The 56,240-nt window shown below is 58.9% G+C and carries 60 protein-coding genes and 1 pseudogene (1 of these 61 running past the window's edge); 36 read left to right on the top strand and 25 right to left on the bottom strand.

All coding sequences use genetic code 11. The features are described from left to right. The 15 genes and pseudogenes from AB4M76_RS19260 to AB4M76_RS19190 all read left to right on the top strand — a co-directional run. Positions 1-1,411, top strand: partial view of a multicopper oxidase domain-containing protein gene (locus tag AB4M76_RS19260; RefSeq protein WP_009827245.1) — the 3' portion only. Its footprint begins 575 nt before the window's first position; only the last 1,411 of its 1,986 coding nucleotides appear in the window; its start codon lies beyond the left edge, outside the window; the stop codon is at positions 1,409-1,411. Positions 1,412-1,437: 26 nt separating this feature from the next. Further along, on the top strand, positions 1,438-2,157 hold the full coding sequence (locus tag AB4M76_RS19255) for a copper resistance protein B (protein WP_009827246.1): 720 nt from the start codon (positions 1,438-1,440) through the stop codon (positions 2,155-2,157). An 84-nt stretch (positions 2,158-2,241) separates the two neighbouring features. Beyond that, complete coding sequence (locus AB4M76_RS19250; RefSeq protein WP_009827247.1) at positions 2,242-2,739, top strand: plastocyanin/azurin family copper-binding protein; 498 nt, start codon at positions 2,242-2,244, stop codon at positions 2,737-2,739. 227 nt (positions 2,740-2,966) lie between these two features. Further along, positions 2,967-3,500 (top strand): copper oxidase, encoded by a 534-nt coding sequence (locus AB4M76_RS19245; protein WP_009827248.1) that lies wholly within the window; start codon positions 2,967-2,969, stop codon positions 3,498-3,500. Positions 3,501-3,510: 10 nt separating this feature from the next. After that, on the top strand, positions 3,511-4,776 hold the full coding sequence (locus AB4M76_RS19240; protein WP_009827249.1) for an ABC transporter transmembrane domain-containing protein: 1,266 nt from the start codon (positions 3,511-3,513) through the stop codon (positions 4,774-4,776). 105 nt (positions 4,777-4,881) lie between these two features. Further along, complete coding sequence (locus AB4M76_RS19235) at positions 4,882-5,601, top strand: response regulator (protein ID WP_067264430.1); 720 nt, start codon at positions 4,882-4,884, stop codon at positions 5,599-5,601. Next, positions 5,598-5,957 (top strand): annotated as a pseudogene (locus AB4M76_RS19230) (two-component sensor histidine kinase); the annotation flags it as partial. The gene AB4M76_RS19235 and the pseudogene AB4M76_RS19230, both read left to right, overlap by 4 nt. Positions 5,958-6,104: 147 nt before the next feature. Beyond that, the gene (locus AB4M76_RS19225) at positions 6,105-7,739 is read left to right on the top strand and encodes a Mu transposase C-terminal domain-containing protein (RefSeq protein WP_136720530.1); all 1,635 of its coding nucleotides are present in this window, start codon (positions 6,105-6,107) and stop codon (positions 7,737-7,739) included. Position 7,740: 1 nt separating this feature from the next. Next, complete coding sequence (locus AB4M76_RS19220) at positions 7,741-8,622, top strand: TniB family NTP-binding protein (protein ID WP_038147410.1); 882 nt, start codon at positions 7,741-7,743, stop codon at positions 8,620-8,622. Further along, positions 8,619-9,410, top strand: a complete 792-nt coding sequence (locus tag AB4M76_RS19215) for a TniQ family protein (protein ID WP_038147409.1) — start codon at positions 8,619-8,621, stop codon at positions 9,408-9,410. Before AB4M76_RS19220 ends, AB4M76_RS19215 begins: the two co-directional genes overlap by 4 nt. A gap of 87 nt (positions 9,411-9,497) precedes the next feature. After that, positions 9,498-9,974 carry a cytochrome-c oxidase gene (locus tag AB4M76_RS19210; protein WP_231886348.1) on the top strand — a complete coding sequence of 159 codons (477 nt, stop codon included), beginning with the start codon at positions 9,498-9,500 and terminating at the stop codon, positions 9,972-9,974. Between the two features lie 20 nt (positions 9,975-9,994). Continuing rightward, positions 9,995-10,495 carry a hypothetical protein gene (locus tag AB4M76_RS19205; protein WP_067264422.1) on the top strand — a complete coding sequence of 167 codons (501 nt, stop codon included), beginning with the start codon at positions 9,995-9,997 and terminating at the stop codon, positions 10,493-10,495. Further along, entirely contained in the window at positions 10,489-11,223 is a 735-nt protein-coding gene (locus AB4M76_RS19200) for a cytochrome c biogenesis CcdA family protein (RefSeq protein ID WP_009824512.1), read from the top strand. Before AB4M76_RS19205 ends, AB4M76_RS19200 begins: the two co-directional genes overlap by 7 nt. A gap of 54 nt (positions 11,224-11,277) precedes the next feature. Continuing rightward, complete coding sequence (locus AB4M76_RS19195) at positions 11,278-11,844, top strand: class I SAM-dependent methyltransferase (RefSeq protein WP_067264420.1); 567 nt, start codon at positions 11,278-11,280, stop codon at positions 11,842-11,844. Positions 11,845-11,951: 107 nt separating this feature from the next. Beyond that, positions 11,952-12,611 carry a cation diffusion facilitator family transporter gene (locus tag AB4M76_RS19190; RefSeq protein ID WP_198039720.1) on the top strand — a complete coding sequence of 220 codons (660 nt, stop codon included), beginning with the start codon at positions 11,952-11,954 and terminating at the stop codon, positions 12,609-12,611. Here the strand turns inward: AB4M76_RS19190 and AB4M76_RS19185 are convergent. From AB4M76_RS19185 to AB4M76_RS19175, 3 genes are read right to left on the bottom strand one after another with little or no spacing between them, the layout of a single operon-like run. Beyond that, positions 12,595-13,842, bottom strand: coding sequence for a cytochrome P450 (locus tag AB4M76_RS19185; protein WP_368443828.1), 1,248 nt, complete (start codon positions 13,840-13,842; stop codon positions 12,595-12,597). The genes AB4M76_RS19190 and AB4M76_RS19185 overlap by 17 nt on opposite strands. A gap of 3 nt (positions 13,843-13,845) precedes the next feature. Next, entirely contained in the window at positions 13,846-14,346 is a 501-nt protein-coding gene (gene lspA / locus AB4M76_RS19180; protein WP_035714444.1) for a signal peptidase II, read from the bottom strand. Beyond that, the gene (locus AB4M76_RS19175; protein WP_368443827.1) at positions 14,343-15,191 is read right to left on the bottom strand and encodes a cation transporter; all 849 of its coding nucleotides are present in this window, start codon (positions 15,189-15,191) and stop codon (positions 14,343-14,345) included. The genes lspA (AB4M76_RS19180) and AB4M76_RS19175 overlap by 4 nt, the downstream gene beginning before the upstream one ends. A 72-nt stretch (positions 15,192-15,263) precedes the next feature. Here AB4M76_RS19175 and AB4M76_RS19170 point away from each other — a divergent pair, with 72 nt between their 5' ends. The 4 genes from AB4M76_RS19170 to AB4M76_RS19155 all read left to right on the top strand — a co-directional run bounded on the left by AB4M76_RS19170 (position 15,264) and on the right by AB4M76_RS19155 (position 20,143). Further along, positions 15,264-15,593: a helix-turn-helix transcriptional regulator gene (locus AB4M76_RS19170; protein WP_231886347.1), complete on the top strand. Its 330-nt coding sequence runs from the start codon at positions 15,264-15,266 to the stop codon at positions 15,591-15,593. Positions 15,594-15,998: 405 nt separating this feature from the next. Next, the gene (locus AB4M76_RS19165) at positions 15,999-16,664 is read left to right on the top strand and encodes a L,D-transpeptidase (protein WP_067264455.1); all 666 of its coding nucleotides are present in this window, start codon (positions 15,999-16,001) and stop codon (positions 16,662-16,664) included. 716 nt (positions 16,665-17,380) lie between these two features. Further along, positions 17,381-19,567: a cation-translocating P-type ATPase gene (locus tag AB4M76_RS19160; RefSeq protein WP_067264400.1), complete on the top strand. Its 2,187-nt coding sequence runs from the start codon at positions 17,381-17,383 to the stop codon at positions 19,565-19,567. Positions 19,568-19,633: 66 nt separating this feature from the next. Beyond that, positions 19,634-20,143: a murein L,D-transpeptidase family protein gene (locus AB4M76_RS19155; protein WP_067264398.1), complete on the top strand. Its 510-nt coding sequence runs from the start codon at positions 19,634-19,636 to the stop codon at positions 20,141-20,143. A gap of 3 nt (positions 20,144-20,146) precedes the next feature. Here the strand turns inward: AB4M76_RS19155 and phnE are convergent, their stop codons facing one another. Genes phnE through AB4M76_RS19135 form a run of 4 tightly spaced genes read right to left on the bottom strand, consistent with a single transcriptional unit; the run spans position 20,147 to position 22,987 of the window. Further along, complete coding sequence (phnE, locus tag AB4M76_RS19150) at positions 20,147-20,908, bottom strand: phosphonate ABC transporter, permease protein PhnE (RefSeq protein ID WP_244153745.1); 762 nt, start codon at positions 20,906-20,908, stop codon at positions 20,147-20,149. After that, a complete protein-coding gene (locus AB4M76_RS19145; RefSeq protein WP_067264396.1) occupies positions 20,905-21,687 on the bottom strand; it encodes a phosphonate ABC transporter ATP-binding protein in 783 nt (260 codons plus the stop codon). The genes phnE and AB4M76_RS19145 overlap by 4 nt, the downstream gene beginning before the upstream one ends. Next, a complete protein-coding gene (locus tag AB4M76_RS19140) occupies positions 21,684-22,559 on the bottom strand; it encodes a phosphate/phosphite/phosphonate ABC transporter substrate-binding protein (protein WP_067264393.1) in 876 nt (291 codons plus the stop codon). The genes AB4M76_RS19145 and AB4M76_RS19140 overlap by 4 nt, the downstream gene beginning before the upstream one ends. Beyond that, on the bottom strand, positions 22,559-22,987 hold the full coding sequence (locus AB4M76_RS19135) for a hypothetical protein (protein WP_368443826.1): 429 nt from the start codon (positions 22,985-22,987) through the stop codon (positions 22,559-22,561). Before AB4M76_RS19135 ends, AB4M76_RS19140 begins: the two co-directional genes overlap by 1 nt. 54 nt (positions 22,988-23,041) lie before the next feature. Here AB4M76_RS19135 and istA (AB4M76_RS19130) point away from each other — a divergent pair, with 54 nt between their 5' ends. Both istA (AB4M76_RS19130) and istB (AB4M76_RS19125) read left to right on the top strand, forming a co-directional pair. Next, positions 23,042-24,541, top strand: a complete 1,500-nt coding sequence (gene istA, locus AB4M76_RS19130; RefSeq protein WP_368440061.1) for an IS21 family transposase — start codon at positions 23,042-23,044, stop codon at positions 24,539-24,541. Further along, positions 24,538-25,269, top strand: a complete 732-nt coding sequence (gene istB / locus AB4M76_RS19125) for an IS21-like element helper ATPase IstB (RefSeq protein WP_108485421.1) — start codon at positions 24,538-24,540, stop codon at positions 25,267-25,269. Before istA (AB4M76_RS19130) ends, istB (AB4M76_RS19125) begins: the two co-directional genes overlap by 4 nt. A gap of 252 nt (positions 25,270-25,521) precedes the next feature. On the opposite strand, the gene AB4M76_RS19120 is transcribed toward istB (AB4M76_RS19125), so the two are convergent. The 13 genes from AB4M76_RS19120 to AB4M76_RS19060 form a co-directional block, all read right to left on the bottom strand. Beyond that, positions 25,522-26,514, bottom strand: coding sequence for a cytochrome c oxidase assembly protein (locus AB4M76_RS19120; RefSeq protein WP_067264385.1), 993 nt, complete (start codon positions 26,512-26,514; stop codon positions 25,522-25,524). Next, positions 26,511-28,430 carry a penicillin acylase family protein gene (locus AB4M76_RS19115; RefSeq protein ID WP_093744242.1) on the bottom strand — a complete coding sequence of 640 codons (1,920 nt, stop codon included), beginning with the start codon at positions 28,428-28,430 and terminating at the stop codon, positions 26,511-26,513. Before AB4M76_RS19115 ends, AB4M76_RS19120 begins: the two co-directional genes overlap by 4 nt. Before the next feature lie 24 nt (positions 28,431-28,454). After that, positions 28,455-28,622: a hypothetical protein gene (locus AB4M76_RS19110; RefSeq protein ID WP_093744243.1), complete on the bottom strand. Its 168-nt coding sequence runs from the start codon at positions 28,620-28,622 to the stop codon at positions 28,455-28,457. After that, positions 28,622-30,193, bottom strand: coding sequence for an apolipoprotein N-acyltransferase (gene lnt / locus AB4M76_RS19105; protein WP_067264379.1), 1,572 nt, complete (start codon positions 30,191-30,193; stop codon positions 28,622-28,624). The genes AB4M76_RS19110 and lnt overlap by 1 nt, the downstream gene beginning before the upstream one ends. Continuing rightward, on the bottom strand, positions 30,190-30,663 hold the full coding sequence (lspA, locus tag AB4M76_RS19100; RefSeq protein WP_067264375.1) for a signal peptidase II: 474 nt from the start codon (positions 30,661-30,663) through the stop codon (positions 30,190-30,192). Before lspA (AB4M76_RS19100) ends, lnt begins: the two co-directional genes overlap by 4 nt. 4 nt (positions 30,664-30,667) lie before the next feature. After that, entirely contained in the window at positions 30,668-31,450 is a 783-nt protein-coding gene (locus AB4M76_RS19095) for a ZIP family metal transporter (RefSeq protein WP_067264372.1), read from the bottom strand. 22 nt (positions 31,451-31,472) lie between these two features. Then, positions 31,473-31,931 (bottom strand): DUF411 domain-containing protein, encoded by a 459-nt coding sequence (locus tag AB4M76_RS19090; RefSeq protein ID WP_067264369.1) that lies wholly within the window; start codon positions 31,929-31,931, stop codon positions 31,473-31,475. A gap of 3 nt (positions 31,932-31,934) precedes the next feature. After that, a complete protein-coding gene (locus tag AB4M76_RS19085; protein WP_136720529.1) occupies positions 31,935-33,302 on the bottom strand; it encodes a M23 family metallopeptidase in 1,368 nt (455 codons plus the stop codon). Beyond that, positions 33,299-33,916 (bottom strand): SCO family protein, encoded by a 618-nt coding sequence (locus AB4M76_RS19080; protein WP_368443825.1) that lies wholly within the window; start codon positions 33,914-33,916, stop codon positions 33,299-33,301. The genes AB4M76_RS19085 and AB4M76_RS19080 overlap by 4 nt, the downstream gene beginning before the upstream one ends. Further along, complete coding sequence (locus AB4M76_RS19075) at positions 33,916-34,329, bottom strand: copper chaperone PCu(A)C (RefSeq protein WP_136720528.1); 414 nt, start codon at positions 34,327-34,329, stop codon at positions 33,916-33,918. Before AB4M76_RS19075 ends, AB4M76_RS19080 begins: the two co-directional genes overlap by 1 nt. A gap of 82 nt (positions 34,330-34,411) precedes the next feature. Next, on the bottom strand, positions 34,412-35,071 hold the full coding sequence (locus AB4M76_RS19070) for a thioredoxin domain-containing protein (protein ID WP_067263745.1): 660 nt from the start codon (positions 35,069-35,071) through the stop codon (positions 34,412-34,414). Continuing rightward, positions 35,068-35,490, bottom strand: coding sequence for a disulfide bond formation protein B (locus AB4M76_RS19065; RefSeq protein WP_067263748.1), 423 nt, complete (start codon positions 35,488-35,490; stop codon positions 35,068-35,070). Before AB4M76_RS19065 ends, AB4M76_RS19070 begins: the two co-directional genes overlap by 4 nt. Before the next feature lie 5 nt (positions 35,491-35,495). Further along, positions 35,496-36,062, bottom strand: coding sequence for an SCO family protein (locus AB4M76_RS19060; protein WP_067263755.1), 567 nt, complete (start codon positions 36,060-36,062; stop codon positions 35,496-35,498). A 214-nt stretch (positions 36,063-36,276) separates the two neighbouring features. Here AB4M76_RS19060 and AB4M76_RS19055 point away from each other — a divergent pair, with 214 nt between their 5' ends. The 15 genes from AB4M76_RS19055 to AB4M76_RS18985 all read left to right on the top strand — a co-directional run bounded on the left by AB4M76_RS19055 (position 36,277) and on the right by AB4M76_RS18985 (position 51,377). Further along, the gene (locus AB4M76_RS19055; RefSeq protein ID WP_067263750.1) at positions 36,277-36,705 is read left to right on the top strand and encodes a helix-turn-helix domain-containing protein; all 429 of its coding nucleotides are present in this window, start codon (positions 36,277-36,279) and stop codon (positions 36,703-36,705) included. Between the two features lie 774 nt (positions 36,706-37,479). After that, positions 37,480-38,475 carry a cytochrome c oxidase assembly protein gene (locus AB4M76_RS19050; RefSeq protein ID WP_067263753.1) on the top strand — a complete coding sequence of 332 codons (996 nt, stop codon included), beginning with the start codon at positions 37,480-37,482 and terminating at the stop codon, positions 38,473-38,475. A gap of 397 nt (positions 38,476-38,872) precedes the next feature. Then, positions 38,873-39,469, top strand: coding sequence for a c-type cytochrome (locus AB4M76_RS19045; RefSeq protein WP_248646527.1), 597 nt, complete (start codon positions 38,873-38,875; stop codon positions 39,467-39,469). Continuing rightward, positions 39,466-42,012, top strand: coding sequence for a cytochrome c oxidase subunit I (gene ctaD, locus AB4M76_RS19040; RefSeq protein WP_093743702.1), 2,547 nt, complete (start codon positions 39,466-39,468; stop codon positions 42,010-42,012). The genes AB4M76_RS19045 and ctaD overlap by 4 nt, the downstream gene beginning before the upstream one ends. A gap of 8 nt (positions 42,013-42,020) precedes the next feature. Next, positions 42,021-42,398, top strand: a complete 378-nt coding sequence (locus AB4M76_RS19035; RefSeq protein ID WP_136720527.1) for a hypothetical protein — start codon at positions 42,021-42,023, stop codon at positions 42,396-42,398. Between the two features lie 46 nt (positions 42,399-42,444). Then, positions 42,445-43,797, top strand: coding sequence for a c-type cytochrome (locus AB4M76_RS19030; protein ID WP_093743704.1), 1,353 nt, complete (start codon positions 42,445-42,447; stop codon positions 43,795-43,797). A gap of 240 nt (positions 43,798-44,037) precedes the next feature. Further along, positions 44,038-44,658: a cation transporter gene (locus tag AB4M76_RS19025; RefSeq protein ID WP_093743705.1), complete on the top strand. Its 621-nt coding sequence runs from the start codon at positions 44,038-44,040 to the stop codon at positions 44,656-44,658. A gap of 204 nt (positions 44,659-44,862) precedes the next feature. Then, on the top strand, positions 44,863-45,297 hold the full coding sequence (locus AB4M76_RS19020) for a CBS domain-containing protein (RefSeq protein ID WP_067631023.1): 435 nt from the start codon (positions 44,863-44,865) through the stop codon (positions 45,295-45,297). A gap of 133 nt (positions 45,298-45,430) precedes the next feature. After that, a complete protein-coding gene (locus AB4M76_RS19015; RefSeq protein WP_093743706.1) occupies positions 45,431-46,384 on the top strand; it encodes a cation diffusion facilitator family transporter in 954 nt (317 codons plus the stop codon). 302 nt (positions 46,385-46,686) lie between these two features. After that, on the top strand, positions 46,687-47,085 hold the full coding sequence (locus AB4M76_RS19010; RefSeq protein WP_169306094.1) for a hypothetical protein: 399 nt from the start codon (positions 46,687-46,689) through the stop codon (positions 47,083-47,085). Between the two features lie 111 nt (positions 47,086-47,196). Then, the gene (locus AB4M76_RS19005) at positions 47,197-47,841 is read left to right on the top strand and encodes a hypothetical protein (protein WP_231886324.1); all 645 of its coding nucleotides are present in this window, start codon (positions 47,197-47,199) and stop codon (positions 47,839-47,841) included. 21 nt (positions 47,842-47,862) lie between these two features. Further along, on the top strand, positions 47,863-48,618 hold the full coding sequence (locus tag AB4M76_RS19000) for a hypothetical protein (RefSeq protein WP_093743708.1): 756 nt from the start codon (positions 47,863-47,865) through the stop codon (positions 48,616-48,618). A 126-nt stretch (positions 48,619-48,744) separates the two neighbouring features. Beyond that, positions 48,745-50,244 (top strand): IS21 family transposase, encoded by a 1,500-nt coding sequence (gene istA / locus AB4M76_RS18995; protein WP_368440290.1) that lies wholly within the window; start codon positions 48,745-48,747, stop codon positions 50,242-50,244. Beyond that, positions 50,241-50,972, top strand: a complete 732-nt coding sequence (istB, locus tag AB4M76_RS18990; protein WP_108485421.1) for an IS21-like element helper ATPase IstB — start codon at positions 50,241-50,243, stop codon at positions 50,970-50,972. Before istA (AB4M76_RS18995) ends, istB (AB4M76_RS18990) begins: the two co-directional genes overlap by 4 nt. Positions 50,973-51,191: 219 nt before the next feature. Further along, positions 51,192-51,377, top strand: coding sequence for a hypothetical protein (locus tag AB4M76_RS18985; RefSeq protein ID WP_368443823.1), 186 nt, complete (start codon positions 51,192-51,194; stop codon positions 51,375-51,377). A gap of 167 nt (positions 51,378-51,544) precedes the next feature. Here the strand turns inward: AB4M76_RS18985 and AB4M76_RS18980 are convergent, their stop codons facing one another. From AB4M76_RS18980 to AB4M76_RS18960, 5 genes are all read right to left on the bottom strand, one after another. Next, entirely contained in the window at positions 51,545-52,273 is a 729-nt protein-coding gene (locus AB4M76_RS18980) for a DUF736 family protein (RefSeq protein ID WP_093743729.1), read from the bottom strand. A gap of 125 nt (positions 52,274-52,398) precedes the next feature. Next, complete coding sequence (locus tag AB4M76_RS18975; RefSeq protein ID WP_093743730.1) at positions 52,399-52,701, bottom strand: hypothetical protein; 303 nt, start codon at positions 52,699-52,701, stop codon at positions 52,399-52,401. Positions 52,702-52,801: 100 nt separating this feature from the next. Continuing rightward, positions 52,802-53,263, bottom strand: coding sequence for a hypothetical protein (locus AB4M76_RS18970; RefSeq protein WP_093743731.1), 462 nt, complete (start codon positions 53,261-53,263; stop codon positions 52,802-52,804). A gap of 1 nt (position 53,264) precedes the next feature. Further along, positions 53,265-53,651, bottom strand: coding sequence for a DUF6878 family protein (locus tag AB4M76_RS18965; protein ID WP_093743732.1), 387 nt, complete (start codon positions 53,649-53,651; stop codon positions 53,265-53,267). Positions 53,652-53,772: 121 nt separating this feature from the next. Then, positions 53,773-56,240: strawberry notch C-terminal domain-containing protein (locus AB4M76_RS18960; RefSeq protein ID WP_368443821.1), on the bottom strand; the 2,468-nt coding region annotated here is incomplete at its 5' end.

Raw genomic sequence — 56,240 nt, 5'->3', positions numbered from 1 at the left:
ACATCCCCATCCGGGCAACCGCATCTTGCGGAACCTCAAGATGCAGTCCGACTACTACAACCGTTCGCAGCGCACTTTTCAGGACCTGATCCGGGACGCCCGCATGGACGGTCTCAAGGCGACGCTGAAAGAGCGCCGCATGTGGGGGCGCATGCGCATGCTGCCGAGCGACGTCGAAGACGTGCAGGGATTTACCTCGCTGATCAACGGTCGCAGCACGTCGCAAAACTGGACCGGTTTGTTCCGGCCCGGTGAGAAGGTCCGCCTTCGGATCATCAACTCCTCCGCGATGACCTACTTCGACATGCGGATACCGGGACTGAAAATGGTCGTCGTGCAGGCTGACGGCAACGATGTGGAGCCTGTCGCCGTGGATGAACTGCGGGTCGCGGTTGCCGAGACCTATGATGTCATCGTCCAGCCTACGCAGAACAAGGTCTATAGCATTATTGCGGAATCCATGGGCCGCAACGGGCTTGTTCGGGGCACCCTGTCACCCAGAGAGGGCTATGCCGGTGCCGTGCCCCGTCTCAGACCCAAGCCCTTGCTCACCATGGCCGACATGAGCGGCATGATGGGCGGTATGGGTATGGATATGGGCATGGGTATGGGCGACCACGTCATGCAGAACATGACCGGAATGAACCACACCGACATGACAGGCATGGACCATTCAAACATGCAATCCAGCCAGCAGCCCCCGATGCCTGCGATGACCCCGTCAGAGGAAAAGCCGAAGAAAAAGACTTCGATGGCTGGGATGGACCATACGCAGATGCAAAAGCCTGCGATGGACGGCATGGACCACACGCAGATGCAGCAGAAGAAAAAGGCACCGATGTCAGGCATGAACCATGCCCAGATGCAGAAGCCCGCAATGGACGGTATGAGCGGCATGGACAGTATGAGCGGAATGGCAATGTCTGATGGCGGCGATCCGTTCTATGTCCCGGGCAGCGGACTGACGCCTGTCGCGTACAACGGCGGCAAGTTCCTGTCCTACGCAGACCTGCGCGCCGCCAGCCCTCGTTACCGTCACCGCGCACCCTCACGCACCATCGTGTTGCGGCTGACCGGTAACATGGAGCGCTACATCTGGTCGATCAACGACGTGAAATACGACGATGCCGCCCCGATCACGCTCCGATACGGCGAGCGGGTGCGCATGCGGTTCATCAACGAAACGATGATGTCGCATCCGATGCACCTGCACGGGATGTGGTCGATCATCGATGCCGGTCACGGTCCGCGCAATCCCATCAAGCACACCGTGAACATCAATCCCGCCGCCACGACGGACATCGAAGTCGAGGCCGACGCCCCCGGTCAATGGGCGTTCCACTGTCACCTCAGCTACCACGCGCGGGCGGGAATGTTCCGCAAGGTCGTGGTCAAGGGACGCGCGGCTTGAGCCGGGAAATACAAAGGACGAACGTAATGAAATACAGTCAACTCGCCGGACTGGCCGGCCTCATCCTTCCTTGGGCCTCGCTCGTGCAGGCTCAGCCCGTCAAACAGACCGAACAGCTGATCTGGGGCGTGCAGGCGGAACAGTTGGAAATTCGCGCACTGGATGACGAAGAGGTCCTTGTCTGGGATTTCGACGCCCTCATCGGCACGGATGAGCTCAAGCTGGTGTGGCGCAGCGAAGCTGAATACGGTCTTTCGTCCGATGAGTTCGAAAGCCTCGAAAACCAGCTACGTCTCCGGTTTCCAATCTCGACCTTCTTTAGCGGCGTGGTCGGAGCCTATGCCAGCACACCCGAGGGCGTTCCGGAACGCTACGCGGCTGTCGTGGGGGTAAAAGGGCTCGCGCCGCAGTGGTTCGAGATCGACGCCGATCTCTACCTCTCCGACTATTCGTTCTTCAGTTTCGAGGCGGAATACGAACTGCTCCTTACCAACCGTCTGATCCTGACCCCGAACATCGAGATCGATATGCCGCTGAAGGATGACATCGCCCGGGGGCGGGGTGCGGGTGGCGCAGTCATGGAGATCGGTGCGCGGCTGAGTTACGACCTCATCGACCGTGCGGTCTCACCCTATATCGGCGTCAACTACGAGACCTCGTTCGGCGACACGCGGGACATCACCCGCGCGGCCGGTGGGGATACAGATGAGTTCTCGGTCGTGATGGGTACACGCCTTCAATTCTGAGATTTGTTCCTGCGGGAGCAATCCGGAGGGCTGATGAGTCCTCCGGCCAATACCTGAACCCAAAAGCAACCAAGGACTAAACAGATGAAACATCTACTGCTGACAATCGCACTGGCTTCCTCCTTTGCGGCACCGGGGTTTGCCGGCGAAGCGGCTCACGGAAACAAGTCCGGCGACACCCATGGAGAAATGAAGATCGGCATGCCCGGCGATGCCGCTGCGGTGGACCGCACGGTCGAGATCGACATGGTCGAAACAGACGACGGCGAAATGCTGTTCAAGGGCGGCGATCTGGATTTCAAAGAAGGCGAGACCGTCCGTTTCGTCGTCCGCAACGAGGGCGAGTTGGACCATGAGTTCATTCTCGACTCGCAAAAGAAGAACGCCGCGCACAAGAACGAAATGGCGGATATGAGCGGTATGAATATGGGTCATAATGAGCCCAACCGCATCCGGCTCGCGCCCGGCGAAGATGCCGAAATCATCTGGACATTTGCAAATAACGGCACGTTCGAAGCTGCTTGCCTGATCCCCGGTCATTACGAATCCGGCATGTTCCGCGAAGTCTCCGTTACTCACTAAACGGTCAGTGCGGATCGCGAGCACCGCCTTGCGATAACGTTAATACCAGAACGGGCGTACACCGCGCCCGTTCTTTCCCCCGTTGGGCGCCCGTCTGCGACGATGGTGTACCGCGCCAGCGGCGGTAGTACCCAGATCCGACGTTTGCTGAACCCTTGGGCTCACGGCTTCAATCGATCGAATAAACCCGGTTCTAGAATTTCCCCTACTGCGGAGGCGTTGAGCACATGAAGACATCGTTCAAAACTTGCACCCTCGCGGCAGCGCTCATCTTGTCCGCCCTCTCCGCGCATGCGTCCGATGGCAAAAGCCAGCAACCCCATCTGAGGGCCTACGACCTTCCGGACCATGACCCGATCGGAGAACCCCCCGGCGATGCCACGCCCGACAGGACGGTCGACATCACGGTCAGGGAGACCGGAAGCGGTTACATGCTCTTTGATCCGGATGCGCTTCACATCGAGAACGGAGCGGTTGTCCGCTTTCGGGTCACGAACTCCGGCAAACTCGATCACACTTTCTTTCTCGGCTCCTTCGATGAAGTCACCGAAAACCGGCAATGGATGCAGGAGCATCCGGACATGACCCATGACGCCGCCAACTTCATATCGATACCCAGCGGTGAAACCGGGGAACTGATCTGGAAGTTTTCAGACGTGACCAATCTGGAATTTGCCTGTCTGGTCCCCGGCCACAGAGATGCCGGGATGTGGGGGGTCATCATCGTGCATGATCACCTCGCCTCACCCGCCGGATATTGAGCGCGCTCCAATGTCGCTGATGGACAGGTATCACGTCCTCGTACATGACGTCTCCGCCCTCTTCGGATACGATTACAATGATACGACGCCGGACTGGGTTCATCCGTTCATTCACCTCATTCTGGTCCTGGCGCCGGGATTGCTGATCGGCGTCGCCCTCTATCTCGTCCTGCGCGGTATCCTGCGGCTCTGGAGCCGCCCGGCAAAACCGGTCGCGCGCATGAACCACGTGAGGGGGCTTGATGCCGGGTTGTTCAGCTCGGTCCTGCGCTACACCAGACGGCAGCAGGCGCAGATGATCATGCTGAGCCTTCTCGCGCTTCCGATCCTGTATCTGACCTTGGAACTGCCCAAGCAGATCGTGAACAATGCGCTGGAATCCGCGACTTTCCCGGTCGAGGTTCTGGGCCAGAGTTTGGATCAGGTCATATTCCTGCTGCTGCTTTGCGGGCTGTATTTGCTGTCGATCAGCCTGAACGGACTCATCAAATACACGCTCAACGTCTTCAAGGGCTATACGGCGGAGCGGTTTCTCCGACGCTTCAGGCTGCTGATCTATCGGCGGTGGCGCTCGGATGCGGAGGCGTCCGAGCAAAGCGAGATCGTCCCAATACTCGCACAGGAAGTGGAACCCATCGGCGGCTTCGCGGCCGAAGTCCTGACCCTGCCGGTTTTGCAGGGTGGCACGCTTTTCACCATTCTGCTGTTCATGTTCATTCAGGACCCGATCCTGGGTGCCGCCGCGCTGACCGTGTTGCCCATTCAGCTTATTCTGCTCCCGAAGCTGCAGCGCCGGGTGAACACCCTGTCGCGTATCCGGATCAAAGAGGTCCGCGATCTTGGCAGGCAACTGAGCGAGCAGTTGCGCGAACGACAGGGCGCCTCGTCCGGCCTGTCGGCGGCGGGCGCTAGTTTCAAGGCGCTGGAGCAGGTACGCAGAAGGATCTTTCGTCTCAAGTTCTTCATCAAGGCGCTCAACAACTTTCTGACGGCGCTGACACCGTTTCTGTTCTACTCACTTGGCGGATATTTCGTCATCGAAGGCCGGATCACGCTTGGGGCACTGGTCGCGGTCCTCGCCGCGCACAAAGACTTTTCGGCCCCACTGAAGGAGCTTTTCCGATACTATCAGGCGCTTGAGGATACGCGGATCAGGTATCAGGAAATCACGACCTTCTTCGCCGGGACGCCGCCCCGCATGGAAGAACAGCAATCCGCCGGGGTGCACCGGCTGGCGATCCGCAGACCGCCGGAACATGCGCTGTCGCAGACTTGAGGGCTCCTATTGTCCCCCCTGCTCCCGCGACGCGTCAAACTGCCGTTACATTTGGCTACAAAGAGGGGGCGGACATTTACACCGGCGGTTTGATATACACCGGGTATGAGCGAACCTGCCCACATTCTGGTCGTCGACGACCATGACGAGATCCGCAATTCCGTTTCAAGCTATCTCGAACGGAACGGCATGCGAACCTCGGTCGCCGAAAGTGCCGCAGAGATGGACGCTCAGCGCGCAAGACATTCTTTCGATCTGATCGTGCTCGATGTGATGATGCCCGGCGAAGACGGGCTGACTGCGTGCAAAAGATTGCGTCAGGAGTGCGGCACACCGGTCCTGATGCTGACCGCCCTCGGAGAGGACGACGACCGCATCGAGGGTCTGGAAGGCGGCGCGGATGATTATCTCTCCAAACCCTTCAATCCGCGCGAGTTGTTGGCCCGGATCAGGGCCATCATGCGACGCAGCGAGAAGAGCCCTCCGCAGGACCCATTCGCGGGCAAGCGCATCCGGTTCGCCCATCTCGAACTGGACTATGACGGACGGACCCTGACCGCCCCGGACGGCACCCGCAATCAGGTAACCTCCAGTGAGCTGAAACTCCTGTCCATCCTGCTCGAACGCCCGCGTATCGTCATGAGCCGCGATGAGCTGCTGGAAATGACAGCGGGGCGCGTGGCCGGACCGCTTGACCGGACGATCGACAATCAGATCAGCCGCCTGCGCCGCAAGATCGAACCGGACGTATTGCGCCCCCGTGTCATCTCCACCGTGCGCAACGGCGGTTACAGCCTGACCTGCGATGTCGAGGTCAGTTCGTGAAAACGCGCCCGTGGAGACTGCGCACGCAGATCTCACTCTTGGTGCTGGGTGTTATCGTCGTGGCGCAGGCGGTGAGCCTCTGGTTCTTCGTTGACGAAAGAACACTCGCCGTGCAGGCGGCGATCGGCGCGGAAGCCGCCGGACGGGCCGCCAATGTAGCACAACTGATCGAAGGCGCGCCTCCGGAGCTGCACCCCCAGATCATTCGCGCCGCGACCTCTCCATTGATCCGTTTCAACCTGACCGAAGAGCCGGAGGTTGTGCATACGGATCATGACGCAGGCGGCGCGGTCGAGGCGCGGGTGAGGGCTCTTCTGGGCGATGACTACAGCCGCGACATCCGCATCGAAATCCATGTGTCGCGTAGCCCTTAATTGTGAGATGGGAAATCCAACGAAATCAACGGCTGAGCTTTGCCCTTAAATATGAGATTTTGCCTTTAATTCTGATATTTTTGCCCTTAAACCTGAGACAGGGTTCACAGACATTTGCGGCAAATATCGATGAATGATGATGGCGAAGACTGCGTTGCTGTTGGTGCTGAAGAGGCGCGCAGGGCCGCGGTGCTGCGCCCTCTTGTTCAGGCATATCTCAATGGGACTGGCAGCCTGGAACGTGGCATCAATGACGCCGTTTGGGAGCTTGGTGTCAGCAGGGCGACGGTCTGGCGTTGGATAAAACGGTTGGCGGAAGAGGGTGGGCGCACCAGCGCTCTGGCTCCGCGGAAACGGGGCCGCCCGACCGGGACGATGTTAATATCCAGCAAAGTCGAAGCGGTAATCGAGGAGCACCTTCGCCGCTATTTCTTGCGCCGGGAGCGTTCGAGCTTGTCGCGCGTCGTGACAGAAATCCGCAGCGCTTGCTGGCAGGAGGGCTTGCAACCGCCGACACGGCGAACGGTTCAGCGTCGTCTGGATGCGATGGATGCCCGCGAAGTTGCGAAGGCACGAGAGGGCGCAAAGGCGGCCCGCCAGAAATTTGCGCCGGTCACAGGTGAGAACAAGGCCAGTATGCCACTGGAGATCGTCCAAATTGATCATACACCGGCGGACATCATTCTTGTCGACGGCTTTGAACGCAAACCAATTGGGCGGCCTTGGGTCACGCTGGCGATCGACGTCGCAACGCGGATGGTGACCGGATATTACACCTCTCTCGAGGCACCTTCGCGTCTGTCAGTGGCGCTTTGCCTGACACAGGCGGTGGCCCTCAAGGAGGAACTTCTTGCGGAATTGGCGTGCGATGTTCCTTGGCCAGCACAGGGCAAACCGCACAGCATCCACGTCGATAACGGTCGCGATTTCCGGTCGCGCGCCTTTCGGTCGGCCTGTGCGGATTGGGGGATCGATCTGGTCTATCGACCGCCAGCAAGTCCTCACTTCGGTGGTCACATCGAACGGTTGATCGGCACCATGATGGGGGCCGTTCACCTGTTGCCGGAAACAACGCAATCCTCGATCGCGGCAAAGGGCGACTATGACGCCGAAAGCAAGGCCACGATGACGTTGAGCGAATTCGATCGCTGGTTTGCTCTGGAAATCTGCCGTTACAACAACAGCATTCATTCAAGTCTTGGCTGCACGCCCGTTGCCAAATGGGAGGCGCTCTCAGAGCAAATGACAGGCGACATCCCCTTCGAGATGGAAGCCTTTCAGGTGAGCTTCCTGCCGAGTGAACTGCGCAAGATCAGGCGTGACGGCATCCATCTGTTCCAGATAAGGTACTGGTCCGATGCCCTTGCAGGCCACATTGGGCGCGGGGATGGAAAGGTGGTCGTTCGCTACGATCCTCGCGATATCTCAATGATCTGGGTCGAACTGGACGATGGCCGGTATGTTGAGGCGCGGTACAGAAACCTGGAAATTCCGCCCGTCTCGCTCTGGGAATATCGCGAAGCGATGAGGAAGGCCCGTGCCCTTGGCAAGTCCGGGTCTAATGAGCTGGTGCTGGCTGAGCTGATCCGACAGCAACGCCAGATCGAAGCTGAAAGCCGGGGCCTGACGAAGGCCGAACGCAGAACCCGTGAAAGAAAAGGGACATTGAAGGGCACGAACTCGGCCGTCTCGACAACCGAAGGGCTGCGCCCGATCGATACGGGTGATACATCGCGCCCATTGTTCAAGGTGGAGAGATGGTGAATTGAGGGCAGGGACAACTGAAGAAGACGGCCGGATCGCCCTCATTCAATCGGATATCTGGATCGGCTTTCCTCGGGCGGAACAGGTGTTGGACCGCTTGCAGGGCATGATCGAAGCGCCACGACAAACCCGTATGCCTGGGCTTCTTGTGCATGGCGCCTCCGGGATCGGAAAGACGATGATTGCCCGAAACCTGTCGCGCAAGTACGCACCAGAATACGATCCGGCGTCGGGCATCACCCGCACACCGCTTCTGCTGTTGCAAGCGCCGCCCGCACCTGATGAACGGCGGTTTTACCTGCACATCCTGGCCGCCGTCGGCGCCCCGGCGACGGCTCTTAGCGCCCGCGCTCAAAATGTGGCTTCCCTCGAAGTCCGTGTCATCGCGCTCTTACGCGACCTTGGCCTGCGGATGATCATGATCGACGAGGTCCACAATCTCTTGGCCGGGACCCACCGCGAACAGCGCCGATTTCTCAATGTCCTGCGGTATCTCAGCAATGAACTCGAGGTGTCACTGGTCTGCCTTGGGGTCAGCGAGGCCGTCGATGCTATTCGCGGTGATATCCAGCTTGCCCGACGGCTGGACGAACATCATCTGCCAAACTGGCGCGACGATGCCGAGTTCTCGGACATGATCCAGACCCTTATTGCTGCCATGCCACTGGAAAAGAAGTCCAACCTGAAGGTCAAATCTCTCAAGCAGGTCTTGGCACTGACCGGTGGGGTGACCTCGCGCATCTTCGCTCTGGTCAAGGATCTTTCCATCGACGCCATTATCACAGGCGAGGAATGCATCACCGATGACGCAATCGCAAAATGGACGCCGGTTTGGTCGCGCCATGCGAACCCCCATCGGCGGCTCCAGAAGTCCCGGGTGTGAAGCCGCACCCGCTGCCCAAGACTGTCGCGCCGCTGCCAGACGAGTTGTTGTCAGGTTGGTTGTCTCGGCTGGCGGCGGCCAACTACTGTGATGATGCGGAACTACTGGCTCATCTCAGAATCGATACCGCGCATGGCACCGCCTTGGACTTCAACGTCGACGCGGCTGCGGCGGCGAAGATTGCCAACGCCGCACGGGTTAACCCAGATGTTGTTCGATCTTTGACCTTTCCGGCAATGACGCCACGAGAAGCCTCGCTGACGGCTCAGATGCCATTCCAGCATTGCATGCAATGCGCCAGAGAGGGTCTTTCGCTCAGGCATTGGAGGCGGGCCTGGGCATTTGACTGCCAAGTTTGCGGGACGAGACTTGTGCAGACCCTTGGCAAACTCCGTGAGGAACAAATATCTGGAAAACTGATATACCGAGCGCGCCGCGGGGCAGAGATGCTTGAGTGCGCCGCGCGCTCGCGCGGCCCCAAGCAACTTCGGCGCGCAATGCGCGCGGTCACCTTTGCCATGTCACTCAAAACCTTCCGCGGGGATCCGTCGTTCGCTGTCCAGAACCCCAGATCGGAAGTTAGGCTGTTCTGCCTCGCCGCAATCGCCGCCGCTCGATCTCATCCCTTGGCTAAGGCAGCCATCGTCAGCAAAAGCATCGACGACTATGCAAGGGTTGCTCTCTTGCGCGCCTTCGAGAAGGAGCCTCGATTGCTTGCCGCGGTTGATCACATCGCGCAAAGGTGCGCGAGAAACAGGGGCCCCATGACAGCCGTATCTCACAATTAAGGGCAAAAATTGTCGCCAAACGCGTCGCGTCTCAGATTAAAGGGCAACGCGACAGCAGATCATCCTGGCGACCGTCTTGACGAGGTGATGGCACAAAAAGAACCTGCTTTCACTGCCGTTGACATCAACGAACTTCCTGCGTTGGATCTGCTCGGCCCTGACCGAGAACCGTTGGACTTGGAAAGCCTCTCCGATCAGGTCGTCGTTCTTAGTTCCGTCCCGTCCAACTGCGGGTCGCCCTGTGCTGACCAGCAGGCACTTCTTGAAAAGGTGAGGGGCGGAGTGAATGCATCTCCCATGCTGGACATGGTGACCTTCCTTGTGGTGACCGACGCCAGTGATCCGGTTCCCGGACCGATTGCCGAGAACGTGGTCATTGCTCGCGCACAAGTGCCAATAGAGAATCTGATCGATCAGTATCGCGCGATTGCGCCAGACCGTCCCGAAGCTCCGCTTGTGCATGTTATCGCGCGCGGCAACCGCCATTCCGGGGTCTTTGCGGGTTCCGCTTTCCGGCACATCAACATGATCCTGTACGTCAACGGCCTGACCAACGCGCATTGATCGAAGAACGGACCCCCAGCATGACAGCAAACACAGAAACCATTGAGACAAGCGATACCGGATGGCTGTCCGTCATCCGCCGATACATCGTCTATACCGCCGTCGGACACCTGATCTGGGAAATGGCACATATCCCGCTCTACACGATCTGGGTCGAAGGCACCTGGGGAGAGATTGTGTTCGCGGTCGTGCACTGCACCGGCGGAGACCTGTTGATCGCCATGAGCACGCTCTTGCTTGCCTTGTTTCTTGTTGGAGGGCACGCATGGCCGTCGGAACGCGCAGGGCGTGTCCTGCTTTTGGCCGTGGCCATGGGCGTCTCTTACACGATCTTCAGCGAGTGGCTGAACATCGTAATCCGTGCGGCCTGGGCCTATCGCGACATCATGCCGGTGGTCCCCGTCATCGACGCCGGTCTCACGCCCCTGCTGCAATGGATCATCGTCCCGACCCTGGCATATTGGGCTGCCACAAGAGTGCCCTTGCGCAAGCTATTCAGGGGTGAACGTGGTTCATGGTAGATATCTCGCTTCTGGGGCTCACCGCCGCGCTCTTGGCCGGTACGATATCGTTTCTGTCTCCCTGCGTGCTGCCTCTTGTGCCAGGATATGTCTCTTACGTGGCCGGGCGCACAGCCGCTGAAGGCGGGGCGGCTGCGGCCTCGCCGTCGCGCGCGGTCTGGCTGAGCCTGTGTTTTGTCCTCGGCTTCTCCACCATTTTCATGGGGCTTGGCGCATCCGCGACAGCATTGGGTCAGGCCCTTCTTCGGTGGCGGTATGAACTCAACCTCGTTGGGGGCGGCATCATCATTGTCTTCGGGCTTTTCATGATCGGGGCCGCGCGTGTTTCAGTGATGGAACGCGATTTCCGGTTCAATCTCAACATCCCCGGGGGCCAACCCGCTGCGTCCTATGTCCTCGGTCTTGCTTTCGGTTTCGGTTGGACGCCGTGTATCGGCCCGATCCTCGGCGCAATCCTGACAGCCAGTGCGGCGAGCGCCACGATGGGCGAAGGCGTCATGCTGCTTGCCGTCTATTCCGCAGGCCTCGGGATACCGTTTCTGATCGTGGCCGGATTCACCGATCAGATTGCGGGACGGTTGCGGGCCATCGGCCGGGTTGGCCGCCGCCTCCACCAGATTGCAGGCGTCGTGATGATCCTTATGGGACTGGCGATGATGACTGGACAGTTGAGCGCGCTGTCATACTGGATGCTCGATGCATTTCCGGTTCTTGGACGAATAGGGTAACAGCTCGTGCGGTTCTACGAAAAACATATACTTCCTGGCCTCACGCATCTCACCATGGGTCAGGAACAGCTTCTTCCCTACCGAAGGCGCGCGGTCTCAGGTGCGAAGGGCCGCGTGCTGGAGATCGGGATCGGCTCGGGCCTGAACCTCGCGCTCTACCCCGACGCCGTGGATCAGATCGTCGGTGTGGACCCGTCGCCGGAACTCCTTCATCGGGCCGCGCAGGCTTCTCAGGGCTTGACGCCGACAACGGAGATGATCGAGGGCGTGGCCGAAGCATTGCCGCTGGAAAATCGCAGCGTTGACTGCGTGGTTGCCACCTGGACGCTCTGCAGCGTGTCGGAACCGGAGAAGGTGCTGGCCGAGATCCGGCGCGTTCTCAAGCCGGATGGCGCCTTCCGCTTCGTCGAGCATGGAACAGCGCCCGAACCCGGTGTCCAGCGTTGGCAGCGCTGGCTCACGCCTGCCTGGAAGCATTGTGCCGGAAACTGTCACCTTGACCGCCAGACAGACACTCTGGTCGAGCAGAACGGCTTCCGCATGGAGCGGCTCGACACCGGCTACGCGAAAGGTCCGAAACCCTTTGTTTTCATGTATGAGGGGCAAGCTCGCCTTTATTGAGGCAGCTTAGAAGGAGAACAATGTCGGCTTCCAAATGGCGAGATACTGATGACAAGGTAACCAACTCTCGGCGGGAACTTATAGAATATATCAGGGGTTACCGCATCATGAGCAAGCAGAAAAATGATAGACAAACCAATCTGACACGCGGCATCCGCGTCGAGATCGCCAGCCTTGTCTACAACCTCATCGAGGTCGTCGTATCCGTCACCGTTGGACTTCTGACCGGCAGCGCCGCACTAGTGAGTTGGGGCCTCGACAGCACGGTCGAAGCCACCTCAGCCGGGACGCTGATCTGGCGCTTGAAGGCCGAGAAGGACGGTGGCGACAAGCGCACGGTCCTGCATCGCAAGAAGGTCGCGCTCTATGTGGTCGCCTGTGCTTTCTGGATCGTCGTCGCCGCGATCCTCTACGAGGCGGTGTCCGCCTTCATCTCGCAGGAGGCACCGGGCTTCAATTGGTGGGGGATCGCGATCCTGTTTGTCTCTTTAGTGGTCAATCCGCTATTGGCCTGGGGCAAGTATCGCTACGGCAAGCGGCTCGATTCACCCGCCCTGAAATACGATGCCAAGGATACCATGATCTGCGAATACCAGACCATTGTGGTGTTGGCCGGAATCGGTCTGACGCAATGGATGGGCTGGTGGTGGGCCGATCCGGTCGCGGCGCTTCTGATCGTGCCCTACGTTGCGTGGGAGGCGTTCGAGGCCACGAAGGATGCGCGGTCGGTCGGGCCGGGTGAGGCCGAAGCTACTGCCGACGCCTGACGTTGCGCATGATGAACCGGTTCTGGGGCAGTGATGGCAGCTCTCCTGGGTCAAGCTCCAAATCCTGATCCGGCACATCGTAGTCGATGTCGTTCACAAGATACCTGCAAAACGCCTTCATCTGACTGATCGCGATCCATTCACCCGGGCAGCGGTGGTTCGTGTAGTGGTTGCCGCCGCCCTGTGGAATGAAGTCGTAGGGGTTTTCGGCACGGCCCCGAAACCGTTCGGGCCGAAACTCAAGTGGCGCATCCCATGAACGCCGATCGGTGTTCGTACCATAGAGGTCCAGCAGAACCCGGTGTCCTTTGGGAAAGCGATACCCTTGCCACTCGAAAGTACTTTTGACTCGTGCCGCGACCGCAGGAAAGAATGGATAGAGGCGGCGGACCTCCTGAACGAAGGGTTCGAGCAGTCCTTCGTCGTTCCGCAGTTTCTCCTGCCATTCTGGGTACCTGTACAGGGCGTGCGCCGTCTGCACGATGAATACAGACACCGCCACGGTCGGACGCAAGACGTTCAGCAACTCTACGGCGGCCATCCTGGGGTTCAACAACTCCCCGTCGAGATCGCGCCATGTCGCGATGAAATGAAGGGCGCTTTCCTGCGTCGGCTGAAGCTCGCCATCGCGGACCTGTTGGATCATCCGTGCTGCCCATTTTTCCAGGCGGTGGCGCGCCAGTCGCGCGGCCCAATGTTTCGGGCCAATGGCACCGGCGTCCTGAAAAAGCGCTGTAAGCTGCGCCGTTCGGGTCGCCACCTCAGCTTCATCAAGCGGCACCCTGGCCCAGGCGCAAACAGCTCTTGTGAGCATTTCGCGCACTTCGTCATAGAGGACGACCTCGTTCCTCGCCTCCCAGTCCGGCGCATATTTGTCCAACATGTGAAGCGACGTGCCCTGAAGCGCGGCGATCCGCTCGGTCCCCATGAGTGACATGAACATCTTCTTGCGGTGCTGGTGGGCAGCGCCGTCCAATCCCTGAACGCCGCCTTCGCCCAGCAGGGTCTTCTGTATGCGGCCCGGCATCGAGCCCGCGCGGATCAGTTTATCCTCGGAATAGAAAACTTTCGCTGCCGCCGCGCCGGTCATGCAGATCGTCTCTTGAAGGAGGATGCGGGTTTCGAACAGGTCTGTGTCGAGTGCGCGGCAGGTCTCCGAGATGAACCCATATGGGTTGCGCAGCAGGGCCAGTGTGCTGTCAAAGCCTTTCGCAGATGGTATGCCGAACATGGGTTACACCCCCGTTGTGTTTTCCTTGCGTTCACTCTGACCAGGCTTGTCCTTCGCAGAGCGGAAGCTGTCCCAGAACAGCAGGGCCGCACCGCAGAAAATCGTTACGTCCGCGAGATTGAAGGACGGCCAGTGGTATGATCCGTAATGGAAGTCGAGAAAGTCAGGAACGGCCTGATAGCGTACGCGGTCAAGAATATTGCCGAGTGCGCCGCCGATGATCAGACCGAGAGCGGCAGCTGTCAGCCTGTCCGGCGCGCGCCATAACCAGATCAATAGCCATGCCACGATCACGCCAGCAAGCGCGATGAGACCCCACCACGGTACGAACCCGCCGAGCATACCGAAGCTGACCCCATCGTTCAGAACCCGCACGAGGTTAAGAAAGGGTAAAACCTCGACCCCGCTCTCGAGCGCCGGTGTGGTCAGGGCGAGCGCCTTGGTGCCCTGATCGAGACCGAGCGCTGCGATTGCGCAGAGCCCACCGAGAACGCGACCGTTCATGCCGTCGCCTTCAGATCGCCCCGCGCGTCGCGGATGATGGCCCAAGCGGAGTGCAGGAACAGTCCGGCGATACCGAAGGCGACGATAAGGTCGGGCCACGCGCTGCCCAGCCACGCCACGAGACCGGCGGCAACGACGACCGCCGCATTACCGATGGCGTCGTTGCGCGAGAAGAGCCAGACGGCCCGCATGTTCGCGTCGCCCTTGCGGAACCGCAGCAGCGGCAGAACGGAGATGACGTTGACGACAAGGGCGATCATGCCGAGCAGGCCCATGAGAGCCGCATCCGGCGTCGTTTGTTCGAAGACCCGGACGATGGTCGTGCCGAGAACGCCAAGGCCGAGGAGCCCGAGGAAAACGCCTTGGATCAGGGCCGACCGCGCCCGCCAGGCGAGGCTCCAGCCGATGGCCAGCAGACCGAGGAAGGTGATCGCGCCATCGCCGATGAAATCGAGCGCATCGGCCTTTACGGCCTGCGATCCGGAAATGAAACCGCCGATCATTTCGAGGACCCCGTATCCCACGTTCAGGATCACGACGATCCAGAGGGCACGGCGGTAGGCCGGGTCCTGATGGGCCGGATTTGGCGGAATGTCTGCATTGTCCTCGATCCGGTCGAAGCTGTAACCAGTCACCGCAACGGCCTTTTCGATGTCCGGCAGGCGCCCTTCGGGTGCAGCCAGTGTCATGATGTGGGTTGCGGCCGACACTTTCACATCGCCGGGCGCTACCCCGGCCGACTGTGCCGCCCGCTCGATCTGTGCAGCATCCTTCGCGCAATCCATGCCGGAAACCCGGTATCGAAACAATGGCGCATCTGCTATCTCGTTGTCTGTGTTGGCCATGATCGCGGCTTTCCTGCTAAAGTGGATAGAAGATTCTATATATCAGCGAGAAATGATATGGCGCAAATCGTTATGGACAACAAGACCACCACTATTGAACAGCGCGCGAAATTGCTTCGCGGCTTCGCAGATACCAGTCGTTTGACGATTTTGGACGCCTTGGCAAAAAGTCCGTTCGTCGTTCAGGAGCTCGTCGCGCACACGGGACTAACTCAGCCCAATATCTCCAATCATTTGCGATGCCTGCTGGAGTGCGGGCTTGTCGCCAGCGATCGAGATGGACGGTTTGTTCGCTACCGTATCAGCAATTCACGTATCATAACGCTATTGAGCGATGTAGATGCTCTTCTTGATGTCGTCGCAGAAGGGGTTGAGGCTTGTGACAACTATCGCGAGACGTGATTCAAGATGTCGCGGCCTTCGGCCAGGTCGTTACATCGCTCCGGTTTGGTCGTTCTTTAGATGTAGTTCTTTCGACGTGAGACACAGTCGAGATGTTACCGCGAAGGTTTTTTCAACCAATGGCGAACATCGGCCCCGCACCCAGAATATCGGATAGTCCTGCGGTGACGGGCCACGACCGAATTGCTGGCGGACTGGTCTGTTCTTGTCTAAGTAAGAACACGAAAGCCCCGGTTCGACCTCAATATTTTTCTTGAACCTATAGTAGCTTTAGGAGTTAGGACCGCAGGCGAAGAACGGCATTCGATTCAAACAGGCCATACTGCTTCAGGCTTTCCTTAATGAACGGCAGAGCGGTTTTGTTTGAGCTTAGTTTGCCTACCTAACGTTGAAGGAATAAGAATGATGCTGACAAGACGACATTTTCTCCAAACCAGCGGTGCGCTGTTTTCTACTCCAATCGCTGGCCCGCTACTGGCAGCCACCCGGCCCACCAAGGAGGAGAAGGCCGCCTGGGACGCGCAGGTCACACCTCCCGCTTTTGATCCAACTACGTCAAACCCGTGGGGCCTGCACCCGCGCTTTTTGCCCCAGCGGGTGGACGCTAAGGACGGGCTTGTTCCGGGAGACGTCCACGTTGATGCCGTAGCGCGCTACATCTATCACATCGAAGAAGGGGGAACTGCGATGCGTTACGGTGTGGCGATCGCCCGTGGTAACCTGTACGAGCCCGGCACGTATACGATCCAGCGAAAAGTGGAATGGCCAAACTGGACGCCGACCCAAAACATGATCGCACGCGATCCCGAGCTCTATGGCCCGGTTGCCGACGGTGTTGACCCTGGCCCAGAAAACCCTCTTGGCTCGCGGGCGCTTTACCTTTTTGAAGGCAACCGAGACACCTATCTTCGCATTCACGGGACGCCCGAACCAAGAAGCATCGGCGGGCGCGCGAGTTCGGGGTGTGTCCGCATGGTCATGGCACATATCAACCATCTATACCCGAACGTCAAAACTGGTTCGACGGCGTTCCTGTATTCGGCAGAAGAAAGCGTGACCCCGCGAACGTGATCTACGCCCAACCCGTCTGCACTGGTCAATTAGTCACGCCGAGCGCGTGGTGCAGATCGGGTTGCCACCTATTGAGCGGAGCGGCACCAGTGTCGTTTCTACTGGACCGCTGTGCTCATACCAGTAGCACCCATCCTCGGAACGAAGCCGAGCTGTTGTGAGGTCCTGACCAGGTGCAGCTAGGTTAACGATTTGTTCGGGAAGGTTTCCAACCGCGTCTACCGGCGCGCGGGAGTTAGCCATTGGTGCGGCACATCCGCTTGCGAGCAGCAGGGCCGCTCCAATCATCATATGTCGTGTTTGCATTCAGTCCTCTGACCTGTCCTACTTTGGTTTTCACCAACAATCTTGCATACCGGGCACAGGTCCACAAGAACCACCCTGGGGCGGTCGGAGCGCGGCATCTTCAAAAGAGTTCATAAAAAGAAACGCAATTTTTCTATTGAACCTCTAGTAACTGTAGGGGCTATGTCAGAGTTGAATCAATCTAATCCTAGGGTCAATCTATGTCTATCCATGACCACCGCCGCGACCACAAACACAAATCTGACCGCGATCGCGAGCACAGTGATTATCAAGAGCATCCGAAAGGAGTTTCCCACTCTCATGGAGAAGGTGGTACGTGCTGCGGTGCTGGAGCCGACACGGAACCAGCACAACCCATCCCCGCGACCGGACGAAGTTTCCAGGTCTCTGGTCTGGATTGTGCCGAAGAGGTGGCGATCCTGAATAGGGCTGTCGGTCCAACAGTTGGCGGGACAGAGCATCTGGCGTTTGATGTCATTAATGGACGAATGACGATTCTGGATACTGCGGATAAGATTTCAGATGATGAGGTCGCTGAGTTGGTCGCGAGCACGGGGATGAGCGCGAAACCGTGGGATGCCGACAACGCGGCCGAAAATCAGGCAGCGCATTTGGCACGTCAAAAGCGTTTTACCACGCTGAGCGGCGGGTTTTGGGCGGCAGGATTTCTCTACCATATCGTCGAAACGGGCATGGGTGGTGCGCTTGGTCTGTTTGCAGGGCATGGCACGGCGCCGATGCCCATCGCGGAAGCCGGGCTGTTTGCCGTCGCAATCCTTTTTGGCGTCTGGCTCGTTGCACCAAAGGCCTGGTCTTCAGCACGCAGAATTAGCCCTGACATGAATCTATTGATGGTGGTGGCCGTGGCGGGTGCTATCGGGCTGGGCGAATTCTTCGAGGCAGCGACAGTTGCGTTTTTCTTTTCACTGTCGCTCTACCTTGAGAGCTGGAGTGTGGGGCGGGCGCGCAATGCGGTGTCGGCCCTTCTGGATTTAGCACCGCCGACAGCCAGGATCATTCGGCCGGATGGTAGCGAGGCGAATGTTCCAGCGGCAGAAGTTGCCGTGGATGATCGTTTCATCGTGCGCGGCGGCGATCGCATCCCACTTGATGGCGAGGTCGTAGAGGGGGCCGGGGCTGTTGACCAGGCCCCGATCACTGGCGAAAGCGCACTGGTTCCGAAGGAACTCGGCGACGAGGTTTATGCCGGCACAATCAATGGTGAGGGCACACTGACGGTGCGCGCTACGAAGGCCGCCTCGGACACGGTGCTCGCGAAAATCATTCGCATGGTCGGCGATGCCCATGCCCGTCGCGCCCCGGTCGAGCAATGGGTCGCGAAGTTTGCACGCATCTACACCCCCATAGTGATGGCGCTGGCGGTCGCCCTTGCGCTGGTGCCGCCGCTCCTCCTGGGCGGTGCCTGGGACTATTGGTTCTACAATGCGTTGGTGCTGCTGGTAATCGCCTGCCCCTGTGCCCTTGTCATCTCAACACCAGTTTCGATCGTGGCAGCGCTGACCGCGTCGGCGCGAGCAGGGGTGCTTATCAAGGGGGGCGCTTATGTTGAGGCGCCAGGTCGCACCACTGCGCTGGCGATGGATAAGACGGGAACGATCACTATGGGCGAACCCGAGGTTGCAGCAGTTCACGCATTGGGCGAAGCCTCCGCGGGCGATCTCATAACGCTGGCAGCGAGTTTGGAGGCACGGTCTTCGCACCCGCTGGCACGGGCCATTCTCGCGCGCGCGCAAACTGATGGTGTTTCCATAACTGCTGCAGAGGATACACGCACCGTGCCTGGACGCGGGCTGGAAGGGCGCGCCGACGGGCGTGTAATCTGGCTCGGCTCGGATCGGTTCGCTGAGGAGAAGGGGTTTGGCAATCACATTCCGACAGATTTGAGAGATCGAATAGAAGGAGCAGGGAGCACCTTAGTTGTAGTGGGTGACGAGACTGCCGTGGTCGGCATACTAGAGCTGCGCGACCGCATCCGCCCTGATGCTAAGGGGGTCGTTGAAAAGTTGTATGCGCAGGGTGTGGAGACGATCGTGATGTTGACGGGCGACAACGAACGCACCGCGCGTGCCGTCGCGGCCGAAGTTGGGATCGACGAAGTGCGCGCCGAACTTTTGCCAGAAGATAAGGTGACGGCAATCGAAGAACTGGTGGAAATCCACGACATGGTGGCGATGATTGGTGACGGCGTGAACGACGCACCGGCCATGGCGCGGGCGCATTATGCCATTGCCATGGGGGCTGTCGGATCTGATGCGGCCATCGAGACGGCCGACATTGCGCTGATGACTGACGATATCGGCAAGGTGCCCTGGCTTATTGGTCATTCACGCCGGACCATGTCGATCATCCACCAGAATATTGGTATATCGTTGGCGACCAAAGCGCTGTTCGTCGGGCTGACCGCGTTCGGCATGGCCTCTATGTGGGGCGCCATCGCTGCGGATGTGGGCGTATCCCTGTTGGTGGTCGCCAATGCACTGCGGCTTTTGAACGGCTATCAGATCAAGGGCGGGCCTTCGGGCGGTGAACCGGTGGGCGAGAATATGGCAAAGGGAGCACTGGCGCACGGTCATTGATCCGGCATTTGCGGTTAAGTAACGCCTAAAACACATCAGACCTCACGAAAGGGGCATCAAGCAGTAATGACTACCAATTTTCCACGACGGGTCTTTATTCTAAGTGGGTTGGCTGCCTTCCTGTCAGGCTGTGCAGATAAGTTCCGGACCTACAACGGACCCAAAGTAACCCGTCTTCGCATGTACAAGGCACAGCGGTTGCTCGTCCTTGACGGGAAGGCTGGCGTTTTGCGTACATTTCCCATCGGATTGGGCTTCGCGCCCCAGGGTCACAAACAGTTCGAGGGAGACGGCCGTACGCCAGAAGGCACCTACGTGATTGACCGACGCAACCCGGACAGCCTCTTCCACCTCTCCATCGGCATCTCATATCCCAACGCGGCGGATATTGCCTTTGCTGAGTCCCAAGGAAAGTCGCCGGGTGGCGATATTTTTATTCACGGTGGGCCACGCAAGGGGATCGACCCGATGAACAAGCGTGACTGGACCGCAGGATGCATCGCCGTAACGGACCGTCAGATCGAGGAAATCTACGCAATGGTGAAAAATGGAACACCGATCGACATTTATGCTTGATGGTTAGGTAAATCGACGACGCAGCGTGATGTTGATCGCCTCGATGACGATGACTAGGCCGACGACGGCAATCGTGACGCTGGCCGCCTTGTCATACTGAAAAGAGCGGATGTAGGTCTGGATGTAAAAGCCGATCCCGCCCGCGCCGACGATGCCGAGGACCAACGACTCACGCAGGTTCAGTTCGAACCGGAAAATCGTGTCGCGGGCGATGACTGGGGCCATCTGTGGCCAAATCGCATGTCTGAGCCGCACGAGCGGTCCAGCCCCTGCACTTTCAAGTGCTGCGATGGGGGCGCGAGATACGCCGTCGATCGCCTCGGCATAGAATTTAGCGAGCATCCCAGTGGCATGAAAGGCAACTGCGATGATGCCGGGCAGCGGCCCGAGCCCGACCGCGCCCACCATGAGCATGGCCACGAGGATCAGCGGTACCGCCCGGATAAAGGCCAGCAGCGCGCGGACCGGCCCGAACACCGCACGCGAAACCATGGTTTCGGACGCGAGAATAGCCAGAGGGGTCGACAGCAGCACTGCGCCGAGGGAGCCGAGGATTGCTATTCTTAGTGTCTCTGCGCTGCCTTTTTTGATCTCGGTCATCACTGTCGGATCGGGCGGGAACATCCGGCCGATAAAGTCGGTAATCCGTGGACCGGCCGAAGCAAGACGCGACAACTCGACATCGGTTGTGACGAGGGACCATAGGATGGCAATAGCGATCAGCGAACTGGTGACGAAGCCGCCGAAGTCGCGGGGGGCCATCATAACACCGCCCGGGGACCGAGTTCCGGCGTCGGTCCTGACCCCCGATAGAGTTCGGCAGTCGCATCGTCTTTCAACTCGGACGTTGGCACGTTAAACGCGATCCGCCCCTCTCGTATGCCGATGATGCGCCCTGCAAAACGCCGCGCCAGATCGGGTTGGTGCGAGGAGAATAGCGCTGTTGCATCACGCGCTCGCGCCGCCTTGGTCATCAACCCCAGAACCTCTCCAGCGCGGGCGGGGTCGAGGTTGCTCACTGGCTCGTCGGCGAGGATCAGCCGTGGTTCCTGCGCCAGACATCGCGCAATAGCCACGCGCTGTCGCTGTCCTCCGCTGAGACTGTCGACACGGCGTTCCGCGAGTTCTGCGATGCCGCAATCGGCGAGTGCTGTGCGGGCAATATCGAGATCGTGAGCCATTGGCGATCCCAGTACTGCTTGGAAAGGTGACATCCGCCCCAGGCGGCCGTTGAGCACGTTGCGTAGTGCCGTGGAGCGTTCTACGAGGGCGAATTCCTGAAACACGAAACCGGTATCAGGACGGCGAGCTCGGGGTGGTGGGCGGTCGGGATTGAGCGGCGCACCCAAGACAGAAACGCGCCCGCGCCATCCCTGAATCCTACCGTCGAGCAGCGCCAGCAACGTCGTTTTGCCCGCCCCGGATGGGCCCAGTAAAGCGACACACTCGCCCGCCGGGATCCGAAATGAGACTCGTTCCAACGCTGGTAGCTGTGCGCCCTTATGGACATAACTCAGATCGTCTATTTCGATAGCCATGCTCATCGTAACAGCCCGTATTTCTTTGCCATATCGCGTACGCCTTCATACGCGGTGCCGTCTGCCCTGACGTAGCCATCTGGTCCGTAAAGATAGCTCAATTTGTCGCGGTGCTTCGGTTCGTTGAGCTTCAGCATGACGTCAACAAAACGGGCTTGCAGGGCGGCATCGAGTTCTGGGCGTGCGATCACAAGGTGACTTGGAATCGGCGCGCTTTCTACGAGCCAAGTCACCTCGGCCTGCTGTTGTGGGGTCAACAACAAATCCGCATACTGACTGGCACCGGCGGCATCGACCAGACCTTCGGCCATAGCCTGCATGGCTTGCTGGTAGCCTCCCGCAAAGAACACGCGGCCGAAGAATTTCTCCGCTGCGCCAGGACCCTCAATTAGCCCGGCCTTAACGAATTCGGAAAGAGGATAAAGATAACCTGATTCAGAGATCGGGTCGGCAAAGGCGATATCGCGCCCGCGCAGGTCTGCCAGCGTATCGATACCGCTGTTGCGGCGGACAAAAATGCGTCCTGTGTAACTTGACGCGCCCCGGTAGACCTCAGACAAGAGAGGTACCGCGCCAATTTCCGCCTCCGCCAGAACGAAAGGCAACGCGCCCATGAAGGAGACGTCTGCATCTCCGTTGCGAAGTGCCTCGACAGCCGCAGCATGGTCGATGGTGACGAAGCCTTCCACGGGAACGCCAATCTGTTCGGATAGCCATCTTGTGATGGCCTCAATGTCGCCTAAGAGCTTGTCGGGATTCTCCTGCGGAATGAAAGCAAGCCGCAAGGGAGTGTCTTGTGCGATCAGCGGGGAGGCCAGCGAGATCGCGCCTGCACTGGCCAAGGCCAGCATATTTCTGCGGGTTAGGTAGAATTCCATCAGAATGCCCTCTCTTCGATCGCGTCGGCTTCGGTCTTGAACGCGGTCCAACTTGCTTCGGCGGCCTCCCAGTCGTCGTCACGGGCTGCATCGCCGACTGCGGCAAGACGCTCGGCCAAGGCATAGACTTCGGGCCGTGCGGTCAGGTTCGACATGGTGCTCGCGTCTGCGGCGAGGTCCGCAGCGACAGTATCGGTCAGCAGCAGGATGTGCTCTGCGTCACGTCGGGGCAGAAGCGTGTCGAGCGTCGATGCAAATGTCGCCAATTCGGCAAATGTCAGGCGAAAGGCGGTGTTCTCTGCGTCGAACTTCTCGTAAGGCTCGTCTGCCGACCCTACAGTCTCCAGATACGCGGTCAGTTCAGTCTGTGAATCGGCGTGCGAAATTGACCCACTTGGGTGGGTTATGAGCGTGCAAAATTGACCCACCTGCCACGTTAGCATCCGCGCTGAATAGCGCGGAGGAATGAGCAGGTGATATTGATGGAAAGTGTATCGAAGATCCGTCGTTGGATATTGGTTGAGGGTCGCAGCATCCGATCTGTGGCGCGGGCAACCGGTTTGTCGCGGAACACGGTGAAGAAGTATCTGAAGGACGACAGTCCACCGAGCTATCAACGGCAAGCGCCACCGACCCGGCATAAGCTGTGCGATGGATTTGACGCGCGGCTGCAAGAGCTTTTCGAGCAGGATCACAAGCGCCCGCGCCGGGAGCGGCGGACGGCCACGAAGCTTTACGAACAGCTCGTCTCGGAAGGGTATACTGGGTCCTATTCTCCGGTTCAGCGATTTATCCGAGACCTCAAACGTGCCGATGCTGGATCGGGAGAGGCGTTTATCCCCCTGCATTTTGCTGCCGGTGATGCGCTCCAGTTTGACTGGAGCGAAGAGCGCGTTGTTCTCGGTGGTGTCGAGCAGAAGGTAAAGGTTGCTCACTTCCGCCTGTGCCATAGTCGCAAACCTTTTATCGTAGCCTATCCCGGCGAGAGCCAAGAGATGGTGTTGGATGCTTTTGTACGGGCGCTGTCCTTCTACGGCGGGGTTCCGCGACGGGTGATCATCGACAATCCCAAAACGATGGTGACCTATGTCTCCCGCTCGAAGGACCGGGTGTTCCATCCGCGGTTCTTGGCGTTGATGAACCATTATGTGATGGAGCCGGTTGCCTGCACCCCCGCGTCGGGTTGGGAGAAAGGTCAGGTGGAGAACCAGGTCCATTTTTTACGAGGCCGATTGTTTGTTCCCATGCCAGCTTTTGATGATCTGGATGGGCTGAACAACTGGTTGCGTCTGCGCTGCGAGGAATTGGCAAGCCGCGCCCATCCTGATCAATCGTCCCGCACGATTGCGGAGGTTTTTGAAGATGAGCGCGCCGAGCTGCGCCCCCTGGGGCGGGCTTTTGATGGTTATGTGGAAAAGACGGTGCGGGTCCGTTCCACCTGCCTGGTTCAATATGCCAGCAATCGCTATAGCGTGCCTTCCCGGTTTGCAGGCCAGCATGTCTCCTTGCGCGCCTATGCGAGCCGGATCGTGCTGGTGTCAGGCCAGGACGTTATTGCCGAGCACAAGCGTCGCTTCACCCGCAACGTCAGCTACTTTGAACCTTGGCATTATGTTCCTCTACTGGATCGCAAGCCCGGCGCTCTGCGCGACGGCGCCCCTTTTGTGGACTGGCAACTGCCTGAGGCCATGCATCGGATCAGGGAGCATTACATGGCTGGCAAAGGCGGGGACCGGGAGTTCGTCGATCTGCTTCTGCTGGCCCAGGACCACGGAATCGAGGTGGTGGAGACGGCCTGCGAACTGGCAGTTGAACAAAACACGTTGCGCCTTCCTGCCATCACCAATCTGATCAACCAGTTGGTGGAGCCAATCATCACGCCGTTGAATGAGGGCAATGTCTATCCGCAGCTGACCGTGCGGCCCGAGGCCGACTGCAAGCGCTATGAGGCGCTCTGCTCGGCCGAGGAGGCTGCCGCATGAACGCTCTCATCGACCAACTCACCGCCTTGAGGCTGCATGGAATGGCAGCTTGCGCCCATGATTTGCTGTCCGCGCGCAAGCCACCAAGTCTGACCACAGCGATAAAGCAACTGATCGACGCGGAAACTGTAGAGCGGCGAGTGCGTTCCATCCAGTATCAAATGCGCATCGCGAAGTTCCCCCATCATAAGGACTTCGCCACCTTCGATTACGGCGCGGCCGCGGTGAGTAAGGCCCAGATCGAACCCTTCTGCTCGGGTCAGTTCACCGAAGAGGCGCACAACCTCATCCTGGTCGGCGGAACCGGGACAGGCAAAACTCACATCGCCATCGCGCTTGGAACCACATTGATTAACAACGGCAAGAAGGTCCGCTTCTTCAACGCGGTCGATCTGATCAATGCCCTGATCAAGGAACAGGCCGACGGCAATGCCGGGAAGATCATCCGGCAGCTGTCGGCCCTGGATTGCGTCATCATCGACGAGTTAGGCTACATCCCGTTCCCGAAATCCGGCGGCGCGTTGCTGTTCCACCTGATCAGCAAGCTCTACGAGAAAACCAGCGTCATCATCACCACCAACTTGGAGTTCGGGGAATGGGTCGCTGTCTTCGGTGATGCCAAGATGACAACTGCGCTCTTGGATCGCGTCACGCACCACTGTGCCATCATCGAAACGGGCAACACGTCATATCGCTTCGCTCAGAGCAAAAGTCGCAGAGAAAAATAGCCACGTCGCAAGCAAAGCCCCCAGACGGACTCGCTATATGAGGGCGGTCCGCCTGGGGGCTTTGTCACCCAATAGGCGGGTCAAAATTAAACGCTGAAACCGGGTCACTTTTAAACGCTCATTGACATTCGTGTCCTCTGAGCTTGGCCAGCCCGAGATAGTGTGCCCAAAATCTCTGACTGCGACGACGGTGCAGCGAAAATGTCGATCGCGGGAAAAGACGTGGGTACAACCTTTGATTTGCTCCTCTGTTCAAAGCGCATAGACAATAGTCACCACCGTCGTCATGACGATGAAGAACATGACCAAGGCGCCTATGGCGAGCGTCCGGCCCATGTCGCGGTTTGGCTTTGCCACTTTCAGACGCAATTCTTCGGCCGTTTCCGGAAACTCGAGCGCCGCGGAGTTCGAGCCTCGCACCAACTCGTATCGTGAATTCCAGCGACGCACCTCGGCCGCGTTCCACCCGTTCAAGACCAGAATGATCGCGGCGATCATCAGCATCGAGGACGGGACCCAGATCGTATAGCCACCCATGGTTTCGTCGGACAGGGGATCAAGCAACCCGGTTGCCGCCGTTTGGTAGGAGGCATAGAGGCTCACCTCTTTGAGTGTCGTCAGGGAACCCAGAAAAATGTTTGAAACGATCACCGCAAAACCAGAGATCAGCCTTGCGCCGCGCCTCGCGCCCTCAGGGGGATCTCTCGGGTCGAAGAGCATGCCGAAATACCAGATCCCTGCCAGAACCATCGCAAAATGGGCGAACATCTCGATCGCCGCGATGCGCTGCGCAAGTCCGTAAAGCAGTGGAATCTGCCAGATAAAGAGCGACGTGATGAGCGCGGCAGTGGCGGTTACCGGATGTGCCAAGAACCGCAATGCAATAGATTTTCCAAGAGCGCCGAGGTATCGACGCCACCGTCTGTTCAAACCGACTTGCAGGAATCGCCACGGCTGCGAGACCGCGATGAGCAGTGGTCCTGCAAGGCGGAGGAGAAGGTGCTCCACTTGATGCGCCGAAAAGAGGCTGTGCCCCAACGAAGCCAGAGGCGCATTCGTGGCCGCGAGAATGCAGGTCAAGCCAGCGAAGAACAGGGCTTGCCGCCAAATGGAAACCGTCCCGCGCAGCCGTGTGGATCGCGCGACGCCGCGCATGTAGATCCATGCGGCCAAGCTGACGGAAACAAGGGACACTGGCGAAATCGCGTATCCAAACGGGTCGAAAAGGAGGAAGTAGGCGATCATTGGCTCATGTCATCTTGTATTGTTGGCCTTTGGACAGATGCCGGTAAAAGTCGGGATGTTCCCACAGCGCCACCCCGGGCCAAGGACAGATCAGTGGACATCGCGAGGTATTTGCCCTGCATCCACATTGGAAACAGGTTTTCATAGAATCGTGAGAGCGGGTGGCCGGACTGACCGGCGGGCGCGATGAAATAGGAACCGGCTTCTTCCGAAAACGACATGACCGCCTGAAAATTGGTGCCCGCGCTGGTCGCGAAGGGGCGGTCATCGTCAGAAGCAAACAATGTTGCAATCAGCGTGTCGGGAGCGCCCGAAGATGGGGCTTCGAGAGACAGCAGATCGCTGATGATCCCGCTCGATCGGATTGGTGCCCACTTCATATTCGAAGCGTGTGCTTCGCCCCAGACCCAAGCGGACGGATCGGGTCCGTAGCGGTCGACAAGCCAGCCGATGGCATCATCCAAGGCCGCACGAACCTGATCCTGGCAGGTCTCGATGGGGGTGGACGGGCGGATGTCGCACCAGATTGCGCTCCCTCCGCGATCTGAAAGCACCGCAAATAGGACATCGGCATTTGGCCTGGCCCAGACCTTCGTCGCGGATGGAAATTCATCCTGAAGTATCCGTTTTTGCAACGCGCGCGCCCAGGCCCAGAACAAGAGCGGCTCCGGTGAAAAGCGATCCATGTCGCCATTCCATCGGGCAAGTTGATTCAGAATAACGCCGCGAAGCCTATCTGCGCGGTTCTCTTCGAGAGCACCTGTGGAACCCACGAACCAAAGCTCTTTTGCCATTATAGGAAGAAGCGCCCGCGCGGCAGCGCTGACCGTGTCGCGCTGCACCGCAATCGCGCCCTCGACCGAGAATATCGGCTGCCGCTCATCAAGAGCAGCCAGACGGGCGCCTCGAAACGATAAAGGAGTTTCGACCTCCCTGTCAGGCCAGCGAGCAAGGGTTTCTCGGTCGATCGCAAGAATCTCCAATCCGGCTGGTGCCAGGTTCATGCTTGCGTCCATAGCATCGTTCACATCGGCGGACCGCGCCAGACGGTCAAGCATCATCAGAAAACTGCCGGCTTTCGCAGCGGTGGGACTCACTGGCTCTTTCAGGGTTTTCAGTGACACAGATCGGAACGCCCAAGCGACGCGTTCGCTGCGACCGACGACAATGAAGGGCACACCCGGCATTGTAGCCCCAATCGCGGCTCCGGTCGGGAGTTGAATATCCGCCAGGTACCATTCAGAAGGCAGCGATAAGGGGCCACGTATATCGGCGGTGAGAATTGGTGCTCCCATAGCTGTTCTGTCTCCAGGCAACGCCCAAGCTTCGAGGCTGACCTTGGGCGAGGTCACAAACAGCTCGGGCAAAAAAGGTCGGTCTGACAAGCCGGACAGGTCACTCTGGCGACTCTCGGATTGAAGATCGTTCAGAAACGCTTGAGCAAGTCTGAGACTATCGACGGGTCTCCAGGCTGCGATCATTCTCTCATCCGCGATCAACAGATCGGGTGAGCCTCTGCCGCGCCCGCCTTCGGATACCAGACCAAGCCACGCGTTGACACCTGCGGCATATGCGTCGAGCGCCTGGGCTGTCGAAGGCTCGACTTCGAACGTCTGGTCAAGTGGCAACAAGGCTTGCGCTGCCCGCCTTGCCCGCAATAACTGGCCAAGCCTGTCCTGAGCGTGAACGAAACCAAGCGCGAAATAGGCGTCCGCAGCAGAGTCTGCAGAAATGTGCGGTATGGCCGCAGCATCTCGCAGAATATCGACTGGACCTTCGATTCCCGCAACTCTGAAGTCCTCGTCATAGTCGGGGACGGAGGCGCGCAAAAGAAAGTAGACGACACCGGATACGGCCAGTCCTGATGCAAAAACCGCCAGGAGCAAGTACAGTAATATGTTGAACAGTCGTCTCAATTCGTTGCCGGTACCAAAGTAATCTCAAGACGTGATGCGCAAGAGGATCACCGAGGCGAAAAAAGCGAGTAGGCCGAAAGCAATACTGAAGCTTGTCGCGTACTGAAGTATATCCAGGCGGTTCCCTTTCCGCCGTTGCGCCAGATAGCCACCCCAGAGCGCCCCTCCGACAAAGCCTGCGAGCACCAGCATCACGAGTCCTCCGATTTTGATTTTTCTGAATTGAAACGTCGTCCGGCCAATCCGACGGTAAAGGCTAGGGCCCAGACCGCACAGATGAGCGCCAGCAATGTCCAATCACCGAAACGAGCGTAAGGTGTGGGCGCAAGCGCTGTCGGCAGGCTGGCATCTATGACTCCAGTTTGTCCGGTCTCGAGGCGCGCGATGATCTCTCCCTTGGCGTCGATGACCGCGGAAATCCCGGTGTTGGCCGCCCGGATCACCGGAAGGCCCTCTTCGACCGCGCGCATGCGCGCGGTGGCAAGGTGCTGCTCGGGCCCGATGCTGGTTCCGAACCAGGCATCATTCGTGGCGTTGAAAATCCAGTCGGGGCGGAAAAGATCATCGACCACGTGGCCCGGAAAAATGATCTCGTAACAGATTGCCACCGCAACCAGAGGCGCGCCCGGAATTGCCAGCGTTCGTGGCCCTGGTCCCGGCGTGAAATCACCCAAACCTTCGGCCAGGCGCTCGATCGGCAGCCAACCTTTCAGGGGCACATATTCCCCGAACGGAACAAGATGATGTTTTGCATATCCCGTTAGAATTTCGCCGCTGCCGTCATAGGCCTGAACCGTGTTGAAATATCGGGTTCCCCCATCCCTCTCTACGCGGTCAGGCACACCTGTCAAAAGGATCCTACCGTCTGGCAAAACCGTGGATAACCGCCTGCGCGCCAAGGCGTCTTCGTCCAGAAAACCGGGAAAGGCCGTTTCCGGCCACAGCAGCAGGTCGAAGCGTCCGGGTTGCGCGGACAAGCCGAGGTATTTTTCCAGCGTGCGTTCGCGGCTGCCCGGCGCCCACTTCTCGACTTGCGGCACATTGCCTTGGACGATGCGCAAAGCAATGTCCGTTGGCGGCACGTTCTGATTTAGCCGAAGCACACCGCCCCCCCAAATTACCGTCACCGCGACGGCAAAGAGCGCCAAAACAGCTGCGCGGCTGTTTGGCGCGGCTGCGATGAACACACCTGGCAATATGCTGATAAATACCGTGACAAAGCCCAGACCGTAACTTCCGACCCATGCGGCGGGTTGGCGCAGGGGGGCATGTTCGACAAGGGCATAAGCAGCAAGGTTCCAGGGAAACCCCGTCAGGACATGACCACGCAGCCATTCCGCGGCAACCCAACACGTTGCAAGCAGAAGACCTGCCGTAATGCCGCCGACAGCACGGCGCTGCATTACGGTGGCAAATAACATCGCCGCAATAGCTGGAAAAATGGCCAGTCCGGCGGCCAGTCCCGCGACTGCTGGGATCGCAAGGGCACCGAAACGTTCGGAATCGACGTAAAAGCTTTCGGCAATCCAGGAAATTCCAAACAGGAACTGGCCCATTCCAAAGATCCAGCCGATGACGAAGGCGCGCGCGGTGGAAACCTGCATGAGCACGAGAAAGAGTGCTGAGAAGGCGACTGGAACAGCGATGATCCATGAGAACGGTGGAAGGGTTAAAACCGTTAAACCGCCCGCCATAAAGCTAATCCCTGATCGCAGGGGAAAGCAACGGCTGCAGCCAGTCAATTGCAGCCAACCCGTCATCATGGGCCAGTCTGAAGTTTAGCGGCTAACCACGGTGCTAAGAGCAGCAGCCCCACGCCACCGACCACGAACACATCCGCCATGTTGAAGGCGGGCCAATGCGTGGAGCCGACGTAGAAATCGAGGAAGTCCGTCACACCCCAAAATCGAATGCGGTCGAGGACGTTGCCGAGCGCGCCACCGATGATCGCACCATAGGCGATAGCCTCAACCCGGTTGTCAGTGCGTACCAGCATGACGGTCAACCAGCCGCAGATGGCTAGGGCCAAGGTCGCAAGGCCCCACCATGGTGCTCCACCAAGCAGTCCGAATGTCACGCCATCGTTGCGCAAGTAAATAAGATTAAAACTGGGAAAGACCGGAATTCCGGCGCTCAAATCTGTCGCATTAGCGACGACGATTGCTTTTGTCACCTGATCAACAAGAAAAGCAGTTCCAGCCGCAATGAAGCCTTGGAAATGGGACTGTTTCATCTCATCACCCCAGCCATACATCTAGGAACAACATGATCACGAGGCCGACCGCGAGACCGAAAGTCGCCCTGTTTTGATGGCCGGATCGGTGGGTTTCGGGAATGATTTCGTGGCTGATTACGTAGAGCATCGCCCCGGCGGCGAAGGCGAGGCCCCATGGCAACAGGGGCTGCGAGATGCCGATGATGCCAGCGCCAAGAAGCCCGCCTACCGGCTCGACAAGACCTGTCAGGGCGGCAACCCCCCACGCACGGCGCCTGGAATACCCCTCACCAAGCAATGAGACCGCTACGGCGAGACCCTCGGGCGCGTTTTGCAGCCCGATGCCAATCGCGAGCGGCAAGCCACCAGAGAAACCATCAGCCCCAAACCCGACACCAACGGCAAGCCCTTCGGGAAAATTGTGGATCGTGATCGCTATGATGAAGAGCCAGACGCGGCGCAGAGATGCGGCGGCGGGCCCTTCTCGCCCCGTTTTGAAATGTTCATGCGGCAGTCGTTCATTCATCAGAGCGACCGCCCCCATGCCAAGCAAGATCGCAACACAAACGATGGCTGCCGGGAGAGCACCGTTGTCGAACTGTCTTTCGGCTGCGTCGAGAGCCGGAATGATCAACGAAAAGAATGAAGCAGCGAGCATGACACCCGCCGCGAAGCCAAGCAGCAAATCGCGCGTGGCACGGGAGGGGACGCGTCCAAAGAGAACGGGGGTCGCCCCGACCGCTGTCAGCGATCCGGCGGCAAGGCTTCCAAGAAAGCCGAGAGTTATTGGGGACAAGGGTTCCAAGCGCAGAGTTCCCGCCGATACGTCAGTCAGCGGCCAAATAGCTGCTAAAGATTTCGGTCGACCCATCGCCCTGGATCAAAAAGACATCGTAGCCCTCGCGATCATCTTCCGGTCCCATGCCCGGCGAGCCATAGGGCATACCCGGCACCGCCACCCCCACTGCATCTGGACGCTCATCCAACAAACGCTGGATGTCTGATGCCGGTACATGACCTTCGATCACGTAGCCGCCGACCAAAGCCGTATGGCAGGATACCATGCGCTGAGGCACGCCGGTGTCGAGTTTGAATCGCACAAGAGATCCCCCGAACATGTCCTCGCCTATCGGCGCGAATCCGCTTTCCTCAAGATGCTTCATCCAAGACAGACAACAGCCGCAGCCGTTTGTCTTCCGGACATCAATCTGGATCGCATCGGCGACAGCTTGCGCCGCGGAAAACAAGGCCAGCGTGACTGCAAGAGCGGGAGCCAGTCGTTTCATGGATTAAAGCCTTTCGGTTGTTGTCTGTACAAATTCGCTGGTGAGCCTCTCGGCCAGTAGCGAGCGAGCCTCAGCCAATCGCTCAAGTGCAGCCGGGCCAACCGCATCCCGGTCGGCCGCCTCTACCAGTCGGTCGTCTGAGAGAGGATCCGTCGGGCGACCATCGACCAGAACCTCATAATGCAGATTTGGGCCGGTCGCGGTGCCGGTAGCACCGACGCGACCGATCATGTCTCCGGCCATCACGCGCTGCCCTTGTTCGAGTGTGTCCGGCACCTCGCTGAGATGTGCGTATCGTGTCAGGGTGTCGGAACCATGCGATATCTCCACCACCCGGCCATATCCACCACGACGTCCGATGAAGCTCACGCGTCCAGGCGCCGTTGCTTTTACAGGCGTACCGCGGGCCGCAGCAAAGTCGACGCCGGTGTGCATGCGTACATTCCCATAGACCGGGTGCGTGCGACGGCCGAAGACGGAACTCAGCCGCGCTCCTTCCACCGGTTGGGCAAAGACACGCAGGACCTCTCCATCCACATAGATCGTCGCTTGACCGCTGCCGTCATCCGGCCAGACGATCTCATAGACCGATCCAGCAAGGTCCAATGCGGCAAAGGCAAGCTCGGGCTGGCCAATCCTTTTGTTTCCTTCTCGCGCCTCGCGCCAAAGGAGACGCATCCTCTCACCCCCGGAGAGTTCACGTCGAAAATCGATTGTGCCGCCCAGCATCTGTGCCAGATCGACCGCGAAGCGTGCAGGTATCTTTGCCTTGTCCAACGCTGCGGAGATCGAACTTTCAACCACCGCCTCGCTTGCGAAAATCACCACTTCAGGGTCTGGTTCCAATACGCGCGTAAGAAGTTCTTCACCAAAAACCGTTTCGATCCGCACTCCATCGTCAATGGCCAGTTCTACGCGCTTCGGATTGCCGTCCGCGTTTGAGATCACGGTGATCTCATGGCCTGGGCGCAATCGGCGCAGATCATATTCCACTCCAAGTGCGAGAGCGATCTCCGCACGGGCGGGTGCGGCAACGCCGGCGTTCGCTAAAACTGCATCCAACGTCTCACCCGACGCGATTTGACGCGTCCAAGTCACCAAGGGCGGTTCAATTTCTGGCAAGGCGGTTTCGGTGACGTCAGGCTGCAAGAGAGGGACGTTTAGGATTTTGCGCGCTCCGTCGACTTGTGTGGTTTTGGGAACTGTCATGACGCTATCAGCAAGTCGCGGTTCCAAAACTGCAGCAGGCGCCCATTGCGTTGCTTCGGCAATCGATTGGGGCACCGGTTCTTTGGACCACCACTCTAAGGTGGCGATGGCAGTCATCGAAAAGGCGCCAACCAGGGCCACCGAGGCAACTCTTATTCTCATGTTGTGATCTCTACATCTTCTGTCAACGCACGTCGGATCTTCGGTACTGCGAATTCTCTTGGCTCGTGGTGGTCAATCATGGTGACGAACTCACCGTTGGCGCCAAAAAGGAATATGCTTGCCGTATGGTTCATCGTGTAGTCACCTCCCTCGGTCGGGACGCGCTCATACGAAGCCCGAAACCCTTCTGTAGCGCGGGTAATCTGGTTTTCCGTTCCGGTCCAACCCCGAATGGCCGGATGAAAATAGCCGACATATTCGGCCATGGCCTCGACCGTGTCACGCGCCGGATCGACCGTGATGAAGACCACGTTCATCTGCGCGGCTTCGTCTCCGAGATCTTCAAGCCAGCCTGAGATATCCGATAACGTCGTGGGGCAGACATCCGGGCAGTAGGTGAACCCGAAGAACACCATGGTCGGCCGTCCGATCAGGGTTTCTGGGCCCACTTCATGGCCTTCGTGATCGGTCAGTCGGAAATCCATCACCGTTAGGGGGAGCGGCCTTTGGCCAGTAGGTTTCGGAGCGCCGGGACCATCCACGCGCCACCAGCCGATACCAAGCATCATAGCCAGAGCGCCTGCACCGTATTGGAACAATTGCCGACGCTTCATCAGCTTTCCGGCCCGCGCGCGGCGATCCCCAGAATTGGGACCTCAACAGTCACTTCGCCACCGTCCGAGAAAGTCAGTGTCAGCGGGAAGGTCTCGCCTTCGATCATCGGGTCTTGCAGCTTCATGAGCATGGCGTGCAGCCCGCCCGGCTCCAATGCCACGCTTTCGCCCGGCCCAATCGTGATGTCGCCTGCAGGTGACATTGAACTGACGCCTGCAGCGTTGGTTTTCGTCTCATGGATCTCGGGCATCGTGGCCAGTGGTGTTGTAAGTCCGGTCAGCGTGACTGTGTCTTCATTTGCGTTATGTATAGTGAAATATGCCGCGCCCGGTCGGTTTATACCAATCGAAGCACGGGACCACGCGTTTACTACGATGACGTCCTCCGAACCGGCAAATGTCGGAGTCGACATGCCCGAGAGCAGCAAAAAAAGAGTCAAGCCCTTGATATAAGGTAGCTCTATCATGACAGATTCTCCTTTATCTATCCGAGCATCAACTTTGGCTGACCGCAATTTCTGCAGCGACCAGTCGCCGCAGTTCGGCCTCACCGAACGGGTCTAATGGCTTGGCGTTGACGAAGAACGTGGGCGTTTGTCGCACGCCTACCGCTTCGACATCAGCGCGGTCCTGATTGAGCACTGCCACGACACCGGGGGCCAGCATCTGTGTTCGAGCAGCTTCGACATCCAGACCACCGCTTGCGGCAATCTCAAGGATCAAACCCGGTGCTGGAGTGCCATGGGACGCCCATCGTGGCTGCTCGCGCAGGACCGCTTCCAGCACGGGTTCGAACACATCCTGCATCCGCGCAGCTTCGAGAACACGGATCGCTTCCACTGAAGCTTTCCCGTGAAAGGCAGTATATCGAATGACGACACGGACCGCACCACCGTGCTCAGTCATGATATCCTTGACCACGGGATAGAAGGCGCGGCAGGCCTCGCAAGCTGGATCGAAAAACTCGACAATCGTGACAGGTGCCGTTTCGGGGCCAAGGATCGGGGAATAGGACCGGATCAGCACATCGTTCACTTCGGGCGCGACAGGGACTGCCTCTGCCATGGGTTGGGGGCGGGTGGCATACCAAGCCGCGCCGCCAAAACCTGCGGCACCAACAGCCAGAACGGATAGAACGAGGCCGCGTCGATTCATGTTTGTTTTTCCTTCAGTGAAAGGGCCGACAGCACCCCGATAATCGTGAAGGCGACAAGCGCCATCAGCGGAATCGGAATCCCGAAGACCAACTGGTTGTCGTCGGTACAAGAGGGGCCAGTCGCCGTGCAGGGCTGGATCGCCTCGGGGATCAGACCGACATAGAGGCCGATGTGATACATCGCCACCGCCGCCCCCCCAAGCGCCAGTGCAACGCCATAGCGCCCCACGCGGGAATCCTGCCACCACAACCCGAGCCCAAGAACGATGGCCAAGGGGAACATGAAGGCGCGCTGGAACCAGCAAAGGATGCAAGGCGTTTGACCAAGCACCTCGCCAATAAAGAGCACGGCAAGCGATGAGATAAGCGCAATGATCCACGCTAGGCCAAGGGCTGTTTCTCCAGAGAGTCGGGGCATGACGATCAGATCCTCTCTTTCAGATCGGCGAGGATCTCTTCGGCGGGCGTGCCATAGGGCCAGGAATCCGCGAAGCCTGCCTGCGTGTCGAAAAGGAAAAGGTGTGACGTGTGACCCATCGTGTATCCACCCGGCGCAGTAGCCTCCTCGATCCGCTCAAAGAAAATTGGGAAAGTCTCGGATGTTGCGGCGATCTGCTCCGGCGTGCCGGTCAGCCCGATGATTCCTGCGTCGAACATGGGCACGTACTCTGCTAAAGCCGTCGGCGTATCTCGCTCGGGATCGATCGTTATGAAAATCGGCTGAACCATTGCCGCCTCATCGCCCAAGCCCTCCATCACGGCCGCGACTTCGGACAGTGTTGTCGGACAGACGTCGGGGCAATTGGTGAAGCCGAAGAAGACCAACATCCAGCGACCTTTGAAATCTTCCTCCGTTTGGACCATCCCGCGATGATCGGTCAGTTCGAAATCAGCAAAAAACGGTGGTTCACTCTCTGTGCGGGCAAGGTCGGCACGGTAGTCCACCCACAGCAACAGCCAGATGAGAACGAACGCCGCCACGCCCGCCAACACCTTCGATACCTTCTGAAAACCTGGAAGCCTCACACCGCTACGCCCGAACTTGATTCTATATTTTGGAGGTGTCTACAACTTCTAGCAGCTGTAGGTTCAAGCGCGATTGTCGCTAATTGGCTGGCAATCACGGACCTGTGAGGAGGTGGTGAATCTTGTGATGTCTGCCACTTAAAGCTACACCCTCTGTAGCTAATGTGGAGGGCCTGAAATGTTGACCATTGGGACGCTTGCAAAAAAGACCGGTACAAAAGTGCAGACAGTCCGGTATTATGAGCAGATCGGGCTCATGCCAGAACCCGGCAGAACTGAAGGCGGCCAGCGACGATATGGTGATGCCGAGCTTGACCGCCTGTCGTTCGTCCGGCACGCGCGGCAACTGGGGTTCTCGTTGGATGCGATCCGCGAACTGCTCGACCTCAGCGATCACCCGGGAAAATCTTGCGCGGAGGCCGATGCGATTGCCCGCCGGCAGCTTAAGCAAGTTGAGCATCGACTGGCTCGCCTGGAGGCGCTGCGCACGGAATTGAAACGTATGGTGCATGAGTGCAGTGGCGGGCAGACCGCTGACTGCCGTGTGTTAGAGGTGTTGAGAGACCACTCCGAATGCCTGACAAACCATGAAGAGATCGGCGGCTAAGATGCCCGTTGCGTTTGTCTATCCGATCGCGGCGCTCTTGCCGCGCCGCGTGGGGTGTGACCGCTCTTCGCGTCAAAGAGACAGACACTGTTGTTCAACTTGCATGATCTCGATGTCGCTGCGCGCGCTCTTCATGATGCAGAGGGCAAGACCCCGGCCTTCGACCGCGTGCTCAAGGCCAAGGCCAACTTGTCGCGCATGTGGTACGCGGACTGACTGAAAAGAATCGGGCAGCCGTGTCTGGTCGGTCTGGGCACGGCTCTGAGTTCGCGCGCATCTTTGGCGACGAAGTCATCTTGTGCAGACTGGGATCCCATCTTCCAGTCCCGGAAAATCGCCGCAGGTTCCGATCTCCGTTGCTGAACGCTAAAAGCTGACTTGTCGCGGCTGGCCTCTGGGCGATACGACGGGCGACAAACATTGGCGCAGACAAGGGACGTATTGAATGTTCGAAATCTCCGGTGTCGGGATCATTGAAGAGGTTGCCGGTTGGGTTCGTATTTGTGCTCTATCGTATTGCGCCGCTCTGCCGGGTGTCGAATTCGCTTGAACCTATAGCAGCTAGAGGAACTATGTTGCACAAAGGTTGGAAAGACCGACTACCTGCGCCTCTCGAAGCCGCGTAACGCGAACGCCTCTCGTTCAAAAGGAATACCGCATGTTTTTTCATCGGCCCGCGTGTGACGGATCAGCCAGTTAATCTGATCGCATGGCGACAGGTGCAAGTCAGGACCCGCCGATATTGGATGAGACGGAGATGTAGAAAGATTGTGTATGCTGCACATTGCAGGACATCAACCTCCCCAGACCACTTTGCCATCGCCGTCCCAAAGGTGGCTCATTCTATCTGTCTCAATCGTAGTCGCTCTTACCGCAACGTCGCTTCGCGCCCACACCGACGGCGCACCTCTAGAGCCCCATGACTTCTGGACAACCTGGTCTCTACCGCCTTCCGTCATTTTGCCTTTAGCAAGTGTCGTGGCATTGTACTCACGGGGCGTTCTTCTTGCATGGACGAAGGCCGGCCTAGGCCGCGGCGTCCGAACTTGGCAGACGGGTTCGTTCTGCATAGGCATACTGGCCCTGATTGCAGCCTTAGTGTGGCCTCTCGATGCGTTGGGCGAAAGTCTCTTCGCTGCTCACATGGGCCAGCACATCGTCTTGATGGGGCTGGCAGCGCCATTCCTTGTGCTGGGCCATCCTGTTCCGACTATGATGCGCACGTTGCCAAGGACATGGCAAAGGGGGCTCGCGTCACTCGCCTCATCTGAGGCCTGGCGAACGGGATGGAACTGGCTCACCGCAACCAGCATCGCATCCCTTCAGCAACTGGTCGTGTTTATCTTATGGCACGCGCCACCAGCGATTGCCGTTTCCCTGGAAAACGACCTCGTGCATTCGATCATGCACGGCTCGATCTTTGCTTCTGCATTAGTCTTCTGGACAGCGATAACACGCAAGCACAGTAGCGGACCGGGCGCCGGCGTTCTGGGACTGCTGATTACCTTTAAGTTCTCACTGATCACCGGAGCCTTGCTCGCTTTCGCTCCAGAAGCGTTCTATACGAGCTACGGTATCCGCTCCATGGCTTGGGGCTTGTCGCCGCTCGAAGACCAGCAGCTGGCCGGACTGCTGATGATGACGGTCGGTTCCATGATGTACGTCGTGGCGACAGTCATTCTAGTGGGCGTCTGGCTGGGGGTATCGGAAAAAACCGGAATGACGCCAAACGGATTCGGCTCGAAGGCCACGCGCAAGGGTCCCACTTGATGAAGAAATTTCGAACGAGCAGAACATTTCCAGCGATCTTCGCACTTTCCGCTTGCGAAGGTCCTCAATCTGCGTTCGACGCGGCCGGTGCTGAGGCTGCGCGGGTTCTCACACTTTTTTGGGTAATGCTTATTGGCGCCGTGGCGATCTGGGCTGTCGTTGTCGCCATCGGTTACTACGCTACAAAGACGCGGCCCGGACAACACAGCGAAAAAGCCGGCCTACGGCTCATCATCTGGGGAGGATGCGTCTTTCCGACCGTCGTGCTGGCGATGCTGCTGTTCTGGGGGCTCAGGATGATGCCTGATCTGCGCCCCCCGGTGACGGCCCTACCATCGCCGTCTCGGGTGAACGATTCTGGTGGCGCGTCGCCTACGGCGTCGAGGGCGAACCCGGCGTGGTGCGCAACCTCCCGATAGGCGGGGTCCCTAGCGCCAACGAGATCTGGATCCCGCTGGGGAAACGTACGGAAATTCTCCTCGGCAGCCCGGACGTTATCCATTCGTTTTGGGTGCCGCCGCTTGCGGGCAAGATGGACGCGATACCCGGACGGGTGAATCGGCTCATCCTCGAACCGACAGAAGTCGGCGTCTTCAACGGTGCTTGTGCGGAGTTCTGTGGTACGGCTCACGCGCAAATGGGTTTTCGTGTGGTCGTGGTGCCTGAAACCGAATTCACGGAGTATGTGAGGGCGCAGGCCCAGCCTGCAGCAGTGCCCGAGAGCGAGGGCCTCGATCTATTCATTCGGAACGGATGTGCAGCCTGCCATGCGATCCGGGGCACACCGCCCGACGGGGTAGTAGGGCCCGACCTTACGCACCTCGCCAGCCGACGTACGATTGGAGCTGGCATTGTTCCAACCACTGTCGAGAATATCGCCGACTTCGTTGCCTCGCCGGACCATTTCAAGCCAGGCATCGAGATGCCGGCCTTTGGCATGCTGCCGAAAGACGAGATCGCTCAAATTGCTGCTTGGCTAGGGAGTCTGGAATGACCGAACGCGAGAACACCGCAGCAGATGGACCGGATCAGGAGGACGAGGAGGTTCGTCGCGGCCAGGAGGAGCGGCTCCGCAAGGTCTGGGCTGCACCAAAAGGTTGGCGCTACTGGTCGGCGGTGAACAACACTGAGGTCGGTATCTGGTACACGGCTGCGGCATTCGGGTTCATGTTATTCGCTGGAGTATTGGCGCTGACAATGCGGGTGCAGCTCGCGGTGCCAGAGAACGACTTTCTCACGGCAACCTTCTACAATCAGGTTTATACCCTTCACGGCACGGTGATGATGTTTCTTTTCGCCGTTCCGATCTTCGAGGCAGTGGCCATAATTCTGCTTCCTGAAATGCTTGGCGCTCGTGATTTGCCCTTTCCTCGCCTGTCGGCATTCGGATTCTGGTGTTTCATGATCGGCGGCGTGTTCGTCGCAGGATCCATTTTCTTCGATGCCGCGCCGAACGCAGGCTGGTTCATGTACCCGCCACTCACTACGGACGAGCGGTACACGCCGGGCTATGGCCCGGACATCTGGCTGCTGGGTCTGTCGTTCATCGAGATTGCCTCGCTTGCCGCGGCGGTTGAATTGATCGTGGGAACGCTGAAATGCCGCCCGCCCGGCATGCGGCTAAACCTGATGCCGCTCTACGCCTGGTACGTACTCGTCGTTGCCGGTATGATCCTCTTCGCTTTCCCGCCACTGATCGCAGGTGACATCCTTTTTGAGCTCGAGCGGATGTTCGATTGGCCATTTTTCGACCCTAGCCGCGGCGGCGATCCTGTCCTCTGGCAGCACCTGTTTTGGATCTTCGGCCATCCGGAGGTCTACATTGTCTTTCTCCCGGCAATCGCGCTGGTTGCGATGATCGTGCCGACCTTCGCCCAGCGTCCGATCCTCGGCTATTCGTGGATCGTGCTCGCGGCCGTGGGCACCGGTTTCATCTCCTTCGGGCTCTGGGTGCACCACATGTACACCACGGGCCTCCCTGCGATCTCGCTCGGTTTCTTCTCAGCCGCCTCAGAGGCAGTTGCGATTCCGACCGGTGTGCAGATTTTTGTGTTTTTGGCAACGCTCCTGACCGGCCGCGTGATCTTTTCCGTTCCGATGCTCTTTGTCGCGGGAGCGCTCGCCACCTTTGTCATCGGTGGGTTGACTGGCGTCATGGTGGCGTTGGCGCCTTTTGATTGGCAGGCCCACGACACCTACTTCGTGGTTGCTCACCTGCACTATGTGCTGATCGGGGGGATGCTGTTCCCCTTGATGGCCGGAGTTTACTATTACTGGCCGATCATCGGCGCGCGGAAGCTATCGGATCGGCTGGGCCGGATCGCGTTCTGGCTGATGTTCGTGGGCTTCAATGTCGCATTCTTGCCGATGCACTGGGCTGGACTAATGGGAATGCCACGCCGCGTCTGGACCTACCCGGAGGCACTTGGCGTTGGCATATCAAATCTGGTCTCCTCGGTCGGCGCCTTCGTGTTCGCCTCCGGTGTGTTGGTGATCGTCTGGGACGTGATTCGGCCCCGCAGCAGGGAGCCATACGCCAAGCGAAATCCGTGGACCGCCGGCACGCTGGAGTGGCTGGCAAGAATGCCCTCAGAGAGTTGGGGTGTGCGCTCGGTGCCGATAATCTCTTCTCGCTATCCCCTCTGGGAACAGCCGAACTTCGTCGACGATGTCGACAAGGGCCGGTTCTACCTGCCCGACGCCGAGGAGATGAAGCGCGAGACTTTGGTCACAACAGTTCTCGACGGCAAACCATTGCATTGCCTACGCGTACCTGGCCCCAGCTTCATGCCGATGATCGCAGCCATCATGACCGGCGCAGTGTTCATCTTCGCCACGTTCCACTGGTGGACCCTCACCATTACCGCGATGGTCCTGTCCATCGCGTCTATTATTATTTGGCTCTGGCGCGGCACCGCCCAGATTCCTGAGAAAGCCGAAAAGGATGTCGGCCTCGGCCTGAAACTGCCACTCTACAAGTCGGGTCCGGATTCGATTGGCTGGTGGGCGATGTTTATCACCATGACGGGCGACGCCACGGCCTTCGTCGGCCTGATCTTCGGATACTTCTACTTCTTCACTATCCATGCCGATTTTCCACCACCGACAGCGGTCGGACCTGGTGTGTTCTGGCCAAGCATCGCACTCCTGCTGTTCGCGAGCGCTTGGACGGCAGCCCTCTTCGCACGGATATTGAACCGCGCTGGACGGGTCGGACCGGCACGTGGCCTAATGGCTGCCGGCAGCGTGGCCTCGCTCGCTGCCAGCGCGACACTGCTTTGGGGACCGTTCACCAACGGCCTCGACCCGTCCGCCCACGTCTATCCGGCGACTGTTTGGGTGTTAGCAATCTGGACAGCCGTCCACGGTGGGGTGGGCGGCCTGATGCTCGGCTACTGCTTGGCTCGTTCCTATGCCGACCGGATGACCCCCGAATACGATATCGATATCTCGAACGTGGCGCTATATTGGCATTTTGCCGGAGGTACCGCTCTGGTCACTGTGGCGACGCTCGCGTATTTTCCGATGTTGATGTGAGATCGGCCATGCAGATATTTGGCAGAACAAAGGACAATCTTTGGACACTGATCGCAGCACCAGTGATTTGGGGAATTCACTTTCTCTTCAGCTACTTTCTCGCAGCCTTTCGGTGTGCCCCAAATGCCGATATTTTCGAATCGATCGGAAGCACACGCGTTGCTATCGGTTTCGTGACGCTCGTCTCGCTTTGCCTGATTGCACTCGTAATTCGCCGCGCATGGCACGAATGGCTAACCGGAGGCGGGGGTTTCCGGAATGACCAAGACACGCCGGAAGGGCGTGAAAGCTTTCTCGAATTCTCCACGCTGCTTTTGGCCGGACTTTCATTCGCTGCGGTAGTCTTCGAAACCATGCCCATTCTGGTCATTGGAGACTGTAGATGAACTGCAGACCTTATCGCTCATTATCGCACAGTTGGGATGCAGCTTCATGCGGCTAAAGCTCGTTCTGACCTGGAAATGGATGGCCGGAATCGTTGGCCTCGGCATCGCGGGGGCGCTCCTGATCAGTTGGTCGGGACTGGTTTCGATCGCCGCCTCATCCGGCCACTGGAGCGTGACGCGCTGGTTTCTCGGCTGGACAATGGAGAATGCGGTCGAGAGCCAGTCGTTGCTTGTCTCAAAGCCGGAGGGTCTCGACCTCGATGACCCCACATTGGTTCTTCGCTCGGCCGCCCACTATGCGACGGCCTGCTCCATATGTCACGGCGCCCCAGGTGTCCCGCAATCTCCAGTAGTTCAGGCGATGACTCCGAGCCCGCCTCGTCTCGAGGAAAAAGTCTCTGAATGGAGCGACGAGGAGTTGTTCTGGATCGTCAAGTACGGGATAAAGTATTCGGGCATGCCTGCTTGGCCAACGCAAGATCGCGACGATGAGGTCTGGGCACAGGTCGCCTTCTTGCGGGCACTTCCCGGCATGACGCTAGGCCAGTACGCCGAGTTGGCCTTGCGCGGTGAGCCGACGGGCATTGATTTCGCGCAAGGCGCCGAATCCGCCGCTGCACCAGACGGCGTTGTTGAAAACGCGCTCGCGGATTGTGCCCTTTGCCACGGACGCGATGGCTTGGGTCAAGTAGACGAAGAGGCGGAGAACGCATTTCCTGCCATCGCCGGTCAGCCCGCGCCGTATCTATATGCCACGCTGCGCGCGTTCGCACTCGGAAAGCGACGAAGCGGCTTCATGGAGCTCCCCGCGAGCCGCTATGAACCGAAGGTGCTTGAAGCGCTTGCGCGCTATTTCTCGGAGCAACCGAATCCGGCTCTGGCAACAGTCGCAGGTTCCGGAGCGGAGTTTCGAAGCGCAACCACTGACCTTCCCACCGATAGCAATGCCGTGGACAGCCCTCTCGTTGCCAGAAGTCCAGAACCATTCGTACCGCCGTTGTCCTCCTGGCAGGACGAAGCCGGAATCCTGGAAAGAGAAGATGATGTTTCTAATCCCATGACCCCGACAGCAGCGCCCGCGGGTCTCGTCACTCCAAGGGAAGGATTGCTCGAATTTGGAAGACGCATCGCTGTCGAGGGAGTCAGACCGTTAAAAATTCCTGCCTGCCAAAGCTGCCACGGCCGGTTAGCGCGGGGAAATAACCCCTATTACCCCTATCTTGAGGGCCAGCCCGAATGGTATCTTTCGGAGCAACTCAGCCTTTGGCAACAGAGGAAGCGGGGCGGCACTGTATATTCACACATTATGTCCGAAATCGTGCAAAACATGAGCGATAATCAAATTGCAGCAGTTGCCGCCTGGTACGCTGAACAACCTCACGTGCGCAGGCGCAAGTAAAGTGGCCGGAGCGCTCCAAAGACCCTTAGGGTGCGACAGCGTCAGTAGTTCGCAAGTCCAATGGAATAGGTACAGATGTCACGGTCTTGCAATGCCAGCTTCCGTTTCGTGACAACACATCAAAAGGCGGAGCCTGAACCGTCGTTGCGGAACGGCGACATCGCCTAGATGCAGATTGGGAACCAAATAACCGCTTGCGCGTTCTTGTTGAACTGAAATTAGTATTTTTGGACTTCGCGAATGGTACAGCGGCAGGACGCATCGGAAAGAAGCACACTCTGGATCGTCCTGGGTCTCAACATCGGGCTGGCAGTCGCTTTCTTCGCATCGGGTGCATTCGGCGATTCAAGTGCGCTTATCGCCAATGGCCTCGACAACCTGTCGGACAGTTTCGTCTACGCGATTAGCCTCCTTGCGCTGTCCCGTTCCGCTAAGTGGAAACGCGGAGCGGCGAATGTTTCGGGCGGCCTACTGATCCTCTTCGCCCTTGGCATCCTTTATGACGCCTGGCGCCGCTACGTCGACGGATCGGATCCTCTTGGCACAATCATGATTGTCATGGCGCTGATAGCGGCGGCCATCAACGCGCTTTGCGTCTGGCTGTTGGCGCGGATTCGCGATCCGGACGTAAACATCCGAGCGGCGAATACGTTCAGCTGGAACGACTTCGCGGCTAATCTCGGAATCGTCGTCGGAGGCGGGGTCGTGGCCTGGCTCGGAACTAACTGGCCGGACCTTGTCGTGGGCGTGATCGTCGCCGGTATCGCGGCCTGGGGTGGAGTCGGAATCCTGAGAGACGCACATGGTGAACACCACAAGGCGGTGCACGATGACGGTAAGGCAAGTGAGGACATCGCCTGAAATCGGGGCTTGAAGCTACAGTGACCGTAGCAACTACATTTCCTTGGAAGCGATCCGACGAGAAACCAGCACTCCAAGTATTGAAAAATCCAAATTGTGGCTGCTGCACCGCTTGCGCGGAAACTCGCTGCTCAGCGCAATGAAAGGAACTTGAACACCCGTCTTTCGGTTTCCACGCTAGTAACCAAAACAAGGAGTAAGATCATGCAAGTTCACGAAATCATGACCAGCAATCCAACATGTTGTAGTACCGACACTACGATTCAGGAGGCCGCAAAGCTGATGGATGAAAAGTCGGTCGGCGCGATTCCCGTGATCAATGACGCCGGTGAGCCGGTCGGCATCATTACGGACCGCGACATCTGCTGTGGTGCCGTCGCAGAGGGAAAGGCAGCCGACACGCCGGTTTCTGACGTCATGTCGGATGACCTCCTGACAGTCTCACCTGATGAGGACGTTAAAAGCTGTTGCAGCAAGATGGAAGAAAAACAGGTGCGCCGCAGCGTGGTTACAGACGAAAGCGGCAAATGCTGTGGGATCGTGGCTCAAGCGGACGTGGCACGGGAAGCCGACGGCGCGGAAACAGCCGAATTGGTGCAGGAAGTGTCGCAGCCAGAGAAGAGTTCTGGCTGCTGCTGACCCAATGGCGCATGGGATCCCGAGTGACCGAACTTGTTGCGAATAAGTCCGGTCTGGCTGCACATGTTGAAAGGAAGTCAAAACGCGGCGCTTGACCGCGTTTTGATCTGCCGAACAGATAGGAAATTGCCTGATGGCCCACGATCACGCCCATATCGACCCCGAGTCCGGCGACCGTCGAGTCTCCATCTCCATCTGGGCCAACGGTCTTCTGACCGTCGCGCAGATTGTCGGCGGCATCCTATCCGGCAGCCTCGCACTGATCGCGGATGCTCTGCACAATTTCTCGGATATGGCATCGTTGGTGATCGCCTTTGCCGCTCGGAAAATCGCGCGGCGGCCTGCGGACGCGCGCATGACCTTCGGCTATGGGCGGATAGAAATTGTCGCAGCGCTCATCAACTACACGACCCTTATCCTGATCGGCTTCTACCTGATCTACGAGGGTGGCATGCGCATGATCGACCCGCCCGAGGTACAGGGTTGGACGGTGGTGATCCTAGGCGGTGTGGCACTAGTCGTCGACACGTTGACGGCGGTGCTCACCTATTCGATGCAGAAGGGCAGTGCGAACATCCGTGCGCTCTTCCTGCACAACCTATCGGACGCTTTGGCCTCTGTCGCGGTCATCATCGGCGGCTCGCTTATCCTACTCTACGACATGCGATGGGTTGACCCGGCGATCACCATCGGCATCGCTCTCTACATCCTTTACCTCGCCTTCACCGAGATCGGCGGTCCGATTCGGACGCTGATGCTCGGCAGTCCGCCGGACATCGATAATGAAGCCGTCGTTGAGGCGATGCGGCGTGTGGATGGCGTGGCGGAAGTTCATCACGTGCATCTGTGGCAGATGCAGGAGCACGAAGCGGCTTTGGACTGCCACGTCGTGCTGACAGCGGACGGCTGGCGTCAAATCGAAAAAATCAAGACGGCAATCAAGGACCGTCTGAAGGACGATTTTAGCATCGGTCATTCGAGTTTGGAATTTGAGCACGAAGACCGAGCCCATGAGAACGCCGACCTTTACGGTCACGGCAAGCCGGAAGAAGACGAGAAAAACCATGTTAACCAAGACACTGGCTGATCATGACGAGATGATTGCCCTTGTCGGCGAAGGCAAGCTGAGCGAAAGCGATCTGAAACGGATGCACGTCCTGCTTCAGCAGCGTCTGCAAGAGACAAGCAAGCTAGGGCCGAGACCTCAATCTCACGAGGTTCGAAGCCGGCGCATAGTCGCGTTTGGCTCTGTGAATCTGGCCTACTAGGTCAGATAAGAAGATGGTTCCGCGGAGAGGGGTGAGCTTAGCCGGAGCCAATCAATCGGCAAGCTGGATCGTGATCTAGTCCTCCCGCTTCTAAGAACGATTAAGAGGAGGAAGACCTTAAATGGACCCAAAGTTTTCGAAATCCGACGCTACGTGGGGATATATCCTTTCCGCCCAAGGTAGGCCGTCCGCCAAACGACAGCGACAAGAAATTTCGCTGCATGGGGTAATTGAACAGGTTAGGTGTGACCAGTTTGAAGGGCAAACTACGCGTCCTCGAAAGCATCTCATCCAACGAGAGCAACTGCTGCTGTCGGTAAATCAAGGGGATAAGGTCGTTGTGACGGTACCAGAATGCTTGGGATTGTCAGAACGTGACGTGAACTGGTTCTTGACAGAACTCGCCATTCGCGGCGTGCTTCTGTTGGTCCATTCCGGAACGATTGTTGTTGATCCGGGTGGATCGACAAGGGACTTAGCTGCTGCAGCTGGCCGATTTCACAGCAAACTGCGGGCATGACACTGGAACGCGGAGAAACCGCTCAACAGCAATTTCCGCCAGCTTGAGATCCCTCCAGTCGGCGGAGGGTCCAGAATAAGCGCTAAATATTCAGTGCAATAAAAGATACTTATGGACATCACTGATCAAACGCTGCTGCTTGCATTTGGCCTCGGCTTGCTCGGTTTTGTCGAACCCTGCACAATCGGTGCCCATATGCTGTTTCTGGGAAGTCAGAGGACCCGACCGATGGGTCAGCGGCTCAGCGCAGCGTTAATCTTTCTTTTGGCAAGGCTCGCCGTCATGGGCGGGTTTGGCGGTATGATCGTTGTGCTTGGTCAGCGCCTTATCGGGTTGCAGACAGGCGCATGGCTCATTTTCGGTGCGATCTATCTTGGCCTTGGGGTAACGATCCTTGCGGGTTGGGACAAACCAATGCGTCACCGCATCGGGGTCGCGCCGGATCGCTGGAAAATGGCCTCAAGCCCGATGCTTCAAGGGCTGGCGTTCGGACTGAACATACCAGCTTGTGCTGCGCCGATCCTTTTTGGACTTATGGGCACGGCAACAGCGATTGGATCAGCCAGTATGGGTTTTTTTGATGATGGCAGTCTTCGCTCTTGCGCTGTCGCTCCCGTTGATCCCGCTCTCCGTTATCCCTGGTCTTGCACGCCCCCTCGACCGGGTTGCCGTATGGCTGCGGCCTCGACGCTGGTTGCTGGGCGTGATCTTTGTTGGCCTCGGTATCTGGTCGATATGGTTTGGATTGTTTGTTGAGCCTGTGGATTGGAGTGGGACATGACCCCCCGCCGCCGCTTCTGGCATGTGGCAGGCGCAGGCACTGCATTCCAGGCTGGTTCGGCTGCGGTGGACAGTGGAACAGTCATGTCTGCGCTGGTCTTTCAGTTGACAGGCAGCACTATCGCCGCAGGCGCAGTTTCCACAATTCTGCGGCTCGGTTGGCTTCTGCCCCAACTTTTCGTCGGCTATCTCGCCGGTCGCGGTGCGTCCTCAATGCCATTCTACATCGTGGGCGCGTTCGGAAGGACCGCTGCTATTGCTCTGCTCGCAATCGTTCTGTGGACCGGCGCGGTCGCTGGTTGGAGTGATGCCGCGCTTGGTGCTGCGACCCTTGGGCTTTGGGTTCTCTACGCTTTCCTTAGCGGGATCGTGGGCGTTCCTTACAATGACATTGTTGCGCGGTCCGTTTCGTCGGAACGCCGGAGCCGGATGCTCTCGGTCCGTTTTTTCGGCGGCGGCCTCGTAGCACTTCTTATAGCTGTGGTGGCGGACAGGCTTCTGCGAACGCTTGATTTTCCGATTTCCTATGCTGCGGTGCTTGGGATTGCAGCGCTCCTGATGTTGCTCTCGTCCCTCATTTTCACTGCAATGGGAGAGCCTGAGCAGAAAGCACCTTCAAAAGCGGCCACAAGCTTCATGGCCTATTTGCGCGAAGGTGTAATGACGTTCCGGGACGATCCGGTGTTCCGCCGTTTCGTCTTTGCGCAATGGTGCGGAGGCGCTGTTCTCATAGCCGCTCTGTGGCTGATTTAGCGTTTTAGGCTGTGAATCGGCGTGCGAAATTGACCCACTTGGGTGGGTTATGAGCGTGCAAAATTGACCCACCTGCCACGTTAGCATCCGCGCTGAATAGCGCGGAGGAATGAGCAGGTGATATTGATGGAAAGTGTATCGAAGATCCGTCGTTGGATATTGGTTGAGGGTCGCAGCATCCGATCTGTGGCGCGGGCAACCGGTTTGTCGCGGAACACGGTGAAGAAGTATCTGAAGGACGACAGTCCACCGAGCTATCAACGGCAAGCGCCACCGACCCGGCATAAGCTGTGCGATGGATTTGACGCGCGGCTGCAAGAGCTTTTCGAGCAGGATCACAAGCGCCCGCGCCGGGAGCGGCGGACGGCCACGAAGCTTTACGAACAGCTCGTCTCGGAAGGGTATACTGGGTCCTATTCTCCGGTTCAGCGATTTATCCGAGACCTCAAACGTGCCGATGCTGGATCGGGAGAGGCGTTTATCCCCCTGCATTTTGCTGCCGGTGATGCGCTCCAGTTTGACTGGAGCGAAGAGCGCGTTATTCTCGGTGGTGTCGAGCAGAAGGTAAAGGTTGCTCACTTCCGCCTGTGCCATAGTCGCAAACCTCTTATCGTAGCCTATCCCGGCGAGAGCCAAGAGATGGTGTTGGATGCTTTTGTACGGGCGCTGTCCTTCTACGGCGGGGTTCCGCGACGGGTGATCATCGACAATCCCAAAACGATGGTGACCTATGTCTCCCGCTCGAAGGACCGGGTGTTCCATCCGCGGTTCTTGGCGTTGATGAACCATTATGTGATGGAGCCGGTTGCCTGCACCCCCGCGTCGGGTTGGGAGAAAGGTCAGGTGGAGAACCAGGTCCATTTTTTACGAGGCCGATTGTTTGTTCCCATGCCAGCTTTTGATGATCTGGATGGGCTGAACAACTGGTTGCGTCTGCGCTGCGAGGAATTGGCAAGCCGCGCCCATCCTGATCAATCGTCCCGCACGATTGCGGAGGTTTTTGAAGATGAGCGCGCCGAGCTGCGCCCCCTGGGGCGGGCTTTTGATGGTTATGTGGAAAAGACGGTGCGGGTCCGTTCCACCTGCCTGGTTCAATATGCCAGCAATCGCTATAGCGTGCCTTCCCGGTTTGCAGGCCAGCATGTCTCCTTGCGCGCCTATGCGAGCCGGATCGTGCTGGTGTCAGGCCAGGACGTTATTGCCGAGCACAAGCGTCGCTTCACCCGCAACGTCAGCTACTTTGAGCCTTGGCATTATGTTCCTCTACTGGATCGCAAGCCCGGCGCTCTGCGCGACGGCGCCCCTTTTGTGGACTGGCAACTGCCTGAGGCCATGCATCGGATCAGGGAGCATTACATGGCTGGCAAAGGCGGGGACCGGGAGTTCGTCGATCTGCTTCTGCTGGCCCAGGACCACGGAATCGAGGTGGTGGAGACGGCCTGCGAACTGGCAGTTGAACAAAACACGTTGCGCCTTCCTGCCATCACCAATTTGATCAACCAGTTGGTGGAGCCAATCATCACGCCGTTGAATGAGGGTAATGTCTATCCGCAGCTGACCGTGCGGCCCGAGGCCGACTGCAAGCGCTATGAGGCGCTCTGCTCGGCCGAGGAGGCTGCCGCATGAACGCTCTCATCGACCAACTCACCGCCTTGAGGCTGCATGGAATGGCAGCTTGCGCCCATGATTTGCTGTCCGCGCGCAAGCCACCAAGTCTGACCACAGCGATAAAGCAACTGATCGACGCGGAAACTGTAGAGCGGCGAGTGCGTTCCATCCAGTATCAAATGCGCATCGCGAAGTTCCCCCATCATAAGGACTTCGCCACCTTCGATTACGGCGCGGCCGCGGTGAGTAAGGCCCAGATCGAACCCTTCTGCTCGGGTCAGTTCACCGAAGAGGCGCACAACCTCATCCTGGTCGGCGGAACCGGGACAGGCAAAACTCACATCGCCATCGCGCTTGGAACCACATTGATTAACAACGGCAAGAAGGTCCGCTTCTTCAACGCGGTCGATCTGATCAATGCCCTGATCAAGGAACAGGCCGACGGCAATGCCGGGAAGATCATCCGGCAGCTGTCTGCCCTGGATTGCGTCATCATCGACGAGTTAGGCTACATCCCGTTCCCGAAATCCGGCGGCGCGTTGCTGTTCCACCTGATCAGCAAGCTCTACGAGAAAACCAGCGTCATCATCACCACCAACTTGGAGTTCGGGGAATGGGTCGCTGTCTTCGGTGATGCCAAGATGACAACTGCGCTCTTGGATCGCGTCACGCACCACTGTGCCATCATCGAAACGGGCAACACGTCATATCGCTTCGCTCAGAGCAAAAGTCGCAGAGAAAAATAGCCACGTCGCAAGCAAAGCCCCCAGACGGACTCGCTATATGAGGGCGGTCCGCCTGGGGGCTTTGTCACCCAATAGGCGGGTCAAAATTAAACGCTGAAACCGGGTCACTTTTAAACGCTCATTGACAATCTTTGGGACTACGGTAGCAATCGGCGCCATGTCGGCTCGCTGCATATCGATCAACTGACGTGCAAGGCTTCGGATCTGGCGCGGCGCAACTTGCTGGTTGTTCACCCTGTCACTGGATGGTGGAAATCGAAAAAGCTTCTCGCTGAAGGTTTGCCTTCTGTGCGCTATGCATTGATTGTGGAAATCGATGCGGAAGAGTCGGACACCGAGCTCTATGCCGAGGTTCAAGTTGCTGTTGACGCCTTGATTGCCGCACAAGCGGTTGTACAAGTCTGACTGTATTGGAGACCCCGCGCAGCCCTCCCAATCTAGGCATCGCATCTACATCGGACCGCCACATGAAATGGCAGTTCGATCGCTCTATTGAAACAAACACAGCAAAAGGGGAACCGCGGTCCCACGGCTCCCCTTTGGGTTCAGATCGTCTCCCCCTCGCGTGCCAATTAGGCGACCAGCGAGAGCCCCGCGCCTGCATCCTGCGGCTGCTCACCGCTGTCGATGAACGGGATGATCGAGAAGGTCTGCCCACCGCGCTGTTCTTCGTTCTGCACGGCGTTGACGCGCAGGTCGCCATCGGGCGTGTTGATCAGCAGTGACAGGTAGTCATTGCCCGTGCGGCTGCTTTTGGCCATCCACGCCGAGCCGACGCGGATCGGTGTGCCCCGGGGCGAGCTGACCTCGATCCGGTAATCCGGGTGGGTCTCCTCGGATTTGTAGCTGTTCTCGATCAGCATGAACTCCAGATCGAACATCATGTTGGCGATGTAGCCGGTGAAGGCGTTGTCCGCGTCCATGGCGGTGAGCTCGCCCGAGATCGAGCCGGATTTCATCAGGCCGTTCGAGACCAGCGGGATGATCTCGAATGCGCCGCTCTGGGCCGCGCGCGCCTCTTTCGTCTGCACCGCGTTGACCCGGAACGGGCCGCGGCCGACATCGATCTGCATCGAGATGTAGGGGTTGCCGCTGGTATTGCCGGTCTCGTTCCAGGCCGTGCCGATGCGCACCTTGCGGCCCGACCTGTTGATTGCCGTCACGTCAAAATCCGGGCTGCGTTCGGACATCTTGGCCCGTGCCTCGAGCTGGATGGCGATGTCAAAGCGCGTCGAGTGGATCATGCCGGTGTACTCGGCGGCTGCGGGCTCGACATTGCGGGTGAGGGTTCCTGCGAACATGGGATAGTTCCTTCTTGGATTGGCCGGTGCCTGACGTTCTTGCCAGCGCATCCGGGATTGCTTTCTCGACCCCTTGAGGGATCACAAATCAGAAAGCCTGCTTTCCTTTCAGCCCTACCCGCGGGTCAGAGCTGCCGGCCGAGTGGGAATGCCCCCGCGCCTCCGGGTGCCACGCCCCTCCCCTGCCCGTCTGGTCTTGATTGGCTGCCCGGATTTTCCGCGCCGTCCTCCGATCGCGCGATGAAGAACTCCGCCTCTTTTCCGTTCAACCGGTGCCCGCTCCGGTCGGTCAGGCCGATGCAGCTACCGTTCGGCTGATAGGTGATCAGGTACTGACCGAGCCTGTCCTTGTGGACAATGTCGCCGGTATTGGCCCAATGCACGGTCTGGCCGGCATCGACGGCCGCCTTGATGTCTTCGAGTGTCATGTGATCCTCCTCAAGTAGAATGGTGGGGAAACGACGCAAGAAGCCCGATCTTCCAACCGGGCTTCCGTGCGGCATTCAATTGGCAAAAAGCCGGGTCATGTCAGGCACCTTGCGTGGCTTGCGTCGCGCGCGCCGCCATCCAATCCTTCAGGCCAAGAACCGTTCTTCCGGCGGCGACCTCGGAGGCCCAGGCAACCCTTGGGTCGCCGCAGGGCTCATCGCCGGAATGCCGGTCGATGTGGCCATTGGCCATCCATGGCTCGGGCTGGATCCGTCGCAGCCAGTCCGCCATGCTCGGAATGCGGCCCTGGCAGTCTTCACGGATATGCTGCTCGCCGATCCAGCGCACGGGGATCTCTCGACCTGCGCTATTGGTCAGGGACAGGCCGAAGACACGTTCGGCCTCGAACAGGCCTTGGGCATGGTGGCGCATGGCTCGGTGGGTAAAGAGCGCGAGGTGCTCTTTCGAGGCGTCAAACCAATCGTGCACAGCCTGATAGTCAGACGGCACCCCGCCGAATTTTCGGGCGGAGCTTTCGGCATGATGAAGCGGATGGGCCATCTCAAAGACCCTCGACATAGCTGTGCGAGCATTCGACATAGCGGTCCGCGTGATCGAGGGTGATGCTGTCGTTGCGCAAGTCCCAGGTCAGCGTGCCATAGCCGCCTTCGTTGTTTTCGAACCCCGGGTGATGGTGGTAGACGAGCGACCAGGCGAAGTCGCCAACCTCTGTGGCAAGCGGCTCCGGCAGTTGGACCTCTTCTGGCTGCACCGTCACATCCTCGACATTGCCGGAGTCGCCATAGCCTTCGTATTCGGCAGTGACCCCGCTGATGCCAAGCGCACGTAGTTGCGCGAGCAGCTCCGTTCGGGATGCCTTCAAGGTGGTTTCGCGCTCTGCACGCCACTGAGCCGCCATTGCGGCATAGTCGATCTGGGGATTGGTCATGGGTCTGTCCTCTTATCTGAAATTGGGGGGCCGGGCCTGGCATTGGTCAGCGCGCGCCCGGAAAGCGCAGATCGGCCAAATCCCGATCCACGCCGCCCGACCGGAAGCTCGCTTTGACTTTTCAGGCGGCTTGTTCTGCCGCTCTAGCGGCTCGCTGCCCCACGATCCGGGCCAGAATGCTTCCCGTGTCGACCCCGTCCCCATGCGGCAGGAACACCCGCAGCTGGAAGGCAATGATCTCAGTGAAACACCCCATTGCCTTGAGGCCATCAATCATGCCCCGGTCCACGCCGCCCAGCTCGAGACGCATCTCGCCTGCGACCCGGCGACGGGTCAGGGTCAGACCCCGGCCCAGATTGACAGGTGCGGTGGTGCCGAGGGCGGCGGTCAACATCTCCTGCGGCGTTTGCGGATTGGAGACGAGGAAGCGGGCGCGCAACGCTGCCGCCCCTTCCTCGCTCAGCGTGCGCCCGATCATGGCGGTCGCCCCGTCGGGCGTGACGCGGTAGATGCGCTCATTGGTGGTCGGAATGTCCTTCCAGATCGGCAACAAGAGCCCGGTCAGCAGGTAAAGCTTGGTCGTGGTGGTTTTTGGCAGGGACGCAGCCTCGGCATCCCAAAGCCTTGCGAACTCAGGCCTTCCGATGTCTTCCCAGGCCGAGGACCCGAACCGCGTCTCCTCCAGATAGCTCGACCCGTTTGGCCGCACCACCTTGCGCATCAGCGTGACAATGTCCTCGTCATACATCTGCATGGTGCGCGCCGAGATGAGCGCCGCGCGGCCGGAGGCGCGATTAACCATCGGCAGCTTATCCGGATTGCGCGATATGGCCTCTTCGGCCCCAAGAACGTGGACCGGGTCGGTGACCTCCAGCCCGATGATCCGCGTCACGGCGCCGGATTTCGGGCAGGTCCAGAGATCCTCGGTGGAGACCTGCTCGATCCTTTCGCCACGCAGGGTTTCCACGCCGAGATCGAGCGTGCCCGCCGCGCGCGCCCGTTCGGTCTGATCAGCGATCCGGCGCTTGAACTCGGCAAAGAGTGCGTTCTGCATGTGGATGGGAAGGGCCAGAACCCGGTTGAGAAACCGCTGGATCGGGGGAAGCTCCTCAAGGAGCACCCCGTCCTTGTTGATCAGCCGCAGGGCCGTCCAGTCGGTGAAGCTCTCGTAGCTCATCGCCTCAGCGCGCCCGGCGGCAAGATCGGCGAAATACCCACGTAGTGCGGCCCGCGCGATCGGGCTTTCGAGATTGTCCTCCTCGCGGAACATGCCTTGCGAGCCGGTCTCGCGCTGACCCTTGGTCAAGGCCCCCAGCTGGTCGAGGCGCTTGGCTATAGTCGAGGTGAAACGCTTTTCGCCATGCACATCCGAGGTGCAGACCCGGAAGAAAGGTGCGCTGACCTGGGCAGAGCGATGCGTGCGGCCCAGCCCCTGGATGGCCGCATCGGCGCGCCAGCCGGGCTCCAGAAGATAGTGCCGCCGCCGTTTCTGGTTCTTCGCCGTTTGGGCCGCGTGATAGGACCGGCCCGTGCCGCCTGCATCGGAGAAGATCAGGATATCCTTTTCGCCGTCCATGAAGGCTTGGGTCTCCGACGAATTGCTGCTGGCGGCGCGCTTCTCGATGAAGAGATGTCCATCCTCGGCCTTGAGGGGCCGGATCGATCGACCCGTGACCTCGGCAACTGCCTCGTCGCCAAAGGCCCAGAGGATCTGATCCAGCGCCGAAGGGATCGGGGCCAGCGTCATCAACTCCATCATGGCCGCATCACGCAGGGCAAGCGCCTCGCGCGAGACGACCAGCGCGCCATTGGCGTCGCGCAACGGCTCGGCCACCATATTGCCGTCGATCTCGACCAGCTTTTGCGCGTGGATTGGGAAGGCCTGTTCGAGGTATCCCAGCACGTAGTCGCGCGGCGTTAGCGCGCCCTCAACCAGCTCGTCCGCCGGGTCCATCGTCTCAAGCCGGCGCTTCAGCAGGCTCTCACCCGTTGAGACCACCTGAATGACGCAAGCCTTGCCCGCCGCCAGATCGTCCTTGATGGCGCGGATGATGCTCGGGGCTTTCATGCCCATCAGGAGATGGTTGAAGAAGCGCTGTTTCGTGCTCTCGAAGCGGGACTTGGCCGAGGCGCGTGCGGCCGAGGCATTAGTCTCTCCTGAGGCGACGTTGACGCCGGTCGCTGTCAGCGCGGCCTCGAGATTGTGATGGATCGTCCGAAACGAAGTCGCGTATGCGTCGTAGATCTCGATCTGGGCAGGGGTGAGCGCGTGTTCAAGCACATCGTATTCCACGCCATCGAAGCTGAGGGCGCGGGCCGTGTAGAGCCCGAGCGTCTTGAGATCGCGGGCAACCACCTCCATGGCGGCGACACCGCCGGCTTCCATCGCAGAAACGAAGCTCTCGCGGCTTGGGAAGGGGTATTCGGGGCCCTGCCCCCAGAGCCCCAGCCGCGCGGCATAGGCCAGGTTGTGCACGCTCGTGGCGCCCGTGGCCGAGATGTAGAAGACGCGAGCGCGGGGTGCTGCTAGTTGCAGCCGCAGGCCAGCAAGGCCCTGCTGGGAGGGTTTGACCCCCCTGCCCTGCTCGG

The organism is Sulfitobacter sp. PS-8MA (assembly GCF_040933935.1).
Classification (GTDB): Bacteria; Pseudomonadota; Alphaproteobacteria; order Rhodobacterales; family Rhodobacteraceae; genus Sulfitobacter.
The sequence above is the reverse complement of the archived record's forward strand: the minus strand, read 5'-3'. Positions and strand labels throughout refer to the sequence as shown.

Excerpts from the sequence above, each read along its gene's own strand:
- AB4M76_RS19255 (WP_009827246.1), top strand. The coding sequence starts at position 1,438 with ATGAAATACAGTCAACTCGCCGGACTGGCCGGCCTCATCCTTCCTTGG.
- AB4M76_RS19250 (WP_009827247.1), top strand. The coding sequence starts at position 2,242 with ATGAAACATCTACTGCTGACAATCGCACTGGCTTCCTCCTTTGCGGCA.
- AB4M76_RS19245 (WP_009827248.1), top strand. The coding sequence starts at position 2,967 with ATGAAGACATCGTTCAAAACTTGCACCCTCGCGGCAGCGCTCATCTTG.
- AB4M76_RS19240 (WP_009827249.1), top strand. The coding sequence starts at position 3,511 with ATGTCGCTGATGGACAGGTATCACGTCCTCGTACATGACGTCTCCGCC.
- AB4M76_RS19235 (WP_067264430.1), top strand. The coding sequence starts at position 4,882 with ATGAGCGAACCTGCCCACATTCTGGTCGTCGACGACCATGACGAGATC.
- AB4M76_RS19225 (WP_136720530.1), top strand. The coding sequence starts at position 6,105 with ATGAATGATGATGGCGAAGACTGCGTTGCTGTTGGTGCTGAAGAGGCG.
- AB4M76_RS19210 (WP_231886348.1), top strand. The coding sequence starts at position 9,498 with ATGGCACAAAAAGAACCTGCTTTCACTGCCGTTGACATCAACGAACTT.
- AB4M76_RS19205 (WP_067264422.1), top strand. The coding sequence starts at position 9,995 with ATGACAGCAAACACAGAAACCATTGAGACAAGCGATACCGGATGGCTG.
- AB4M76_RS19200 (WP_009824512.1), top strand. The coding sequence starts at position 10,489 with ATGGTAGATATCTCGCTTCTGGGGCTCACCGCCGCGCTCTTGGCCGGT.
- AB4M76_RS19195 (WP_067264420.1), top strand. The coding sequence starts at position 11,278 with ATGGGTCAGGAACAGCTTCTTCCCTACCGAAGGCGCGCGGTCTCAGGT.
- AB4M76_RS19190 (WP_198039720.1), top strand. The coding sequence starts at position 11,952 with ATGAGCAAGCAGAAAAATGATAGACAAACCAATCTGACACGCGGCATC.
- AB4M76_RS19185 (WP_368443828.1), bottom strand. The coding sequence starts at position 13,842 with ATGTTCGGCATACCATCTGCGAAAGGCTTTGACAGCACACTGGCCCTG.
- lspA (WP_035714444.1), bottom strand. The coding sequence starts at position 14,346 with ATGAACGGTCGCGTTCTCGGTGGGCTCTGCGCAATCGCAGCGCTCGGT.
- AB4M76_RS19175 (WP_368443827.1), bottom strand. The coding sequence starts at position 15,191 with ATGGCCAACACAGACAACGAGATAGCAGATGCGCCATTGTTTCGATAC.
- AB4M76_RS19170 (WP_231886347.1), top strand. The coding sequence starts at position 15,264 with ATGGACAACAAGACCACCACTATTGAACAGCGCGCGAAATTGCTTCGC.
- AB4M76_RS19165 (WP_067264455.1), top strand. The coding sequence starts at position 15,999 with ATGCTGACAAGACGACATTTTCTCCAAACCAGCGGTGCGCTGTTTTCT.
- AB4M76_RS19155 (WP_067264398.1), top strand. The coding sequence starts at position 19,634 with ATGACTACCAATTTTCCACGACGGGTCTTTATTCTAAGTGGGTTGGCT.
- phnE (WP_244153745.1), bottom strand. The coding sequence starts at position 20,908 with ATGATGGCCCCCCGCGACTTCGGCGGCTTCGTCACCAGTTCGCTGATC.
- AB4M76_RS19145 (WP_067264396.1), bottom strand. The coding sequence starts at position 21,687 with ATGAGCATGGCTATCGAAATAGACGATCTGAGTTATGTCCATAAGGGC.
- AB4M76_RS19140 (WP_067264393.1), bottom strand. The coding sequence starts at position 22,559 with ATGGAATTCTACCTAACCCGCAGAAATATGCTGGCCTTGGCCAGTGCA.
- istA (WP_368440061.1), top strand. The coding sequence starts at position 23,042 with ATGGAAAGTGTATCGAAGATCCGTCGTTGGATATTGGTTGAGGGTCGC.
- istB (WP_108485421.1), top strand. The coding sequence starts at position 24,538 with ATGAACGCTCTCATCGACCAACTCACCGCCTTGAGGCTGCATGGAATG.
- AB4M76_RS19120 (WP_067264385.1), bottom strand. The coding sequence starts at position 26,514 with ATGATCGCCTACTTCCTCCTTTTCGACCCGTTTGGATACGCGATTTCG.
- AB4M76_RS19110 (WP_093744243.1), bottom strand. The coding sequence starts at position 28,622 with ATGCTGGTGCTCGCAGGCTTTGTCGGAGGGGCGCTCTGGGGTGGCTAT.
- lnt (WP_067264379.1), bottom strand. The coding sequence starts at position 30,193 with ATGATGACGGGTTGGCTGCAATTGACTGGCTGCAGCCGTTGCTTTCCC.
- lspA (WP_067264375.1), bottom strand. The coding sequence starts at position 30,663 with ATGAAACAGTCCCATTTCCAAGGCTTCATTGCGGCTGGAACTGCTTTT.
- AB4M76_RS19090 (WP_067264369.1), bottom strand. The coding sequence starts at position 31,931 with ATGAAACGACTGGCTCCCGCTCTTGCAGTCACGCTGGCCTTGTTTTCC.
- AB4M76_RS19085 (WP_136720529.1), bottom strand. The coding sequence starts at position 33,302 with ATGAGAATAAGAGTTGCCTCGGTGGCCCTGGTTGGCGCCTTTTCGATG.
- AB4M76_RS19080 (WP_368443825.1), bottom strand. The coding sequence starts at position 33,916 with ATGAAGCGTCGGCAATTGTTCCAATACGGTGCAGGCGCTCTGGCTATG.
- AB4M76_RS19075 (WP_136720528.1), bottom strand. The coding sequence starts at position 34,329 with ATGTCGACTCCGACATTTGCCGGTTCGGAGGACGTCATCGTAGTAAAC.
- AB4M76_RS19070 (WP_067263745.1), bottom strand. The coding sequence starts at position 35,071 with ATGAATCGACGCGGCCTCGTTCTATCCGTTCTGGCTGTTGGTGCCGCA.
- AB4M76_RS19065 (WP_067263748.1), bottom strand. The coding sequence starts at position 35,490 with ATGCCCCGACTCTCTGGAGAAACAGCCCTTGGCCTAGCGTGGATCATT.
- AB4M76_RS19055 (WP_067263750.1), top strand. The coding sequence starts at position 36,277 with ATGTTGACCATTGGGACGCTTGCAAAAAAGACCGGTACAAAAGTGCAG.
- AB4M76_RS19050 (WP_067263753.1), top strand. The coding sequence starts at position 37,480 with ATGCTGCACATTGCAGGACATCAACCTCCCCAGACCACTTTGCCATCG.
- ctaD (WP_093743702.1), top strand. The coding sequence starts at position 39,466 with ATGACCGAACGCGAGAACACCGCAGCAGATGGACCGGATCAGGAGGAC.
- AB4M76_RS19035 (WP_136720527.1), top strand. The coding sequence starts at position 42,021 with ATGCAGATATTTGGCAGAACAAAGGACAATCTTTGGACACTGATCGCA.
- AB4M76_RS19030 (WP_093743704.1), top strand. The coding sequence starts at position 42,445 with ATGCGGCTAAAGCTCGTTCTGACCTGGAAATGGATGGCCGGAATCGTT.
- AB4M76_RS19025 (WP_093743705.1), top strand. The coding sequence starts at position 44,038 with ATGGTACAGCGGCAGGACGCATCGGAAAGAAGCACACTCTGGATCGTC.
- AB4M76_RS19020 (WP_067631023.1), top strand. The coding sequence starts at position 44,863 with ATGCAAGTTCACGAAATCATGACCAGCAATCCAACATGTTGTAGTACC.
- AB4M76_RS19015 (WP_093743706.1), top strand. The coding sequence starts at position 45,431 with ATGGCCCACGATCACGCCCATATCGACCCCGAGTCCGGCGACCGTCGA.
- AB4M76_RS19010 (WP_169306094.1), top strand. The coding sequence starts at position 46,687 with ATGGACCCAAAGTTTTCGAAATCCGACGCTACGTGGGGATATATCCTT.
- AB4M76_RS19005 (WP_231886324.1), top strand. The coding sequence starts at position 47,197 with ATGGACATCACTGATCAAACGCTGCTGCTTGCATTTGGCCTCGGCTTG.
- AB4M76_RS19000 (WP_093743708.1), top strand. The coding sequence starts at position 47,863 with ATGACCCCCCGCCGCCGCTTCTGGCATGTGGCAGGCGCAGGCACTGCA.
- istA (WP_368440290.1), top strand. The coding sequence starts at position 48,745 with ATGGAAAGTGTATCGAAGATCCGTCGTTGGATATTGGTTGAGGGTCGC.
- istB (WP_108485421.1), top strand. The coding sequence starts at position 50,241 with ATGAACGCTCTCATCGACCAACTCACCGCCTTGAGGCTGCATGGAATG.
- AB4M76_RS18980 (WP_093743729.1), bottom strand. The coding sequence starts at position 52,273 with ATGTTCGCAGGAACCCTCACCCGCAATGTCGAGCCCGCAGCCGCCGAG.
- AB4M76_RS18975 (WP_093743730.1), bottom strand. The coding sequence starts at position 52,701 with ATGACACTCGAAGACATCAAGGCGGCCGTCGATGCCGGCCAGACCGTG.
- AB4M76_RS18970 (WP_093743731.1), bottom strand. The coding sequence starts at position 53,263 with ATGGCCCATCCGCTTCATCATGCCGAAAGCTCCGCCCGAAAATTCGGC.
- AB4M76_RS18965 (WP_093743732.1), bottom strand. The coding sequence starts at position 53,651 with ATGACCAATCCCCAGATCGACTATGCCGCAATGGCGGCTCAGTGGCGT.